Source organism: Synechocystis sp. PCC 7339 (assembly GCF_019924095.1).
Classification (GTDB): Bacteria; Cyanobacteriota; Cyanobacteriia; order Cyanobacteriales; family Microcystaceae; genus Synechocystis.
The window spans coordinates 1,151,501-1,206,410 of the sequence record NZ_CP063659.1; the positions used below are offsets into that span (position 1 = coordinate 1,151,501).

The 54,910-nt window shown below is 47.7% G+C and carries 65 protein-coding genes (1 of these 65 only partly in view); 35 read left to right on the forward strand and 30 right to left on the reverse strand.

What is annotated here, in order from left to right; genetic code table 11:
* Positions 1 to 251: 251 nt before the first annotated feature.
* Both IQE94_RS05300 and IQE94_RS05305 read left to right on the forward strand, forming a co-directional pair.
* Positions 252 to 1,112 carry a branched-chain amino acid ABC transporter permease gene (locus IQE94_RS05300; protein WP_223342845.1) on the forward strand — a complete coding sequence of 287 codons (861 nt, stop codon included), beginning with the start codon at positions 252 to 254 and terminating at the stop codon, positions 1,110 to 1,112.
* On the forward strand, positions 1,112 to 1,936 hold the full coding sequence (locus tag IQE94_RS05305) for a TlyA family RNA methyltransferase (protein WP_223342846.1): 825 nt from the start codon (positions 1,112 to 1,114) through the stop codon (positions 1,934 to 1,936). Before IQE94_RS05300 ends, IQE94_RS05305 begins: the two co-directional genes overlap by 1 nt.
* A 63-nt stretch (positions 1,937 to 1,999) precedes the next feature.
* Here the strand turns inward: IQE94_RS05305 and IQE94_RS05310 are convergent, their stop codons facing one another.
* Genes IQE94_RS05310 through IQE94_RS05320 form a run of 3 tightly spaced genes read right to left on the reverse strand, consistent with a single transcriptional unit; the run spans position 2,000 to position 5,700 of the window.
* Complete coding sequence (locus IQE94_RS05310) at positions 2,000 to 2,386, reverse strand: hypothetical protein (RefSeq protein ID WP_223342847.1); 387 nt, start codon at positions 2,384 to 2,386, stop codon at positions 2,000 to 2,002.
* 25 nt (positions 2,387 to 2,411) lie between these two features.
* Complete coding sequence (locus tag IQE94_RS05315; protein WP_223342848.1) at positions 2,412 to 4,997, reverse strand: tetratricopeptide repeat protein; 2,586 nt, start codon at positions 4,995 to 4,997, stop codon at positions 2,412 to 2,414.
* Positions 4,998 to 5,001: 4 nt separating this feature from the next.
* Complete coding sequence (locus tag IQE94_RS05320; protein ID WP_223342849.1) at positions 5,002 to 5,700, reverse strand: J domain-containing protein; 699 nt, start codon at positions 5,698 to 5,700, stop codon at positions 5,002 to 5,004.
* Between the two features lie 196 nt (positions 5,701 to 5,896).
* Here IQE94_RS05320 and ispD point away from each other — a divergent pair, with 196 nt between their 5' ends.
* From ispD to cysS, 8 genes are all read left to right on the forward strand, one after another.
* Positions 5,897 to 6,589 carry a 2-C-methyl-D-erythritol 4-phosphate cytidylyltransferase gene (gene ispD, locus IQE94_RS05325; protein WP_223342850.1) on the forward strand — a complete coding sequence of 231 codons (693 nt, stop codon included), beginning with the start codon at positions 5,897 to 5,899 and terminating at the stop codon, positions 6,587 to 6,589.
* 83 nt (positions 6,590 to 6,672) lie between these two features.
* Positions 6,673 to 7,716: a class 1 fructose-bisphosphatase gene (fbp, locus tag IQE94_RS05330; protein ID WP_223342851.1), complete on the forward strand. Its 1,044-nt coding sequence runs from the start codon at positions 6,673 to 6,675 to the stop codon at positions 7,714 to 7,716.
* Between the two features lie 199 nt (positions 7,717 to 7,915).
* A complete protein-coding gene (locus IQE94_RS05335) occupies positions 7,916 to 8,650 on the forward strand; it encodes a sucrose-phosphate phosphatase (RefSeq protein ID WP_212716674.1) in 735 nt (244 codons plus the stop codon).
* Between the two features lie 138 nt (positions 8,651 to 8,788).
* Positions 8,789 to 9,115, forward strand: coding sequence for an STAS domain-containing protein (locus IQE94_RS05340; RefSeq protein ID WP_249213885.1), 327 nt, complete (start codon positions 8,789 to 8,791; stop codon positions 9,113 to 9,115).
* Between the two features lie 72 nt (positions 9,116 to 9,187).
* Positions 9,188 to 9,619 carry a Mini-ribonuclease 3 gene (locus IQE94_RS05345; RefSeq protein WP_223342852.1) on the forward strand — a complete coding sequence of 144 codons (432 nt, stop codon included), beginning with the start codon at positions 9,188 to 9,190 and terminating at the stop codon, positions 9,617 to 9,619.
* A gap of 12 nt (positions 9,620 to 9,631) precedes the next feature.
* Complete coding sequence (gene rlmB / locus IQE94_RS05350) at positions 9,632 to 10,780, forward strand: 23S rRNA (guanosine(2251)-2'-O)-methyltransferase RlmB (protein ID WP_212716678.1); 1,149 nt, start codon at positions 9,632 to 9,634, stop codon at positions 10,778 to 10,780.
* A gap of 130 nt (positions 10,781 to 10,910) precedes the next feature.
* Positions 10,911 to 11,171: a DUF1816 domain-containing protein gene (locus IQE94_RS05355; RefSeq protein WP_370630514.1), complete on the forward strand. Its 261-nt coding sequence runs from the start codon at positions 10,911 to 10,913 to the stop codon at positions 11,169 to 11,171.
* Positions 11,172 to 11,307: 136 nt separating this feature from the next.
* Positions 11,308 to 12,759: a cysteine--tRNA ligase gene (cysS, locus tag IQE94_RS05360; RefSeq protein WP_212716683.1), complete on the forward strand. Its 1,452-nt coding sequence runs from the start codon at positions 11,308 to 11,310 to the stop codon at positions 12,757 to 12,759.
* Here cysS and IQE94_RS05365 read toward each other — a convergent pair.
* Entirely contained in the window at positions 12,756 to 13,367 is a 612-nt protein-coding gene (locus tag IQE94_RS05365) for a Maf family nucleotide pyrophosphatase (protein WP_212716685.1), read from the reverse strand. The two genes, cysS and IQE94_RS05365, sit on opposite strands and share 4 nt — an antisense overlap.
* A 151-nt stretch (positions 13,368 to 13,518) precedes the next feature.
* Here IQE94_RS05365 and IQE94_RS05370 point away from each other — a divergent pair, with 151 nt between their 5' ends.
* Positions 13,519 to 15,042, forward strand: a complete 1,524-nt coding sequence (locus IQE94_RS05370) for a CPBP family intramembrane glutamic endopeptidase (protein WP_223342853.1) — start codon at positions 13,519 to 13,521, stop codon at positions 15,040 to 15,042.
* Between the two features lie 112 nt (positions 15,043 to 15,154).
* A complete protein-coding gene (locus tag IQE94_RS05375; protein WP_223342854.1) occupies positions 15,155 to 15,595 on the forward strand; it encodes a hypothetical protein in 441 nt (146 codons plus the stop codon).
* Between the two features lie 203 nt (positions 15,596 to 15,798).
* Here IQE94_RS05375 and IQE94_RS05380 read toward each other — a convergent pair whose 3' ends face one another.
* Complete coding sequence (locus IQE94_RS05380) at positions 15,799 to 17,271, reverse strand: apocarotenoid-15,15'-oxygenase (protein WP_223342855.1); 1,473 nt, start codon at positions 17,269 to 17,271, stop codon at positions 15,799 to 15,801.
* 161 nt (positions 17,272 to 17,432) lie between these two features.
* On the opposite strand from IQE94_RS05380, the gene IQE94_RS05385 reads away from it, so the two are divergent.
* The 7 genes from IQE94_RS05385 (at position 17,433) to IQE94_RS05415 (ending at position 22,548) form a co-directional block, all read left to right on the forward strand.
* Positions 17,433 to 18,020, forward strand: a complete 588-nt coding sequence (locus tag IQE94_RS05385) for an RDD family protein (protein WP_223342856.1) — start codon at positions 17,433 to 17,435, stop codon at positions 18,018 to 18,020.
* An 85-nt stretch (positions 18,021 to 18,105) separates the two neighbouring features.
* Positions 18,106 to 18,354, forward strand: a complete 249-nt coding sequence (gene ndhL / locus IQE94_RS05390; protein ID WP_194014231.1) for an NAD(P)H-quinone oxidoreductase subunit L — start codon at positions 18,106 to 18,108, stop codon at positions 18,352 to 18,354.
* 105 nt (positions 18,355 to 18,459) lie between these two features.
* Positions 18,460 to 18,774: a DUF3007 family protein gene (locus IQE94_RS05395; protein ID WP_190597495.1), complete on the forward strand. Its 315-nt coding sequence runs from the start codon at positions 18,460 to 18,462 to the stop codon at positions 18,772 to 18,774.
* A 64-nt stretch (positions 18,775 to 18,838) separates the two neighbouring features.
* Positions 18,839 to 19,342: a DUF177 domain-containing protein gene (locus IQE94_RS05400; protein ID WP_212716691.1), complete on the forward strand. Its 504-nt coding sequence runs from the start codon at positions 18,839 to 18,841 to the stop codon at positions 19,340 to 19,342.
* A 113-nt stretch (positions 19,343 to 19,455) separates the two neighbouring features.
* Entirely contained in the window at positions 19,456 to 20,982 is a 1,527-nt protein-coding gene (gene ilvA / locus IQE94_RS05405; protein ID WP_223342857.1) for a threonine ammonia-lyase, biosynthetic, read from the forward strand.
* 413 nt (positions 20,983 to 21,395) lie between these two features.
* Positions 21,396 to 21,959, forward strand: a complete 564-nt coding sequence (locus tag IQE94_RS05410; RefSeq protein WP_190597501.1) for a cell division protein SepF — start codon at positions 21,396 to 21,398, stop codon at positions 21,957 to 21,959.
* Positions 21,960 to 22,158: 199 nt separating this feature from the next.
* Complete coding sequence (locus IQE94_RS05415) at positions 22,159 to 22,548, forward strand: phosphomannose isomerase type II C-terminal cupin domain (protein ID WP_212722272.1); 390 nt, start codon at positions 22,159 to 22,161, stop codon at positions 22,546 to 22,548.
* 100 nt (positions 22,549 to 22,648) lie between these two features.
* Here the strand turns inward: IQE94_RS05415 and IQE94_RS05420 are convergent, their stop codons facing one another.
* Positions 22,649 to 22,903, reverse strand: coding sequence for a BrnA antitoxin family protein (locus IQE94_RS05420; protein ID WP_212716695.1), 255 nt, complete (start codon positions 22,901 to 22,903; stop codon positions 22,649 to 22,651).
* A gap of 518 nt (positions 22,904 to 23,421) precedes the next feature.
* On the opposite strand from IQE94_RS05420, the gene groES reads away from it, so the two are divergent.
* The 4 genes from groES to cimA all read left to right on the forward strand — a co-directional run bounded on the left by groES (position 23,422) and on the right by cimA (position 28,002).
* Positions 23,422 to 23,733, forward strand: a complete 312-nt coding sequence (gene groES / locus IQE94_RS05425; protein ID WP_190597507.1) for a co-chaperone GroES — start codon at positions 23,422 to 23,424, stop codon at positions 23,731 to 23,733.
* Between the two features lie 97 nt (positions 23,734 to 23,830).
* Positions 23,831 to 25,456, forward strand: coding sequence for a chaperonin GroEL (gene groL / locus IQE94_RS05430; RefSeq protein WP_212716697.1), 1,626 nt, complete (start codon positions 23,831 to 23,833; stop codon positions 25,454 to 25,456).
* A gap of 223 nt (positions 25,457 to 25,679) precedes the next feature.
* On the forward strand, positions 25,680 to 26,261 hold the full coding sequence (locus IQE94_RS05435; protein WP_212716699.1) for an NUDIX hydrolase: 582 nt from the start codon (positions 25,680 to 25,682) through the stop codon (positions 26,259 to 26,261).
* 97 nt (positions 26,262 to 26,358) lie between these two features.
* Positions 26,359 to 28,002: a citramalate synthase gene (gene cimA, locus IQE94_RS05440; RefSeq protein WP_223342858.1), complete on the forward strand. Its 1,644-nt coding sequence runs from the start codon at positions 26,359 to 26,361 to the stop codon at positions 28,000 to 28,002.
* A gap of 65 nt (positions 28,003 to 28,067) precedes the next feature.
* On the opposite strand, the gene IQE94_RS05445 is transcribed toward cimA, so the two are convergent.
* From IQE94_RS05445 to IQE94_RS05455, 3 genes are all read right to left on the reverse strand, one after another.
* Positions 28,068 to 29,993, reverse strand: a complete 1,926-nt coding sequence (locus IQE94_RS05445; protein WP_223342859.1) for a c-type cytochrome — start codon at positions 29,991 to 29,993, stop codon at positions 28,068 to 28,070.
* Between the two features lie 136 nt (positions 29,994 to 30,129).
* Positions 30,130 to 31,314, reverse strand: coding sequence for a cupin domain-containing protein (locus tag IQE94_RS05450; protein WP_212716704.1), 1,185 nt, complete (start codon positions 31,312 to 31,314; stop codon positions 30,130 to 30,132).
* A 151-nt stretch (positions 31,315 to 31,465) separates the two neighbouring features.
* On the reverse strand, positions 31,466 to 34,000 hold the full coding sequence (locus IQE94_RS05455) for a glycogen/starch/alpha-glucan phosphorylase (RefSeq protein ID WP_212716706.1): 2,535 nt from the start codon (positions 33,998 to 34,000) through the stop codon (positions 31,466 to 31,468).
* A gap of 157 nt (positions 34,001 to 34,157) precedes the next feature.
* On the opposite strand from IQE94_RS05455, the gene IQE94_RS05460 reads away from it, so the two are divergent.
* The 8 genes from IQE94_RS05460 (at position 34,158) to IQE94_RS05495 (ending at position 40,215) form a co-directional block, all read left to right on the forward strand.
* Positions 34,158 to 35,051 carry a Na+-translocating NADH-quinone reductase subunit B gene (locus IQE94_RS05460; RefSeq protein WP_255611369.1) on the forward strand — a complete coding sequence of 298 codons (894 nt, stop codon included), beginning with the start codon at positions 34,158 to 34,160 and terminating at the stop codon, positions 35,049 to 35,051.
* Positions 35,052 to 35,095: 44 nt separating this feature from the next.
* The gene (locus IQE94_RS05465) at positions 35,096 to 36,889 is read left to right on the forward strand and encodes a protein kinase family protein (protein WP_212716708.1); all 1,794 of its coding nucleotides are present in this window, start codon (positions 35,096 to 35,098) and stop codon (positions 36,887 to 36,889) included.
* A gap of 146 nt (positions 36,890 to 37,035) precedes the next feature.
* Entirely contained in the window at positions 37,036 to 38,046 is a 1,011-nt protein-coding gene (locus IQE94_RS05470; RefSeq protein WP_212716710.1) for a CHAD domain-containing protein, read from the forward strand.
* Positions 38,047 to 38,236: 190 nt separating this feature from the next.
* A complete protein-coding gene (locus IQE94_RS05475) occupies positions 38,237 to 38,491 on the forward strand; it encodes a hypothetical protein (protein ID WP_212722276.1) in 255 nt (84 codons plus the stop codon).
* Positions 38,492 to 38,852: 361 nt separating this feature from the next.
* A complete protein-coding gene (locus IQE94_RS05480) occupies positions 38,853 to 39,197 on the forward strand; it encodes a hypothetical protein (protein ID WP_223342860.1) in 345 nt (114 codons plus the stop codon).
* A 45-nt stretch (positions 39,198 to 39,242) separates the two neighbouring features.
* Positions 39,243 to 39,614, forward strand: a complete 372-nt coding sequence (locus tag IQE94_RS05485) for a hypothetical protein (protein ID WP_223342861.1) — start codon at positions 39,243 to 39,245, stop codon at positions 39,612 to 39,614.
* 17 nt (positions 39,615 to 39,631) lie between these two features.
* Positions 39,632 to 39,973, forward strand: coding sequence for a hypothetical protein (locus tag IQE94_RS05490; RefSeq protein ID WP_223342862.1), 342 nt, complete (start codon positions 39,632 to 39,634; stop codon positions 39,971 to 39,973).
* Positions 39,970 to 40,215, forward strand: coding sequence for a hypothetical protein (locus IQE94_RS05495; RefSeq protein ID WP_223342863.1), 246 nt, complete (start codon positions 39,970 to 39,972; stop codon positions 40,213 to 40,215). Before IQE94_RS05490 ends, IQE94_RS05495 begins: the two co-directional genes overlap by 4 nt.
* Here IQE94_RS05495 and IQE94_RS05500 read toward each other — a convergent pair.
* The 19 genes from IQE94_RS05500 to IQE94_RS05590 form a co-directional block, all read right to left on the reverse strand.
* Positions 40,208 to 40,915: a peptidoglycan-binding protein gene (locus IQE94_RS05500; RefSeq protein WP_223342864.1), complete on the reverse strand. Its 708-nt coding sequence runs from the start codon at positions 40,913 to 40,915 to the stop codon at positions 40,208 to 40,210. The two genes, IQE94_RS05495 and IQE94_RS05500, sit on opposite strands and share 8 nt — an antisense overlap.
* A 1-nt stretch (position 40,916) precedes the next feature.
* Positions 40,917 to 41,264 (reverse strand): hypothetical protein, encoded by a 348-nt coding sequence (locus tag IQE94_RS05505; protein ID WP_223342865.1) that lies wholly within the window; start codon positions 41,262 to 41,264, stop codon positions 40,917 to 40,919.
* On the reverse strand, positions 41,257 to 41,517 hold the full coding sequence (locus IQE94_RS05510) for a hypothetical protein (protein WP_223342866.1): 261 nt from the start codon (positions 41,515 to 41,517) through the stop codon (positions 41,257 to 41,259). Before IQE94_RS05510 ends, IQE94_RS05505 begins: the two co-directional genes overlap by 8 nt.
* A gap of 26 nt (positions 41,518 to 41,543) precedes the next feature.
* Positions 41,544 to 42,002, reverse strand: a complete 459-nt coding sequence (locus IQE94_RS05515) for a hypothetical protein (protein WP_223342867.1) — start codon at positions 42,000 to 42,002, stop codon at positions 41,544 to 41,546.
* Positions 42,002 to 42,163: a hypothetical protein gene (locus tag IQE94_RS05520; RefSeq protein WP_223342868.1), complete on the reverse strand. Its 162-nt coding sequence runs from the start codon at positions 42,161 to 42,163 to the stop codon at positions 42,002 to 42,004. Before IQE94_RS05520 ends, IQE94_RS05515 begins: the two co-directional genes overlap by 1 nt.
* Before the next feature lie 2 nt (positions 42,164 to 42,165).
* Positions 42,166 to 42,726 (reverse strand): hypothetical protein, encoded by a 561-nt coding sequence (locus tag IQE94_RS05525; protein ID WP_223342869.1) that lies wholly within the window; start codon positions 42,724 to 42,726, stop codon positions 42,166 to 42,168.
* Complete coding sequence (locus IQE94_RS05530; RefSeq protein WP_223342870.1) at positions 42,726 to 42,905, reverse strand: hypothetical protein; 180 nt, start codon at positions 42,903 to 42,905, stop codon at positions 42,726 to 42,728. Before IQE94_RS05530 ends, IQE94_RS05525 begins: the two co-directional genes overlap by 1 nt.
* Entirely contained in the window at positions 42,902 to 43,306 is a 405-nt protein-coding gene (locus tag IQE94_RS05535) for a hypothetical protein (protein ID WP_038529978.1), read from the reverse strand. Before IQE94_RS05535 ends, IQE94_RS05530 begins: the two co-directional genes overlap by 4 nt.
* On the reverse strand, positions 43,303 to 43,707 hold the full coding sequence (locus IQE94_RS05540) for a hypothetical protein (RefSeq protein ID WP_223342871.1): 405 nt from the start codon (positions 43,705 to 43,707) through the stop codon (positions 43,303 to 43,305). The genes IQE94_RS05535 and IQE94_RS05540 overlap by 4 nt, the downstream gene beginning before the upstream one ends.
* On the reverse strand, positions 43,707 to 44,468 hold the full coding sequence (locus tag IQE94_RS05545) for a hypothetical protein (RefSeq protein WP_223342872.1): 762 nt from the start codon (positions 44,466 to 44,468) through the stop codon (positions 43,707 to 43,709). Before IQE94_RS05545 ends, IQE94_RS05540 begins: the two co-directional genes overlap by 1 nt.
* 50 nt (positions 44,469 to 44,518) lie before the next feature.
* Positions 44,519 to 45,301, reverse strand: coding sequence for a hypothetical protein (locus IQE94_RS05550; protein ID WP_223342873.1), 783 nt, complete (start codon positions 45,299 to 45,301; stop codon positions 44,519 to 44,521).
* Between the two features lie 93 nt (positions 45,302 to 45,394).
* The gene (locus IQE94_RS05555) at positions 45,395 to 45,664 is read right to left on the reverse strand and encodes a hypothetical protein (RefSeq protein WP_223342874.1); all 270 of its coding nucleotides are present in this window, start codon (positions 45,662 to 45,664) and stop codon (positions 45,395 to 45,397) included.
* Complete coding sequence (locus IQE94_RS05560; protein WP_223342875.1) at positions 45,642 to 47,516, reverse strand: hypothetical protein; 1,875 nt, start codon at positions 47,514 to 47,516, stop codon at positions 45,642 to 45,644. Before IQE94_RS05560 ends, IQE94_RS05555 begins: the two co-directional genes overlap by 23 nt.
* 65 nt (positions 47,517 to 47,581) lie before the next feature.
* A complete protein-coding gene (locus IQE94_RS05565) occupies positions 47,582 to 47,974 on the reverse strand; it encodes a hypothetical protein (protein WP_223342876.1) in 393 nt (130 codons plus the stop codon).
* 57 nt (positions 47,975 to 48,031) lie between these two features.
* A complete protein-coding gene (locus IQE94_RS05570; RefSeq protein WP_223342877.1) occupies positions 48,032 to 48,922 on the reverse strand; it encodes a hypothetical protein in 891 nt (296 codons plus the stop codon).
* Complete coding sequence (locus tag IQE94_RS05575; RefSeq protein WP_223342878.1) at positions 48,919 to 49,917, reverse strand: discoidin domain-containing protein; 999 nt, start codon at positions 49,915 to 49,917, stop codon at positions 48,919 to 48,921. The genes IQE94_RS05570 and IQE94_RS05575 overlap by 4 nt, the downstream gene beginning before the upstream one ends.
* Positions 49,918 to 50,114: 197 nt before the next feature.
* Complete coding sequence (locus IQE94_RS05580) at positions 50,115 to 50,348, reverse strand: hypothetical protein (RefSeq protein ID WP_223342879.1); 234 nt, start codon at positions 50,346 to 50,348, stop codon at positions 50,115 to 50,117.
* Positions 50,349 to 50,350: 2 nt separating this feature from the next.
* Entirely contained in the window at positions 50,351 to 52,441 is a 2,091-nt protein-coding gene (locus IQE94_RS05585; protein ID WP_223342880.1) for a DnaB-like helicase N-terminal domain-containing protein, read from the reverse strand.
* 78 nt (positions 52,442 to 52,519) lie between these two features.
* Positions 52,520 to 52,711, reverse strand: coding sequence for a hypothetical protein (locus IQE94_RS05590; protein WP_223342881.1), 192 nt, complete (start codon positions 52,709 to 52,711; stop codon positions 52,520 to 52,522).
* 175 nt (positions 52,712 to 52,886) lie between these two features.
* On the opposite strand from IQE94_RS05590, the gene IQE94_RS05595 reads away from it, so the two are divergent.
* Both IQE94_RS05595 and IQE94_RS05600 read left to right on the forward strand, forming a co-directional pair.
* On the forward strand, positions 52,887 to 53,168 hold the full coding sequence (locus IQE94_RS05595; protein WP_223342882.1) for a helix-turn-helix domain-containing protein: 282 nt from the start codon (positions 52,887 to 52,889) through the stop codon (positions 53,166 to 53,168).
* The gene (locus tag IQE94_RS05600; protein ID WP_223342883.1) at positions 53,168 to 53,386 is read left to right on the forward strand and encodes a hypothetical protein; all 219 of its coding nucleotides are present in this window, start codon (positions 53,168 to 53,170) and stop codon (positions 53,384 to 53,386) included. The genes IQE94_RS05595 and IQE94_RS05600 overlap by 1 nt, the downstream gene beginning before the upstream one ends.
* Here the strand turns inward: IQE94_RS05600 and IQE94_RS05605 are convergent.
* Together IQE94_RS05605 and IQE94_RS05610 are read right to left on the reverse strand one after the other, a co-directional pair.
* The gene (locus tag IQE94_RS05605) at positions 53,383 to 53,538 is read right to left on the reverse strand and encodes a hypothetical protein (protein ID WP_223342884.1); all 156 of its coding nucleotides are present in this window, start codon (positions 53,536 to 53,538) and stop codon (positions 53,383 to 53,385) included. The genes IQE94_RS05600 and IQE94_RS05605 overlap by 4 nt on opposite strands.
* 4 nt (positions 53,539 to 53,542) lie before the next feature.
* Complete coding sequence (locus IQE94_RS05610; protein WP_223342885.1) at positions 53,543 to 54,094, reverse strand: hypothetical protein; 552 nt, start codon at positions 54,092 to 54,094, stop codon at positions 53,543 to 53,545.
* 201 nt (positions 54,095 to 54,295) lie between these two features.
* On the opposite strand from IQE94_RS05610, the gene IQE94_RS05615 reads away from it, so the two are divergent.
* Complete coding sequence (locus tag IQE94_RS05615; protein ID WP_223342886.1) at positions 54,296 to 54,688, forward strand: hypothetical protein; 393 nt, start codon at positions 54,296 to 54,298, stop codon at positions 54,686 to 54,688.
* Between the two features lie 54 nt (positions 54,689 to 54,742).
* On the forward strand, positions 54,743 to 54,910 hold the 5' portion of the coding sequence (locus IQE94_RS05620) for a hypothetical protein (RefSeq protein ID WP_223342887.1). It continues 78 nt past the right edge of the window; 168 of the gene's 246 nt are visible here — the first part of the coding sequence; the start codon lies at positions 54,743 to 54,745; its stop codon lies off the right edge, out of view.

Below are 54,910 nucleotides of genomic sequence, written 5' to 3' on the forward strand. Positions count from 1 at the left end.
TCCCCCTAAATCCCCTCACTAAAGCTTCGGCTTAAAAAGGGGGACTTTTGTGACAGTTCCCCCCTTCCTAAAGGGGGCTAGGGGGGATTAAACAGCCAAAACCCAACTTTCCCAACAGGCTCTTAGGCATCCCTATAGGTTGTGTTGTTGCCTCCCTAAAAGGGGCGGATTGGGATCACAAAAATGAGCAAAAATCCCCTAAAGTAGGGTAGCTTACGGCAACATCGCCCTTGGTCTCACCTTAGGAAGGCATGGATCTATCACAGTTAATTTTTAATGGTATTGCGGTGGGTAGCATCATTGCCCTGGGGGCAGTGGGGTTGACCCTAACCTATGGCATTTTACGCCTGTCTAACTTTGCCCATGGCGATTTTATGACTTTGGCCGCCTATTTAACTTGGTGGGCCAACACCAGCGGCATTAATTTGTGGCTATCCATGGCCCTGGGTTGCGTCGGTACCATCTTCGCCATGTTTATCGGTGAATGGTTACTCTGGGAGCCCATGCGGGCCCGGCGGGCTACGGCAACGACGTTGATCATTATTTCCATTGGTCTAGCCCTATTTCTCCGTAACGGCATCCTCTTGATCTGGGGCGGCAATAACCAAAATTACCGCGTGCCCATTGTCCCCGCCCAGGATTTTATGGGCATTAAATTTGAGTATTACCGTTTGCTGGTCATTGCCCTGGCGATCGCCGCTATGGTGGTGTTGCATCTGATTTTGCAAAAGACCAAAGTGGGTAAGGCCATGCGGGCCGTGGCGGACAATGTGGATCTGGCGAAAGTATCCGGTATCAATGTGGAATGGGTAGTGATGTGGACCTGGGTAATGACCGCAGTGTTAACGGCCCTGGGGGGCTCCATGTATGGCCTAATGACCACCCTGAAACCAAATATGGGGTGGTTTTTGATTTTGCCCATGTTTGCCTCGGTGATTCTGGGGGGCATTGGTAATCCCTACGGGGCGATCGCCGGAGGACTAATCATTGGCGTGGCCCAGGAAGTGAGCGTGCCTTGGTTTGGTACCAGCTACAAAATGGGGGTGGCGTTGCTATTGATGATCATCATTTTGTTTATCCGGCCCCAAGGTTTGTTTAAAGGCACTCAATAATGGCCAGACTGGGAAAACAAAGGTTAGATGCTCTCCTGGTGGAAAAGGGCTTGTGTGAATCCCGGGCCCTGGCCCAGCGGTTAATCCGGGCGGGGGAAGTGAAAGTTAATCAACAATTGGTGGATAAACCGGGCACCCTAGTAACCCTTGATGCGGAAGTGGAATTAGCCCAAAGGCCTCCCTACGTTTCCCGGGGAGGGGAAAAGTTAGCCAAAGCTCTAACGGAATTTGCCATTGATGTGACCGGTCGCATTTGTCTCGATGGAGGCATTTCCACTGGTGGCTTTACGGACTGCCTACTGCAAAGAGGGGCGGTTAAGGTGTATGGCGTTGATGTGGGTTACGGCCAGGTGGCTTGGAAATTGCGCCAGGATGAACGGGTAATTTTGCGGGAGCGGGCTAATTTTCGTTACCTCACGCCCCAGGATTTGTATGGGGATGAACCCTGGCCTGACTTAGGGGTGATGGATTTGTCTTTTATTTCCCTTACCAAGGTGCTGGAACCCCTCTGGTCATTGTTAGCTCCCCCTAGGGAAGTGGTGTTATTAGTCAAACCCCAATTTGAAGTGGGCAGGGAAAAAATTGGCAAAAAGGGAGTGGTGCGGGATGCCCAAGCCCAGGCAGACGCCATTGACCAAGTGTGGCGATCGGCCCAGCCTTTGGGATGGCAGTTTAATGGTTTAACTTTTTCCCCCATCACGGGGCCAGCAGGCAATGTGGAATACTTACTCTGGCTCAGTCAGTCTGCTGTCAATTCCTCTGTCCCAACGTTGGCTCAGTTAGGAGAAATTACCCAAAAAGCGTTGAATTCTTTCAAGGATTGAATTTGGATTTTGTGTACATTGGAATAAAGATAATCATGAAAAATAGCTGATTCACCAGCAAGTTTACTCCCCACTTAATAAGTATTGTTCAGCTCTTAACTTGAGCTTATCTCCCTCTAAAATCAACTGATCAATATAATCTTTTAATTCCATATAAGGCTGACTAGCATCTTTTTTATTGCGTTCGATCATGCGCCTAGTTTCTGCACGGACTCGGCCTGCCCATTTATTTTTACCAAACAAATCTAAACCAACGGAAACAACACTGTCTGAATAGGCTTGGCTTGCTTCTTGATTAATTTGCCCAATTTGAGCATTGACTTCTTTTTTAATAGCTCGTAGTTGCTTTTGGGCAAGATTAATTTGCTTGACTTGTAATTTCACGGATTGGGGTGAATCAAGCGTTAAGGTGAGTTGGTTGGCAATAGTTTGAATTTCCTGAATATTCATAGTTTTTTAAAGTTGTGATACTAAGCTATTTGCATCTCCAAATTTTAATAAGCTTATCATCACCTGTACTCGCAAAAATTTGATTTGATGCAATGCGAGAAATACCAGAAACAAACTTCTCATGGGCAAACGGTAATTCTAAAATATCTCCAGTTAAATAATTCCAAATTTGAATGCTTGAATTGGCACAACCAAATATTATTACATTATTTTCTGTATCTATTACATAGTTACTAAAAATATCTGTCTTGCTATCTACTTTCTTTAGTAAACTACCGTTTTTTATATCGTAAATGTATAATCCGTCAGTTGAAGTAATTTTATTATTATCAAAAACAAAGATAAACTCATCGAAAGTTTTGATATTAAAATTGACTGACGGTGCTGATATTTCTATTGTATAAATTCTTCGTCGAGAGCTAATATCAATAGCTTCAATAACGGTTAGGTAATTGTTGCCAGAAAAGCAATTTAGAAGAATTCCGTATTCCTCATTGATACCAATCGATGTACGGCGACCCATTGAAAAATTGATATTATTTGGCTTTGTTAAAATAATTTCTTTTGAGTTTAGATTCCAAATGCAAATATTTTCTTTATTTTCTATTATTTTCAAAATTTCTTGAATGTCATTTCCTGCAGACAACTTCATAACATTTGCTTTTGCTTTCTTGTCAGTTGCTAAGAGTAAACCTAGTTCAAATTCTCCAGATATAGCCTTCAACGATTGTGAAAAATAGTCACCTTTAAAGGTATTTAGATTACAGGCTATGTAGTTGCCATTTTCACTGATTTTCATCGCATTTGTATAGCAAAGATATGCTGAATTAATATAAAAAGATTCATCTAATACTCCTGTAGTAAGATTCCAAACCTCAATACCGCGTATTGAAGGGATAACAGCAACTTTTCTCACGGGATCAATGGCAATATCATTATATTTGCGCTCAATTAAAGATACTTGTTTTCCTGATTGTAATTCCAATGTGATGATATAAAAGCCGTTAATGGCAAATAGGTATTTTGAATCTGAGCTAATTTTAATTCGATAGCATTGATAACCTATTAAATCTATTATGTCATCAGAGAGTTTTCCTGAATCAATAATCCTTTCTAATAATTCTTCTTGAATATAGTTAAATTTCTTCTTGAATGAGTAATAAAAGTTGTCTTGTATAAAATGGTAATTTGGATACTTAACTATATCTATTAGTTTCTCTCCGACAAAAAAGTTTATTTCAGTTACTTGATGATTTTCTGTTAAATCCCAGATTCCAATAACACCTCTAGTATCTATTGCTGCCATGAATTGACCATTGTGGCTAATTTCTAAATCTGCTACGCCATAAGCTTCTGGAAGATTAAGCGTTAAATATTTATTTCTAAAATATTCTAAAGTTCCAGCAGTTTCCCAGCTTTTTTTAGCTAAATTGATAGTGGATAATTCTACCAGGCTATTCAAAAAATTTAACAGGCGGGTAGCATTATCAAGAGCTAACTCGTATCCAGGCTGATCTCTTAATAAGTCAGGATCAATTTCAAAAACTTTTTGATAACTGTCAAGGGCTTCTAGATAACGTCCCAATTTTTCTAAAGTATAACCTTTGTTGTTCCAGGCACTAATGTTTTTAGGATTATGTAAAAGACATCTTTCATAACAGTCAATTGCCTCCTCATACATTTCAAACTTGAAAAAAATTTGAGCTTTTGCATACCAAGCTTTAGAATCACTTGAATCAACACTTAGAGCTTTATCAAAATGATAAATAGCCTCTTGATAACGCTCTAGTTTAAATAACTGACTACCAGCTTGATACCAAAGTAGGCTTTCATGTTCATTTGGGACAAATTGAAGAGCTTTTTGATAGCTAGCAAGTGCATCTTCAGTACGCTCTAGGCTTTCTAAAACTTCTCCTTTAAGCATCCAAATTACTTCCTCCTTATAGTTTTCAGAGAAAACCTTATTTTGTTCTATATGCAATTTGTCTATTTTTAAAATTGAATTATAGCAAAAGAGAGCATCTTCATATTCTTCCATTTTATTCAATAAATTCCCTAATACAACCCAAGCTCCAAGATAATTTGGATTAATATTGATTGCTTGTTTATAGTTTTCAATTGCCTCTTCATATCTCTCCAATTTTTCTAAATCAGCTCCTCTTAGAAACCAAGCCTCTTCATTTCTGCTATTAATCTCAATAACTTTATCAAAGCATTGAATAGCTTGTTTATAATTCTTGAATTTACTTCCCAGTACTTTGGCCATATTTTGCCACGCAAGATCATTTTGAGGATCAGTGATAGTTGCCATCTCAAATGAGTGTACAGCTTCTTGATATCTTTGCAATCCACCGAGTACGCTACCACGATTATTCCATGCCAATGAGTAATTGTCGTCTAACTCTAAAGCTTTTTCATAACAAATTAAAGCTTCATTTAAATCGCCACTCCGAAAAATATCATTGCCCTTTAGTCTCCACGCTTCAGGTGTATTGGCATTGCTTTTCAAGCTTCCAGCTAAATCTAATCCCTTCTTTACTAAATTGGAAGAATAACGATGTAGTTTTCGTTGATTTGACTTGTCAATATGTTTGGCATTGTCATTGGCCATAAAATCAAACTCCTAATTGTTCTTTTAAATCCTGTAAACGGTCTTGAGCTTCAGCAATTTGCTCATCTAGATGTTTTGCCATTTCTGCTAAAAGATCTTGTCCAGACTGCTGTGCTTGCTCCACTTGCTCTTTTAATTCAAAAAGTTCCGTTTGCTTTAACGCTTCCATATCTCGACTAATTGCCACTAACCGAGAACGACACTGGGCAATCTGACGAATCACCCGAATTAACTCTGCTGCAACTCCTTCTCCTTGGACTGAATGAGGATCAGATTCCCAACTAGCCAAAATTTCCCGTAACCGTTGCTCATCGCCTTCTTCATAAGCCTGATTTGCCGCGGCCATCAAATCCTGTCGTTTGACTCTTTCCACTTCATCCGTTGCTAAATCTGGATGAACACGCTTAGCCACCTCTCGATATAACTTTTTCAAACCATCCGAAGGTTTAAAATTACGGGATGACTCCAGGTAGTCCATGTACTCCGTAATTTGCGCTTCAACACGTTCCAGTTCCGTATAACGACTGCCGATTAATCCCAAATATTGCTGTTCAAAACCATGCAACTCAGCTTGAAAAGTCGCCAATTTAAGCTCATTTTCCGCTAATTCTGACTCTAAAGCTCCAAGTTCAGCTTTTTTTGCCGCCAACTCTGCTTCTTCTGGACTCGTATAGATGGTAAGGTCATCCATCGTAATAGTCATTAACTTCAATGCTTTTATTCTAGCTTACCTACAGGTTTTCACTTCCTTATTGGAAAAATGAATTTGAAACCTTGTACATACTGCGGTAAGACTTTCAGTGTGAGCCCAGTAAATTTTCCCTTGTGCCTTGGCCTCCCCAGTGTAAGCATAAATAAGGCTATATTTCCGTAATTTCAGCAAATCAACAATTAGGTAAATGCATTTACTAATTCCAGCGGCGGGTTCCGGCAAACGGATGGGGAGCGGTCAAAATAAGTTACTTTTAAACGTTCTGGGGCAACCGCTATTGAGTTGGACAATGAAAGCGGCGTTGGCATCCCAGTCCATTGAATGGATTGGCATCCTTGGGCAGCCCTACGATTTTCCGGCTTTTGAAGCTTTATTAGCACCGCTCCATTCTCCTAAACCGGTGCAGTTAATCACGGGGGGAGAAACCCGACAACAATCGGTGTTTAACGGTATGCAGGCTCTACCCCAACAGGCAAAATTCGTCCTCATCCACGACGGAGCCCGTTGTTTAGCCACGCCGGATTTATTTGACCGCTGTGCGGAAGCGCTCCATCATTCCCAAGGATTGATTGCCGCCGTACCAGTGAAGGACACTATCAAAATAGTTGACTCTGAAGGTTGGATCACGGACACTCCCGATCGCCAGGGGTTGTGGGGAGCCCAAACGCCCCAGGGATTCGACGTGACTCTGCTCAAAGCTTGCCATGAAAAAGGTAAACAGGAAGGTTGGGAAGTAACGGACGATGCGGCCCTGTTAGAAAAATGTGGCCAGCCAGTGAAAATAGTGCCAGGGGAAGATACCAACTTGAAAATTACCACCCCCGTAGACTTGGCGATCGCCGAATTTATTTTGGGGCAGAGGTTGGCAAAATCTGCCTAGAAATGGCGAAATTTCGGGGTTCGGAAAGATCAAGTTAGGATGGGAAGGACTTTGAGCCTAGCAATCCAAGGAGACTTTCATCCATGACTGTGAGCGAGATTAATATTCCTGACTCTTTACTGGACCGGGATTGCACCACCCTTTCACGCCACGTACTCCAACAACTGAATAGCTTTGGCGCCGATGCCCAGGATTTGAGTGCCATCATGAACCGCATCGCCCTGGCGGGAAAATTAATTGCCCGTCGTCTCAGTCGAGCCGGACTCATGGCCGATGTGTTGGGCTTCACCGGAGAAACCAACGTTCAGGGGGAATCGGTGAAAAAAATGGACGTCTTTGCCAATGATGTTTTCATTTCCGTCTTTAAGCAGAGCGGTCTGGTCTGCCGTTTGGCTTCGGAAGAGATGGAAAAACCCTACTATATCCCCGAAAATTGCCCCATCGGCCGCTATACCCTGCTCTACGACCCCATTGACGGTTCCTCCAACGTGGACATTAACCTCAATGTGGGTTCTATTTTTGCCATCCGCCAGCAGGAAGGGGAAGACCTAGACGGCAGTGCATCCGATTTATTAACTAACGGAGACCAACAAATTGCAGCCGGCTATATTCTCTACGGCCCGTCCACCATGTTGGTTTATTCCCTCGGCTCCGGGGTACATAGTTTTATCCTCGATCCTAGTTTGGGGGAATTTATTTTAGCCCAGGAGAATATTCGCATTCCCGACCACGGCCCTATCTACAGCACCAATGAAGGTAATTTTTGGCAATGGGATGAAGCCCTAAGGGATTACACCCGTTATGTTCACCGCCACGAAGGTTACACCGCCCGCTACAGTGGCGCCCTAGTGGGGGATATTCACAGGATTTTGATGCAGGGGGGAGTGTTCCTTTACCCTGGTACGAAAAAAAATCCCGATGGTAAATTGCGCTTGCTCTACGAAACAGCACCGTTGGGCTTTTTGGTGGAACAGGCTGGGGGAAGGGCCAGCGATGGGCAAAAGCGTTTACTGGATTTAATTCCCTCCAAATTACACCAGCGTACCCCCGCCGTCATTGGCAGTTCGGAAGACGTGAAGTTGGTGGAATCCTTCATCAGTGACCACAAACAACGGCAAAGTAGTTAGTTTTCCTTTTTTGGAATGTTTTAAAAGACCTCCCTTTTCCCCCAAATTTGGGAGAAAACTAGAGAAGAGTCCCCCCGTATTGCGGTTGCTTTAGTGGGTCGGTTGAGGGTGTAAACCGGAACTTGGCCAACAGGTTCTTAAACAACTTCACACATAAACAACGGGGACTCGTTGTTGAACTGAGTAATGCCATTGTCCTATGCGAAAATTACTGTTAATTTCTGACCTGGATAACACCTGGGTGGGAGACCAAAAAGCCTTAGAAGCATTGCAACAATACCTAGGCGATCGCCGGGGGGATTTTTATTTAGCCTATGCCACAGGGCGTTCCTACAATTCCGCTAGGGAACTACAAAAACAGGTGGGGCTGATGGAACCGGACCATTGGCTCACAGCGGTAGGGAGTGAAATTTACTATCCCCAGGGTCTAGACCAAGATTGGGCTGATTACCTTTCTGAGCATTGGCAACGGGATACACTCCAGGCGATCGCCGATGGCTTTGAAGCTCTGCAACCCCAATCTGCCCTGGAACAAAATCCCTGGAAAATTAGCTACCACCTGGATTCCGAGGCTTCTCCCACAGTTATTGACCAACTAATGGAGGCTCTGGAGGTAACGGAAATTCCGGTGCAGGTGGTTTTCAGCAGTGGCAAAGATGTTGATTTACTGCCTCAACGCAGTAATAAGGGCAACGCCACCCAGTATCTGCAACAACAGTTGGCAATGGAGCCGGCCCAAACTTTGGTCTGTGGGGACTCCGGCAATGACATTGGTTTATTTGAAACCTCCGCTCGGGGCGTCATTGTCCGCAATGCTCAACCGGAATTATTGCACTGGTATGACCAATGGGGAGATTCTCGCCATTATTGGGCCCAATCGAGCCATGCTGGCGCTATTCTAGAGGCGATCGCCCATTTCGATTTTTTTGGCTAATATTTTTGGTTAACATTTCCGAATGGGCAAGCAAAGTAAGCTACAATTTGACATTGTTCAATTTTGAGTACAGGGTGCAAAACCGAGGAGGGCGTTATTGCTGAGCCACTAAACCTGACAGTAAGTTTACGCGGAACATTGGAAGTCAAGGAAAAACTGCAAATATTCCGTTTGACGGGTCTGTTGGACGCATTTTCCGAGCCTACCTTCCGTAAGGTAGTCAGTGATCACATCGAAGCGGGCCCCGCCCATGTGGTGCTGGACTTGTCCACCATTGATTTTATTGACAGCTCTGGCCTAGGAGCATTGGTGCAGGTAACCAAACTTTCCCAAAACAAAGAAGGAAGTGTGCAGATTGTCACCAACCCTAGGGTTACCCAAACGGTAAAACTAGTGCGTTTGGAAAAATTCCTCCATCTTCATAATTCCCTGGCCGAGGCGATCGCCGCTACCACTGAGGGGTAATGATGGCTGGTTGTTCACGGGTAGCCCAACCATGGTGGTGCTGTCCGGTCTTGACTGCAATGGGGACTTGCCATGACCCAGTTTAGTGATCATCCCCTTTGGCAATCCCCCCTGTGCCCCACCGATGCTCCTCCAGTGCAGTCCCTATCCCCCGTTGCCCTGGCCTACCTGGGAGACGCGGTTTTTGAACTTTATGTCCGTTGCTGTTATCTGTTTCCCCCCCGTCGTATAGGGGATTTTCACCGTCGGGTGGTGGCCCAGGTGCGGGCTGAACAACAGGCCCAGATATTAGCCTCCCTTTTACCCCAATTAACCGATCCAGAAAAGGAATGGGTACGTCGGGGTCGTAATGCCGCCACATCGACTTCCCGGCGGGCCAACCCCGAACTGTACCAGGCCGCCAGCGGATTAGAAACTCTTTTAGGTTATTTATACCTCAGGGATGCCCGTCGATTAGATGAACTATTAGCCTTAATTGAACTGCCCAACGCTGCCCCCCGTTAGCCCCCGAAAGTCATGACTGAAATGCCCAAGAAGAAATTTTCTCCCCGTTCTGCCCGTGGAGATAAACCCCGCTATGGAGAGCAGAAACCCAAACCGAAGCGTAGTGGGGATAAACCCCGGGCCAGTGGAGAACAGTCCCCCGGTTTTAAGGATAAATTCGATAAGTTTAGCGAGAAGCCCCGACCCCGATCCCAGGGGGACCAGCCCCGACGGACCGGAGATAAGCCCTCCAATTTCAAGGACCGGTTTAAGGATAAAGATAGGCCTCGCTACGGTGACGACAGACCACGGCGATCGGGCCAGAAGCCCCAATTTGGTAAAGCTGCCCCTTTTGCTCCCCCCATGGCGGACTCAGATCAGGCCCAGGAGGCCCTGGATTTGCTCTATGGTCACCATGCTGTCCTGGCTGCCCTAGATGGCGATCGCCAGTTGAATCGTATTTGGATTACTTCCCATCTCCGCCACGACATTCGCTATCGCACTAAAATTCAAACCGCTAAGGCCAACGGCACGGTGGTGGATGAAGTAGATAATTTTCGCCTTAACCAAATTACCCATAACGCCAATCACCAAGGCATTGCTGCCCAGGTGGCCCCCTACCACTATTGGGAACTGGGGGATTTGATTGACCAAGCCAAACGCCAAAGCACTGCGCCGGTTTTAGTGATTATCGACAGCATCACCGATCCCCATAACCTGGGGGCCATCATCCGCACCGCCGAAGCGTTTGGGGCCCAGGGCATGGTCTTACCTCAACGGCGCGTGGCTGGGATCACCTCCACGGTAATGAAAGTGGCCGCTGGCGCCTTGGAACATTTCCCCGTGGCTCGGGTGGTAAATCTCAGCCGGGCCTTGGAAACGTTGAAGGAGTCTGGCTTTTGGATCTATGGCACCGTGGCTGGGAAGCAACCTCCTCTGCACCAATCGGATTTACGGGAACCTATGGGACTAGTGATTGGCTCGGAAGGGGAAGGGTTGAGTTTGTTGACTCAAAAACACTGTGATCATCTAATTACCATTCCTTTGGCTGGTAAAACCCCCAGTCTCAATGCTTCCGTGGCGGCGGCCATCAACCTTTATGAAATTTTTCGCCAACGGGGTTTTGATCGGCCTACCCTATCTTCCCCTGCCCCCGACTTTCCGGAAGTTGCAAAGGATTAGCAAAAAAATTGGCGGAGTAGCAGATTTGATTGCCATTCTGCCGGCAATGTAACAAAATATTGCGGGCTTGAAAGCTAGAATGACAGCAAGCAACCCCCATTACCTTGTCTTTATCCTTACCCGAAGTCCTATGAAAGAACTGTGGATCCGAGTTTTATCCCTGTTGGGCATGGCCCACTGGGTTGAAATTAGCACCGGCGCTCCTCGCTGTACCTATTATTTTGGTCCCTTTGCCCGCCGTAGCAGTGCGGAAAAGGCCCAGGTAGGCTACCTGGAGGATTTGCGAGGGGAGGGAGCCCAAGACATCCAGGTAACCATCAAGCAATGTAAGCCCGCCCGCTTGACCATTTTTGATGACGGAGAGGAATTAATGCCCATCCTTTCCCCCTAGTACCGAGGACGTTACCTTTCACCACGGCTCAGTTTTCCCAGCCGGGCCCAATTTCTGGCGATCGCCGTTGGGCCTGGATACAGCTTTGATAGAGAATAATGGGAAGACTGTATATTGATTTTTGCCTTCCCTGCCCATGACCCTGCGCCTGTACGATTCCCTCACCCGCGCCAAACAAGCCCTGCAACCTCTCCACCCTGGCCTGGTGACTATGTACTGTTGTGGCATTACGGTCTATGACTACTGTCACCTTGGCCACGCCCGCACCTGCATTACCTGGGATTTAGTGCGCCGTTATCTGCAATGGTCTGGTTATGAAGTGCGCTATGTGCAAAATTTCACCGACATTGACGACAAAATCCTCAAACGGGCAGTGGAGGAAGGTTCCACCATGGAGGCTGTGTCAGAAAAATTTATCGCCGCCTATTTTGAAGATATGGAAGCGTTGGGGGTGCAACCGGCGGACCTCTACCCCAGGGCCACTCACACCCTAGACGGTATCAAAAGATTAATTGCGGAGTTGGAAGCCAAGGGCTATGCCTATCCCAGTGGTGGAGATGTCTATTACTCAGTGCATAATTTTGAGGGCTACGGCAAGCTCTCTGGGCGTAAGCTCGAAGATTTACAGGCGGGGGCCAGCGGCCGGGTGACAGTGTCCGATCCGGATGGGGCCCAAAAACAGGATCCGTTTGATTTTGCTTTATGGAAAAGTGCTAAACCAGGGGAACCGGCATGGGAGTCTCCTTGGGGTAAGGGGCGCCCCGGCTGGCATATTGAATGTTCCGCCATGGTACGGGAATTTTTAGGGGAAACTATTGATTTGCATGTGGGGGGCAATGATTTAATTTTTCCCCACCATGAAAACGAAATTGCCCAATCGGAGGCGGTGACAGGGCAACCCCTGGCCCAATATTGGCTCCATAACGGCATGGTGAAAGTGGACGGGGAAAAGATGTCTAAATCCCTGGGGAATTTCACCACCATTCGGGCTCTATTGGAAACCGTTGACCCCATGGCAATTAGACTTTTGGTACTCCAAGGCCATTACCGTAAACCGTTGGATTTTACCGACACGGCGATCGCCGCCGCTACCAATGGTTGGCACACGCTCATGGAAGGTTTGCAATTCGGCTATGACTACGGCGGGGATTTTAGCTGGGATTTGGAATTTGTCCCCCTGCGCCCCGATGCCAATCAATGGACAGGGGCATTTCAAGCGGCGGTGGACGATGACTTCAATTTTGCTGGCGGTTTGGCCGTACTGTTTGAATTGGCTAAACATCTACGATCTGAAGGGAATAAATTAAAATTCGAGGGGTCAACCCTGGCCGACCCAGACTTGTTGCAAACTCAGTGGGTTACTTTGGTCAGTTTGGCGGAAATTTTGGGTTTAGGCATGAATCCAGAGTCCCAGTCCAGCGACGACAATGGTCTAACCGATGCGGCCATTGAACAACTGGTGGCCCAACGCACCCAGGCTAGGAAGGATAAAAATTGGGTCGAAGGCGATCGCCTCAGGGATTTACTACAGGAGGCGGGGATCACATTGGTGGATAAACCCGGTGGGGTGACGGAATGGTTCCGCTAGTTCACTTTCTTAGTTGAACTTTGCCAAAAGTCAGCCAAGGAGTAGCCCAACCGTTGCAACAATGACCTCAAAATGGGCAAACTTAGGCCAATCACGTTACTAGAACACCCGTCCAGTTTATTAATCAACATTCCCCCTTTGCCTTCCAGGGCAAACGCCCCAGCACATTGGAGAGGTTCCCCACTGTCCACGTAAGCTTGGATGGTGTCGTCGTCCACATCCGCAAAATGAACTTTGGTTAACCCCGTTTGGCAGAGGCAACGGTTTTGGGTGCGGTCAATCAGAGCATGGCCCGTATACAATTCCCCCACCTGACCCCGCATGGTTTGCCAACGGGCGATCGCCACGGCCGGGGACTCTGGTTTGCCGTAGGTTTGACCATTGACCAATAGGAGGGAATCACAGCCAAGGATGAGGGCATCGGCAAATTTGCTGGCCACCGTCTCTGCTTTAGCTTTGGCCAGGGCTTCCACCAAGGCCACTGTGTTGTCAGCGGTTAAGGAAGATTCGTCGAAATGACTCACGGCCACCAGAGGGACGATGCCGGCCATTTCTAGTAAACGCTTGCGGGCAGGGGAGGCAGAAGCAAGGACAAAAGTTGGACGCATAATCGTTGGATTTTAACTGTCATTGTACTACAAAAGCCATGCCCTCCGAACGGAATCACCGCCCGGGCCCAAAGATGACGATGGGTTATGCTACTTTGATTAACATAGCCGTCCCTAAGCCAAGGACGGGGTTTTAGACCCAGTTTTTTTGATGAAGCGAATTATCCTCGCCCTGTTGACGGTTATTTCCCTGGTGCCCTTTTTGCTTTCTCTCGTGGGAAGTTTAGAGGAGCCCCAAGTACAGTCCCAGCTACAGCTTTCCCAAACCAATCTGTTATTGCAAGCTTCGGCTTGGCAGGGGAACGAGGAATCGGGCACATGGGGGGCAACCCTGCAAAAAGCCCTCTTGGAAAGTCAGCCCCAACAGGGGGGGTTAAAACAGTACGAAATGGCAGTCCAGGAGTTGGTTGACCATCTGGACCGTCTCAAAACGCAACAAGCAGTGTTGGAAGCCAGTCCCAATAGCGATCCGACCCCGATCCAAGCGGTCATTGCCAAAAATCAAAAGACCCTCAACCAACTCCAAATTAATTTAGGATTGTTGCAATACGCCGAAAATCAGCCGGAACAAGCCCTGGGTACCTGGGAATCTGTGGTGGGCAACGGTGGGCAAAATCAGCAAAAAATCGCCACAGTGTTAATTGCCCTAGAACAATCCCAGCCCATACCCCCTAATGCGGAAGCGGTGATTAATGATCAATTAAAGGGGTGGTTTCGTTGGCAAGGGTTAACCCGGCTTTACCGTCGCCAGGGCAATATTGAAAGGCCCGATCAGGTCTGTGATACCCCCGCCTGTGGAGCATTGCAAACAGAAGTAGAAAGGGCCAGCCAGCGGGCATTGGTGAAATTAGCCTTACTGAACAGTTTGCCTTTGCTGGGAGGAGGCATAGGCGTTTTACTAATAGTTGGACTTTTACTACAGTGGGCTCTGGGTCGGGAGAAGACGATTCTGGCTACTAATGCCAAAACCAAATGGGACACTCCCTGGAATTGGGAAACCACTTGGCAGGTGTTGGTGGTGGGTTTCTTTTTCCCCAGTCAGATTGTTTTGCCCTTGGTGGTGGGGGTGTTACCTCTGCCCATGGCAGATTTATCGTTGTTGGGTAAAGCTTTTTACGTATTAGCCACCTATGGGGCGATCGCCACAGTGGGTTTGGGGGTGTTATTCCTCTCCCTAAAAGATTTTCGTCCTCTGCCCGACGGCTGGTTTACCCTGCGTCCTAACCTAGGGGCGATACTCTGGGGCTTGGGAGGGTATCTGGTGGCATTGCCTTTGGTGGTGTTGGTATCCCTAATAAATCAGGAAATTTGGCAGGGTCAAGGGGGCAGTAATCCCCTGCTTTCCCTTGCTCTGGACTCCCAAAATTGGTTGGTGCTTGGGATTTTCTTTTTTACCGCCGCCATTTTAGCGCCGGTGTTTGAGGAAATTATCTTCCGAGGCTTTCTCCTACCGGCCCTAACCCGTTACTTCCCCGTTAGTGTGGCGATTATTCTCAGTAGTTTATTGTTTGCCATTGCCCATTTGAATGTGTCGGAAATTTTGCCTCTATTCGTCTTGGGCTCCGTTCTCGGACTGGTTTACAGTCGTTCCCGCAATCTTTTATCCTCCATGATTCTTCACAGTTTATGGAATAGTGGAACTTTATTAAGCCTATTTATTTTGGGGGGCGGTTGAATACTAATAATGGCCTAATTTTGAAAGTAAGATTCTAGAATGGTGCTGGTAGACTGCATTTTCCTCTGGCCCGTTAACCTGTGGTGAGTCGCCAGTGAACTGGTGAGTATTTATGGACTGGCTTTTTTATTTATTCTTAACAGCCATTTTTTACGTTTACCGTTTAGTCAGCCTGAAATCGCGAACAGAACAGGAACGCATCGGTTCAACGCCGGTGTTTTTCTCTACCCTCGGTTTTTTCGCCATTTTTGAATTTGTTTTTGCCGACTCCCTGTTTAGACTGCCCCTATTTCATGTTTTGGGACTAATTTTTTCCTTTGCTTACGCTTTCACCATCTATATTTACCTGCGGAATTTAAAAAAGGAGGTAGAGGTGATTTTTGAAAAATTAGTCAAACAAAGCCAGGGCAAAGTTAGTGTACTGACTTTTATGCAACGCACTAATATGACCAAGGATGAGGCGATGGATTATCTGGACGGCAAATTACGTCAACTGCCTGGCATTACCTACGAAACCTTGGGCAATATTTACTATGAATTTGATCGTTGGTAGTGGCATAGTGGCCATGCTCTAGCCATCTTCTTGAGCAAATTGAGCAAAATAAAATCAATTTATAGCTGATTAGCTCGGCCAACAAACCTTTGTGGCCCATACCACCCTTAGTTGAACCAAGTCCAAAAATTAATATTCTTCGGGGTAGAAAGCAGTTCTTTGGGTAGGAAGCTCATTTCTCAGCGTTAGCGGAAATGAGTAGTTCACGCCTTTGCCCAGGAACCATGGAGGGGATAGGGAATGTGATGTTTTAACGTCAATGTGACGATCGCCGGAGCAGTGATGTTTTGGGCATGGAGGATCACCAACTGGGAACGGTGCAAATCAGCATTATAAATCAGACAGAGCAACCAACCGTCATCCTCAGCCACGCCTTGGGGTCGGGGGACAAAAATTGGTTCCCCCGCAAAACCATGGGGAGCAAAGGAACGCAGAGTTTCAGTACCGGAATCTAGGTCAACTTTAAGAATGGCCTGGAGGGGCGCATTGCCGGTGCTATGGTGGGCGGCTCCCATGTAAACATAGCGATATGCCCTGCCAACTTGCTGGGGATGGACAACGGGAAACTCGCAACAACGACTAACCATTAACTGTTTTTCCACTGTCGCTGTTTCCGGATCAATGGTGAAACGCCACAGTTGTCCGGGATCTAAGTTGTCAAAATCCGTACTACGAAAATCCACATCGGCGCCGACCTGGGGCAGGGAATTGTAACAAATGGAATCGAGGACTATCTTGCCAGCCTGCTCAAAGGCATTGGCATGGTGGAAAACAAAACCTGCCTGCACTGGGATTCTTTGAATTTCCCCGTCGCCCCTGGGCACCAAAATGATTTGGGCCGTTTTTTCCGGATGGAATTGCACACATTCCCCCGCTCCCCGCCAACCCAAAACGTAGGGCAAAGCGTTGAAGGTCACATTATTTTGCAAAAAGATGGCGTAATGGGGGGTGATGGCAAAGTCGTGGATAAAGGCAAAACCAGGAAAGGTGTCGGTTTTTTGTCGTAATAGTTTGCCTTGGGGGTCTAGTTCCAGCAGAGTTAGGGTACTGCTTAGGCCGGATTTGATCGAAAAGGTGACGTAGCAGGGTTGGCCCCCATCAAAAATAGAGGCTGGATCAATGCGGGGATGGGCCGACAGGGGTTGCCCTTCCGCCAGGATGCCGCCCAAATCGTCTAAGCCAATGGTTGCTAAATTTGATGGTTCTAAGCGATGGGGTTGTCCCCCTTCCCACAGGGCCAAGAGGCGATCGCCCCAGTAAGTAATGTTGGTGTTGGCAATGTTTTTTAGCCGTAAATCAAAAATATTTTTGAGCCAGCCCCCCGCCGGTTGGGAGCCAAAGACTCCCCGGTAGATCATTTTGCCCGCCGCTTGCTCTTCCACATAGCCCTGGGTGCGCACAAATCGATTTTGGAAATGTACCCGCCCATCTCCAGGAAATTTAAAAGCCGTTACCATGCCGTCCCCATCAAAGGGATGCTTCAAAGGGCGATCGCCAATTTCCAACAGTCCGGGGCCATTGCGATATAGGGTGCCCTGGAGATCTGGAGGTACGGTGCCTTCCACATCCTCGATCCAGTAATCCCATTCCTGGGGCTGGGATTGGTAACCCTTCAGCCAATCCTGGGGACTGTAGGATCGCTGTGAGGGGGAACTGGTGGTGGGGGAAGTAACCATGGGCAATGGGAAAAATATTTGTTACATTTCTTTACTTTTCCCATTGTAACCTTCTCAGCTCTGTTAGGAGCGGGGTTTACAATCTATACATACTAAATTTGTCGGCTCTAACGGGAGTCCTCTTTTGACATTTAAAATAGACGGCAATGGCCAGTGGTTCCATGAAAGATTGTCCCTTACCCCCCGAGCAAAGCTTGATTATGTATGACGACGACCAGCGCCGCGATCGCCGCTTACCCCTGGCCCCATTGGAACGGCGAGGCTATGGCTACCTGTTGGATTTTGTCATAATTTGGTTGTTCAGCAGTCTGGCCGCAGGTTTGGTGCAGCTACTAATTTTTATCGCTGGTTGGTTTGCCCTGAGGGTGATTTTGGTGTCTGCTAACCAGGGGCAAAGCTTGGGGGGCTGGGCCTTCGACACCAGGGTGGTGCACCTGAAGATGAAGCGTTTACCAGGTATTTTGGAGTTGAGCCAACGGGAAGGCATTTTGGGCGCCGCTTCTTACCTAGCCATGGTGGGCTTAAATATTAACTTTGCCAATGGGGTAAGTTTTTTACTGTTGGTGTCGCCTCTGTTTGGCGATTTGATCTGGGCGATCGCCGAGGATGGCCTTGGCCAAGCGTTCCATGACCGTGTTGCCGGCACAGTAGTGTTGAGCAGTCGGCGCGGTTTTTCCCTCGACTTAAGACTGAAAAGGTTTTGGTATGACCTCAAAAAACAGTGGGATAATAGGCAACGAAGGCGTTAGGGACTTGGTGAACACCCTGATTTTGCGAAATTAAGTTAAAGTTTTACTGGGCCATTGCCCCATAACCCCAACCCCCGCCAGGATTATGGAAGATTTATTAGGTTTGTTACTTTCCGAAACCGGTTTATTGGCGATAATTTACCTAGGCCTAAGCCTATCCTATCTACTGGTTTTTCCTGCTTTACTATATTGGTACCTACAAAAGCGTTGGTACGTAGCTAGTTCCATCGAAAGACTGGCCATGTATTTTCTGGTGTTTCTCTTCTTCCCTGGGCTATTGGTACTCAGTCCGGTGCTGAATCTGCGCCCCCGCCGTCGGACTCAGACTGCCTAAATCTTGCTTTTATTGAGATTGTAACTGGGTCGGCCATGCTCCAGACCCGGTTCTCTTGTTGTTTTTTAACCCTTATCACCATTCATCATCCCAGGGAGAACCACCATGCGACGCATTGATGCTTTGGCCATTGCCTTGGGTTTTTTCCTCCTGGGCGGAGTTGTTTACGCTGGATTACAGGGCTTTGGCATCGAAGCTCAGCAGGCCGGCATTTGGACCCAAGCGGTGCTGGTGGGTGGCCTACTGATTTGGTTGCTTTCCTATGTCACTAGGGTATTTACCCACGACATGACCTACCACCAACAGATTAAAGAGTATGAAGATAAAATGATCGAACTCCGTTGGGCCAATATGACCCCAGAGGAGCGGGAAAAACTCCAGGCTGAAGTGGTGGAAGAAAAGGATACCCTCAGTTCTTGAAATGCCAGAGGTCTTCCCGGGCTATTGTTGTGTTGTTGGCTGATAGTATTTGCCGATTTTTGCCATGGTTATACAGCCTCTTTATCTCCCCCATCTACTCAAACAGCCCCGGTCTACTCAGGTCTTGTCTGTTGACCAGGCGATCGCCAATCTAACAACCTTAACTCCAGTGCGGGGGGAAGTGACGGTGCGCCACGGGGGAACCTTTTTGGAAGTGACAGCCAATGCTGAAACCATTGTTACCCTCCACTGTGACCGCTGTGCCCAAAGCTATAACCAACGCTTGGCATTAGACACCAAGGAAATACTCTGGTTGGATAACCAAGGAGAAAATACACTGCCAGTCTCAGAACGGGAACTAAGTTGGGATGATTTGTCGGAAGTGTTGCCCCCTGATGGTCACTTTGATGTGGAAACCTGGTTATATGAGCAATTTAATTTAGCTCTGCCCCTGAAAAATTTATGTGGGAAAGATTGCCAAGCCCCCCAGGTCCCTGATGACGGCCCAGACAATGGCTTTGATCGCCGTTGGGCCGCCCTAGCGGATTTGAAACAGCAATTGAATTAACCAACTAGGAATTAGGGAAAGTCCCTGGGACTTAGCTTGGTACAGGCCTCTGCCAAAGAATGGGAAACTGGAAAGGGTGATTTTAGCCACTACTGTTTTTGCTCTCCTTTTCCATGACCACCGATTACCTCGAAAGAATTCTTAAGGCCCGGGTTTATGATGTGGCGCTCGAATCTCCGTTGGATTTGGCTGCCAATTTATCCAAGCGGCTGGGTAATCGAGTTTACTTTAAGCGGGAAGACCTACAGCCAGTGTTTTCCTTTAAGTTGCGGGGGGCCTATAACAAAATGGCCCAGTTATCCCCGGAATTATTAGAAAAAGGAGTAATTGCGGCTTCGGCGGGTAACCATGCCCAGGGGGTGGCCCTAGGGGCTTCTAAGTTGGGCACCAGGGCTATTATTGTGATGCCGGAAACCACTCCCCAGGTAAAAGTGGAAGCGGTTAAAGCTCGGGGAGGTGTGGTGGTGCTCTATGGAGAAACCTATGACGATGCCTATGGCCACGCGCGGCAGTTGGAACAGGAAAAAGGCTTAACCTTTATTCATCCCTTCAATGATCCCGATGTGATTGCCGGCCAGGGCACCATTGGCATGGAAATTTTACGTCAGTATCAACAGCCCATTGATGCAATTTTTGTGGCGATCGGCGGGGGGGGGCTGATTGCTGGGGTGGCGGCCTATGTTAAACGGCTCTATCCAGAAATTAAAATTATTGGTGTGGAGCCCAAGGATGCCGATGCCATGCGCCAATCCCTGGCGGCGGGGAAACGGATCAAACTAGACCAAGTGGGACTTTTTGCCGACGGTGTGGCGGTGCGGGAAGTGGGGGATTTAACTTTTCCCCTCTGTCAGCAGTATGTGGATGAAATTTTGGTGGTGGATACTGATGACACCTGTGCGGCTATTAAAGATTGTTTTGAAGATACCCGCTCAATTTTGGAGCCGGCCGGAGCCTTGGCCATTGCAGGGCTTAAACAATATGTGCAAAGAGAAAACTGTCAGCAACAAACCCTAGTGGCGATCGCCTGTGGGGCCAACATGAACTTTGACCGCTTGAGATTTGTGGCGGAAAGGGCCGAATATGGGGAACAGCGGGAGGCCATTTTTGCGGTGACCATTCCCGAACAAAGGGGCAGTTTGAGAAAATTTTGCGAAGGGTTAGGCAAGCATAACATTACCGAATTTAGTTACCGCATTGCGGAAGGCCCCGATGCCCATATTTTTGTTGGTATTCAGGTACAAAACCGTAGTGATGCTTCCCAGTTGGCGGCCAATTTCACCCGCCAAGGATTTAAAACCCTAGATTTAACCGATGATGAACTGACTAAACTCCACTTGCGTCATATGGTGGGAGGCCGCCCTCCCCAGGTGACCCAATCAGAGAACCAGCGAGAATTACTGTACCGGTTTGAATTTCCTGAGCGGCCGGGGGCATTAATGAAATTTCTGGGTTGTATGAATCCCGCCTGGAATATTAGTTTGTTCCATTACCGCAACCATGGGGCTGACTACGGCAGAATTATCGTCGGTATGCAGGTTCCCCCAGCAGAAACAGAACAGTGGCAACAATTTTTAGCTAATTTAGGTTATCGCCATTGGGATGAGAGTGACAATCCGGTTTATCGTCTCTTTTTACGCTAATTTTTTGCCCAGTTCGTGCTAGTAATTAAAGGTATCTTTGCCCATTGCCTAGATTTCTGCCCTTGGTTACTGGTTCGGCCTCTGTCAGGGGAAAATCAAAAAATTCTCGGTAAAATACCGGCAAAAAACTACAAAAGTTAGGAACATTTTGGTAAATTGTCACGACAGGGGTAGGAAAACTGGAACTCAGTCATTATTGACTGAAAAAGAAAGGGCCTGACCTTAGTAGCTCCTCGCCACTGAGTTGCCGCTCCTTTCCTCCCTGACCCGATGAGCAGCCCAATCTACCAAGCATATCTGCGGTTGATGCCGTTTGCCATGGCCTAGGTCAATGTCTTTCCTAGTCTTGGTTACGAGGCTGGTTCATCCCATTAACCCCTTTCACTTTACCCAGGAAATACGGACGGTAAACTATGATTTTGACCAAGTTAAAAGACTTCGTCGGCATCAGTGAACATGATGAGTACGAAGAAGATTACGATGAAGAAATGGAGTTGCCCCAAGCGGTGACCACGGCCCCACCGCCCGCAGAAGAAGTTGCCCCTCTCCCCCGCATTAGTCGGGAACCTTTAAGCTTAAATAATGACACCCCTATTGGTACAGGAGTAAGAAATAACGTGATTGGTATGCCCGGCATCAACAACAGTGTGGCAGAGGTGGTCGTCGTCGAACCCCATTCCTTCGATGAAATGCCCCAGGTGATTCAAACCCTACGGGAACGGAAGTCGGTGGTGTTAAATCTGAATGTAATGGACCCCGATGAGGCCCAACGGGCGGTGGATTTTGTTGCCGGTGGTACTTTTGCCATGGATGGCCACCAAGAACGGATTGGTGAGAGCATTTTTCTGTTCACCCCCAACTGTGTGAAGGTGAGTTCCCTGGCCGGCCGCAGTCAGGAATCCAATGATGCCCCCGCCAGCAGTGGTGCTGATTCTTTTCCCACTTGGGGCTATGAGACTAGTCGTTTGGCCCAGTAATCACTAAGCAAGAATTTTGTTGCAGCTGTTTTCGTTTTTTTGATCTTTGCTGCAATTCCTACCCCAAATGTCTAAAAGCTCTGACCTTGGCGATCGGGGCTTTTTTGTTGCTTGTTTGATTGCTCGGCAAATTCCGTGGCAGTTTAGAATTGAGGCAAGTCCGTGGTCTTTTTCACCGTTTGGCTTGATGTTGTCCACCATGAATGATTCCCCTGAAGCCCCCAGTCCTGCCCCCATGCCCCATCCCGAAACGACCCGTACTCCCCCCTGGGGCATGGTCACCATGTTGGAAGAGGGCCCCCGCTATCGCATTAACCGTATTGTGGTCAAACCGGGGCAACATATGAGCACCCAGATGCATTACCACCGTAGTGAACATTGGGTGGTGGTGTCGGGCACGGCCAAGGTGACCTGTAACGGCGAGGAGAAATTATTGAACCAAAAGGAGTCAACCTATGTGCCGATGAATACCCCCCATCGGGTGGAAAATCCCGGGGTAATTGACTTGGTGATGATTGAGGTGCAAAACGGTGAATATTTGGGGGATGATGATATTGTTCGTTTCCCCGAGGAGTTTCCAAAGTCCTAAGTGAAATATTTTTTGATCAGGGGATGGTTAACTCCGATGCCCTTATGGACGATCCTTTCCCAAAACCATGGGAGGGCCAGATAAGGTGATCTTGTCCCCATCATCTCATTTCTGACAATTCTTCTCGCAGAATACGTCGTAAATCAGTTTCAGTTATTGATTGTTCGGCAGGAGACTGCATACATTGTCTTAGCACCTGATTAATCAAGGTTTGATAGCCCATGCCCCTTGCCTCAGCATCTATTCGAAAATGATCCAAAACATCATCATCGAGATAAATCGTAATGCGGGTTTTTCTGTTGGATGGAATGATGGCGCCTCGTTTTCCTTTGGAAAAATCATATTCCTGTCTCATAGATTTTTGTCTCCTGTTTCGTGGCACGTCGGGCTGAAATTAAGCAAATAATTTCTCCTCGCAATGTATAAACAACAACTCAAGATAGAGCCCGTGTTTCCCATCCCTAATGCGATAAAACGTTCTTCTGTAGTGGAATCAGGATCAAGCTCGTGAATGGTGAGAGGATTAAAGAGGATTAAAAAAGACCATTTCAGCTTCTGCAAAAATGCCATGCTTTTGCCGATTACTTTTGGCCTTTTGCGGATCATACTCAAACTGCATACATACGTAATATGCATTACAAAGTGTTCGGTCAATATAAGGATCAGTCCTGCACGCAAGCGGCGATCGCCTCCCGACAATCTTGACTCTAATTAAAACTCAATTTTTTGTCCTCAGTTCGGGAAACCACACTCACCGGGGTGTTGCACTGGGTCGATCAATTTAGCTAAATTAGCACTCGTGAGGTGGGAGTGCTAATCCCCCGCCAAAATCCCTACTGACCGTGCAAGACTATCATCTGGAGGATGACTTCTATGGCCGCTATTACCATTAATGTTTCTACTGTGAAACCCCTTGGCGATCGGGTGTTTGTGAAAGTAAGCCCCGCTGAAGAGAAAACCGCTGGGGGTATTTTGTTGCCCGATAACGCCAAAGAAAAACCCCAAATTGGTGAAGTTGTCCAAGTTGGCCCCGGCAAACGCAACGACGACGGCACCTACTCCCCGGTTGAAGTTAAAGTTGGTGATAAAGTCCTTTATTCCAAATATGCCGGCACCGACATCAAACTTGGTGGCGACGACTATGTTCTGTTAACTGAAAAAGATATTTTGGCCTCCGTTGCCTAAGTCTATTAATTTTTACTGATCCTGACCTTTGCTAAGGCTTTCAGGATTTTTACCCATTCATCTATCCCAATTAATCTGCCCACGAGGTTTTACTTTTATGGCTAAATCCATCATCTACAACGACGAAGCTCGCCGCGCCCTGGAACGGGGTATGGACATTCTGGCGGAAGCTGTGGCTGTTACCCTCGGCCCCAAAGGTCGTAACGTTGTCCTTGAGAAAAAATTTGGTTCCCCCCAAATTATCAATGACGGCATCACGATCGCCAAAGAAATTGAACTGGAAGACCATGTGGAAAACACCGGGGTTTCCTTGATTCGTCAGGCTGCTTCTAAAACTAACGATGTGGCTGGAGACGGCACCACCACTGCTACGGTTTTGGCCCACGCCATTGTCAAAGAAGGTCTACGGAATGTGGCCGCCGGTGCTAACCCTATTTCCCTCAAGCGGGGTATTGATAAAGCCACTGAATTTCTTGTTGCTCGGATCAAAGAGCATGCCCAGCCCGTGGGAGATTCCAAGGCGATCGCCCAGGTGGGAGCCATTTCCGCCGGTAACGATGAAGAAGTTGGCCAAATGATTGCCAATGCCATGGATAAAGTAGGCCAGGAAGGGGTTATTTCCCTGGAAGAAGGCAAATCCATGACCACCGAGTTGGAAATCACCGAAGGGATGCGCTTCGATAAGGGCTATATTTCCCCCTACTTCGTCACCGATGCTGAACGGATGGAAGCGGTTCTTGAAGATCCCCGCATTTTGATCACCGACAAAAAAATCAACTTGGTGCAGGACTTGGTGCCCATCCTCGAACAAGTGGCCCGCCAAGGTAAGCCTTTGTTAATCATTGCCGAAGACATCGAAAAAGAAGCCCTCGCTACCCTCGTGGTTAACCGTCTCCGGGGTGTGCTCAATGTGGCCGCCGTTAAAGCTCCCGGCTTTGGCGATCGCCGTAAACAAATGCTGGAAGACATTGCTACCCTCACCGGTGGTCAAGTAATCAGCGAAGATGCCGGTCTGAAACTGGAAAGCGCCACTGTGGATAGCCTCGGTTCTGCCCGTCGCATCAACATCACCAAAGACAACACCACCATTGTGGCCGAAGGCAACGAAGCCGCTGTAAAATCCCGCTGTGAGCAAATCCGTCGCCAGATCGAAGAAACCGATTCTAGCTACGACAAAGAGAAACTCCAAGAGCGCTTGGCTAAATTGGCCGGTGGTGTAGCGGTAATCAAAGTTGGTGCCGCCACGGAAACCGAAATGAAAGACCGCAAACTCCGTCTGGAAGATGCCATCAACGCTACCAAAGCTGCTGTGGAAGAAGGCATTGTCCCCGGTGGTGGTACCACCCTGGCCCACTTGGCCCCCCAATTGGAAGACTGGGCCAACGGCAACCTCAAGGATGAAGAGTTAACCGGTGCTTTGATCGTCTCCCGGGCCTTGCCTGCTCCCCTAAAACGGATTGCGGAAAACGCCGGTCAAAACGGTGCGGTAATCTCCGAGCGGGTCAAAGAAAAAGACTTCAACATTGGCTACAATGCTGCCACCTTGGAGTATGTGGACATGCTGGCTGCCGGTATCGTTGACCCTGCCAAAGTAACCCGTTCTGCTCTGCAGAATGCGGCCTCCATCGCAGGCATGGTCTTGACCACCGAATGTATCGTTGTGGACAAGCCTGAAAAAGAAAAAGCCCCTGCTGGTGCCCCCGGTGGTGACTTCGACTACTAAGGTTTGCCCCAGGTCAATCTAGTGGCCTAACAACTCTTTTCTCATAAATTTTCAGGGAGGCTCCGGCTTCCCTGTTTTCGTTTTGGTCAGTTTTCCCCCCATTGCAGCAAATTTAAGCTTGGTTAGGCGATCGCCTTAAACACAGAAAATGATTGGTTAAGCACGGTGTTCGAGCTTAAAATTGACTAGGTCTAAATCTTTGCCGGTGAAATAATCCAGAGCCATGTGGCATCTTCCCCCCAGTAATTTGCAAAAATGGCATATTTGCCACAGTCGTATGGTGCTAGATAATCCCTGGTGTCGGGTGCGTCAGGATACAGTGCAATTGCCCAATGGGACTTTGATTGATGACTACTTTGTCAACGTGCGACCGGAAATTGTCATGGTTTTGGCCGTCACTTCCCAGCAGGAAATTATTTTTGTGCGGCAGTATCGCCATGGGGTGCAAGAAATTTTGCTGGAACTACCCGCCGGTACCTTTTTCCCTCACCAGGAAAGCCCCACCGTCGCCATTCGTAGGGAACTAGAGGAAGAAACCGGTTACCAGATTGTCAGTTTGCTTAGTTTGGGTTGTATTTATGACAATCCGGTTAAAGATCAATCCCGTCTCCATCTTTTTCTCGCCCCTGATGTGGCTCCCACAGGCAAAAAAGCCTGGGATGTAACGGAAGAAATTGAAGTGGTGTTAATGCCGATCGCCGTAGTGCGGGAGCAGATTTTTTCTGGACAAATTAGGGTGGCGGGCAGTTTGGCAGCTCTGTTACTAGGTCTGGAAAAAATCACCCAACTTGATGACGACAAGTGAATGTTGAGAGTTTTTTCCGGCGATCATATGGCGTCAAAAAACCGACCTAAAATTAAGACAGATAGGCTCGGTGTCCATTTTCTTTTCCCCATTTGCCATGACCGTTAGCAACAATCCCCTTTGGCTCTACGACACCACCCTCCGAGACGGAGCCCAGCGGGAAGGCATTTCTTTGTCCTTGACCGACAAATTGACCATTGCCCGTCGCCTCGACCAGTTGGGCATTCCCTTTATTGAAGGGGGTTGGCCTGGGGCTAATCCTAAGGATGTGCAGTTTTTTTGGCAGTTACAGGAAGAGCCTTTGGAACAGGCGGAAATTGTGGCTTTTTGTTCCACCCGTCGGCCCCATAAAGCAGTGGAAACGGACAAAATGCTCCAGGCAATCCTTTCTGCTGGAACCCGCTGGGTAACCATTTTTGGTAAGTCCTGGGATCTGCATGTGCTGGAGGGATTGCAAACTAGCTTGGCGGAAAATTTGGCCATGATCAGCGACACGACCGCCTATCTACGCAGTCAAGGGCGGCGGGTAATTTACGATGCGGAACACTGGTTTGATGGTTATCGAGCTAATCCTGACTATGCCTTGGCCACCTTAGCCACTGCCCATCAGGCCGGGGCGGAATGGTTAGTGATGTGCGACACCAATGGGGGCACCTTACCGGTGCAAATTACTGAAATTACCACCAAAGTCCGCCAGGGTTTAGGACTAGACGGTCGGTCTGAACATCAACCCCAACTTGGTATCCATGCCCACAATGACAGCGGTACGGCGGTGGCCAATTCCCTCCTGGCGGTGGAGGCCGGGGCCACCATGGTCCAAGGCACCATCAATGGCTACGGGGAGCGCTGTGGTAATGCTAACCTCTGCACCCTGATCCCGAATTTGCAACTCAAACTCCATTACGACTGCATCAAACCGGAACAGCTAGCCCACCTCACCAGCATCAGCCGTTTGATCAGTGAAATGGTTAACCTAGCCCCCGATGACCATGCTCCTTTTGTGGGGCGATCGGCCTTTGCCCATAAAGGGGGAATCCATGTCTCGGCAGTGCAACGTAATCCCTTCACCTATGAGCATATTGCCCCGGAGTTGGTTGGCAACGAGCGACGTATTGTAGTGTCAGAACAAGCCGGGTTGAGCAATGTTTTGTCTAAAGCAGAGTTATTCGGCATTGCCTTAGATCGTCAAGATCCCGCTTGCCGTACCATTCTGGAAACCTTGAAAGACTTGGAACAGCAAGGTTACCAATTTGAAGCAGCGGAGGCCAGCTTTGAACTGCTAATGCGCCAGGCCATGGGCGATCGCCAACCCCTATTTGTAGTGCAAGGCTTCCAGGTACATTGTGACCTGCTGACCCCGGCGGAAAATCCTGCTTACCGTAATGCTTTGGCCACGGTAAAAGTAACCGTCAATGGGCAAAATATTTTGGAAGTGGCGGAAGGCAATGGCCCTGTGTCAGCCCTAGACCAAGCTCTGAGGAAAGCCTTGACCCGTTTTTATCCCCAAATTGCCGATTTCCACCTCACTGATTACAAAGTACGGATTTTGGATGGAGGGGCCGGCACTTCGGCTAAAACCCGCGTACTAGTGGAATCCAGCAATGGCGATCGCCGTTGGACTACGGTGGGGGTATCAGGCAATATTTTGGAAGCTTCCTACCAAGCCGTGGTGGAAGGCATTGAGTACGGTCTACGTTTACTAACCTGTGGTCTGACCAATCAGACTGTAACCCCAAGTTGAGCTTTTCCTGCCAGGCGATCGGCACTGCATTTGTTTAGTCTCCCCAACTTAGACAACCGCAACCACTAATTCCCTGAGAATGGTGGCCCATCTGGTCTTGGTTGACCATCAATGTAGGCGGCTAAATCCCAAGCTTCTTGCTCCGTTAAAACCCCATCAAACTGGTAGGGCATATTGCCATGGATAAATTCCGCTAGGGTATCAATCCTTGCTATCCCTGCCTGGCGATTGAAAGAATGGTCTCCCCATAGGGCCGGGCGATAATAGGTGCCACTGCCATAACGGCCCTGCCCCGACGCCCCATGACAAAAAGCACATTTCTGCTCAAAAATTGCCTGGCCCCGCTTTGCATTCCCCGCCAGTTTGACAATAGGAGGATAGGGCGTTTTGGGTAAGTCTATGTTCAGCACCTGGGCCTGCTCATCCAACCACTGCATATAGGTGATGAAAGCTTGGAAATCAGGGTTATCGGCCGTAATGGGCAGAGGTTTTCCATTCAGACTATGCTCAAAACAAAGATTGATTCTTTTTTGTAAATGATCAGTTTCTGGATATTGATATTTCTTCATCATCCCAAACCAGGAAGATGCTTTTGGATTAGCCCCGGCATTTAAATGACAACTGGCGCAATGGAGCTTGGCGGTGGGCACAAATTCCGGCATTTCCTCATAGGTTTGGGTGGCTAGTTGATAGCCCCGCAGAATACCATTCCAATGGCTATTATCCCAGGTTGTTATCGGTTCGCTGGGGGGAGAAACAACTTGGGGATCAATTTGAGTGGGGAGGGCATCGGCAAAGGTAAAACTAAAATCTGCCGAGGCAAATTTTTTCACATTGCTGCTCCGAGCAATGGAATGACAACCCATACAGGAAGAAGTTTCCTGAATATAGGTTTCCATAGTGGTATTGGCTAACAGAGCCGGCAAAACACGAAAAACGGTGTCGGGATTGTTATCTGTCGGCGGCTTGGGAATGGCCCATTGAGCATTGATTAACTGATAGTTGGCCCAAACGGAATCCCCCAGTCCTCGTTGCACAAGGCGATTGAGCTCAACAATGTTATCCACCGCCTTAGTGGGTTGACTGCAATCAGGATTTTCGGAGGGAATAGGGATTTTACGGGTAACTTGGTTGGGAATACCAGGTTCCGTTTGTTGATTAGTTAGGCAATTGACACACCGATCGCCATGGAAAGAAAAGGCTGTATTGCTAGAAGAATCATGCTCTAAGCCAGGCACATTGTCCACCTGTTCATAGGTGGACCAAATCCACTGGGGTGCACTGGGGGTTTTATACATAATGTGGAAACCCACCAAACCCACCTGGCGTAGTTGATGTTCCTTGGTGGTTAAATTCTGCACATAGGCCGGCACTGTGTGGAAGCGGCTGGATTCTTCTGGGTTAATTTCCCGCCAAGCGGCCTTAATCAAAATAGAGCCATCGGGGGCATTGATTTTAGGTAAAAGAGCCTGTTGTTCTGGGTTATAAAGCTCATTTTCCACCACATAATCAAACAACACCTTATTCATGCGAATTTCGTAACGCACCACGTTGCCCCACTGATCAGTCAAAGTTCCCGGCAGGGCCCCATCCGCTTTAGTGGGTTGAAAGTCGTCGTTAAGCACTTCATCAACCTTACTTTGGCGAAAGAGAATTTTGGTTGCCCTGTCACCAACTAAGTCATTAGGTAAGGGTTCATTACTATTCCATGGCTTTGGTGCAACTCCATTGGGTAAATAAACTTCACTGGTTTCTTTCCAGGTTTCCCACACCCTCGGCCCTGGAGCGTTGATAGCCAAATTTTTATCTGGAACTCCCCGATCGCCGACCATAGCAGGCCAATTAAGGGCAATAAATTCCTGCCAGGCAAAGGTATCCACTGCCCGTTGCACAATATTGAAATTACTTTGCTTGAGTTCCCCTTCCACGTCTGCCGGCAACTGCCAACTAATAGCAAGGGGAGATAATTTGGCATTACAAACCTTAGGCAAAGGGATAGTGGGAACGATTTTAGAGCTGACTGGAGTTACCAGAGAAAAAAACAGCACAAAAATAATTATAACTAGGGCATAAGCCATAATTCTTCCTATTTTCATGCCATTATTCTCCCTTGGTATTTATAAGTAATTATTGTTGAGTTGGTAGAGAAAAAATTGTGTCTTGCACTGGTAATTGTTTGGTTAATTCTGGTGAAATTTGGAAAGTATTTCCTAACACCGAGCTAGGATTGCTGGCTAACCAATTACTTAGATCAATACTCTGGTAATCCCCATCATTGAAAACCACTAAAATATCCAACGATTTTTTGGAACTGTTGCGGAGGGCATGGCCATAACCCTTGGGTACGTAACCCACATCCCCTTGTTGCAGACGACTCACACTGGCTTTACCTTCCGAAGCAAAAACGGTTAAATCCATTTCGCCATCGAGAATATATTGCCACTCGTCCGCATTGGGATGCCAATGGAGTTGACGCATGGCCCCTGGTTCCAAATGAATTAAAGCGCCGGTCATATTAAAACTGCCGGGAAATTCCTTGGCGCTGGCTAACCTCAATTCGTTGCCGCCCAGGGAAACTAAGGGTTGTTGCCCTAAGAGATTATGGGTGTGGGGCACTTCAATTTTGGCCGTTTGCCCCTGGGGAGTCGCGCTAGCCAAGGAGCCAGAAGCTGGGCCGTAGGAGGAAATATAAACCTGTTTTTTGGGCAATTGGGCCACCTGGGCCGCTGTCCAACCTAAATTTTCTTCCACCCAGGCGATCGGGGTGTGGGAAAGCCAATCGGTAACGCTAAAGGTTGCCCCTTCGGAAAAGGTGCCGTCGTTGAACACCAGCAAAAATTTCGCAGTGCCGGGACCAATGCCCTCAATACTGTGGCCCCAACCCCGGGGAAAATACCAAAGCCCTCCCTTATCCACGTCGGCAATTTCCACTTTCCCTTCGGGACTGGTGAGGGTAATGCGAGTTCTGCCTTCCATCACATACGCCCATTCCGCGGCGTTGGCGTGCCAATGTAATTCCCGAATAGCCCCCGGTTCTAAGCTCATATAAACCCCGGCCATACCCTTACTGACAGGAAAATTATAGGTGCCCACCTGTTTGGTGGTGCCGCCGTCATAAAGCACTAGGGGAGTTTTGTTAAAGGCATAGCTAAAAGCTGGTAAATCCTTACCCCAAACCACATTGGAGAGCGATCGCCATTGTTGACTTTGGGCAATAGTGGGGGAAAAAATTCCCAGATAAATTACCAATAAAACGCTCAATCCCACCCACAAAAACCGCCGTCTCAGCTTTCCCATTATCGAATCAACCATAGTGATGCTGGAATGATCACAATCCAGTGATAAAAATTGTCTTTATCTGGAAAATAAACGAGGATTGTGGGGAAGGTAACACCCTGTTAACAAAATGTAACTGATACTAAGGGGAGTATTTCAGCAGTGAAATGGAGGCATTTTTAGGTAATTATTTATTAGAAGAAATTAACAAACATTGACCATCGGGACAGAGGTCTTCCAATTCAATTACCACCGGTTTGATAGCCCAGATGTCTTCGGCATATTCCCGAATAGTACGATCCGAAGAAAATTTACCCATGCGAGCTACATTTAAAATTGCCATGCGAGCCCAGTTTTCTTGATCTTTGTAAGCTTCTCCCACCTTGTTTTGACAGTCCACATAGGCCTGGAAATCGGCAAAAACCAGATAAGGATCATTGCCCAACAGGGAATCCATTAAAGGACGAAATAGTCCCGTATCACCGTGGGAAAAAAAGCCACTGTTAATCAGATCCACCACGGCTTTAAGGTTGGGGTTGTTATTGTAATACTGCCAGGGTTGATAGCCTTCGACCAGGGCTTTTTCCACCTCTGGAGTGGTCAGGCCAAAGAGGAAAAAGTTTTCTGCCCCCACCTCTTCTCGAATTTCGATGTTTGCTCCGTCCAAAGTGCCAATGGTTAAAGCGCCATTCATGGAAAATTTCATATTCCCCGTACCGGAAGCTTCTTTCCCCGCGGTGGAAATTTGTTCCGACAGATCGGCGGCGGGATAGACCCTTTGACCAAATTTAACGTTATAGTCCGGCAAAAAGATAACTTTCAGGCGATCGCCAATGGTGGGGTCATTGTTCACCACATCGGCCACGGAGTTGATCAACTTGATAATTAATTTGGCAGTGAAATAACTGGGGGCCGCCTTACCACCATAGATAAAGGTGCGGGGAGTGATATCGAGATCGGGATTATTTTTAATCTGCAAATAGAGATGGACGACATGGAGAATATTCAAATGTTGCCGTTTATATTCATGGATGCGTTTTACCTGCACATCAAATAGGGAATCGGGATTGACGACTAAATCGCTCTGGGCCTTGATATAGTGCGCTAAATCCTGTTTAACTTCCCGTTTCACCTGTCGCCAATCTTGGCGGAATCCAGCTAGGTCAGCGAAGGGTTCTAGTTGCTTCAACTCATCCAGGTTTTTGATCCAGCCCTCACCAATGCGGGAAGAAATTAGATTACTCAGGCGGGGATTACTGAGCACCATCCAACGACGGGGGGTAACTCCGTTGGTTTTGTTGCTAAATTTTCCTGGCCAGAGTTCATAAAAATCCTTCAAAATGGTCTCTTTCACCAGTTCACTATGTAACGCTGCCACTCCATTAATGGCATGGGAACCCACTGTGGCTAGATAGGCCATACGCACCGACTTTTCCCCGGCTTCGTCAATGATGGACAATCGAGCCAGGCGATCGCCGTCGTTGGGATATTTAATCCGCACTTGATCAAGGAAACGTTGATTAATTTCGTAAATAATTTCTAAATGCCTAGGCAACATTTGGCCAAATAGGGGCAAAGACCATTTTTCCAGGGCCTCCGGTAGTAGAGTGTGGTTGGTAAACCCCAAAGTAGCCTCCGTAATGCCCCAGGCCTGTTGCCATTCATAGTGGTGTTCATCTACTAAAAGACGCATCAATTCCGCCACTGCAATGGAGGGGTGAGTGTCATTCATTTGCACCGCAAAATGTTCGTGAAAATTCTTCAGAGTGGGATTGTCTGATAGATGGATGCGGATCATATCCTGGAGGGAACAGGAAACAAAAAAGTATTGTTGTGCCAGGCGCAACTCTTTGCCCTGGATTTGTTCATCGTTGGGATAGAGCACCTTGGTGAGATTTTCGGAAGTAACTTTATCCTGCACAGCGCCATAGTAGTCCCCCATGTTGAACCGCTGAAAATCGAAGGATTCCGCCGCTTCCGACTTCCAGAGCCGCAAATTGTTGGCGGTACTAACTCGGTAACCCAAAATGGGGGTGTCGTAGGGAATACCTTTGACTAAGTTGTTGGGAACCCACCGCACTCGATAATTGCTTTGATGGTCGGTGTAGGGTTCTGTGTGACCCCCTAGTTTCACCAACACAGCCGCCTCTGGGCGGGCAATTTCCCAGGGATTACCCAACTGTAACCATTTATCTGTGATTTCCACCTGCCAACCGTCTTCAATTTCCTGGTCAAAAATGCCGAATTCGTAGCGGATGCCGTAGCCGATCGCCGGAATTTCCAGGGTGGCGAGGGAATCCATAAAGCAGGCCGCCAAACGACCCAAACCACCGTTACCCAAACCTGGCTCTTCTTCTATATCAATCAACTCCTCTAGGTTTAACCCCGACTCCTCCACTGCCTGCTTAACCGGCTCCCACAGTCCCAGATTGATTAGGTTATTGCCTAGATGGGGCCCCAAAAGATACTCCGCCGACAGGTAAGCCACCACCCGATTGTCGCAGTTGAGATAGGTTTGCACCGTATTTAACCACCTTTGCAATAGGCGATCGCGGATGGTGTAGGCCAGGGCCATATAACAATCATGCTTAGTGGCAATGCCAGGAAATTTTCCCTGGAGATAAAACAGGTTATCGGCCAAGGCCCGCTTCAGGGTTTCCACGCTCAGACCAGTGCGGTCGTCTTCCACCTGAATGAGAGGATTGGTGGTGTTAAAAGCCATGGGGAGGTGCTCCGTTAATGGTGTGCCTTTTCCTATAGTGTGCAACTGCCATTAAAGTTTGGTTAGGAATGGGGACATTTGTTGGACTTCTTAACAAAATCGGCGAATCATAACAAACCGTTACAAATCCCGATGGCCCTTGCCTTCTGTGCCTAGAATGGTCGTAATTTGTCGCCGTTGCGAGGAGTGCCCCATGACCATTGCCCACCGTGATGCCCGGGATTACCAGATTATTTTTCTCTGTAGCTTTTTGAGTTTGGGAATATTGGCACGGGACTGGAGTTTGACCCCTTTGGCGATCGCCATTATTTTGACCACAACATTGGTGGTGCAATGCCTATTTACCATCAATCAACAGGGTAATTTTGGCCGTTGGTTTTCCTTGCATACATGGCAAAGTTTTTTGGGACATCAGGGTTGGAAAAGTGCTCTGATCACGGGTTTGGGCCTTTGTTTGCTGTTGCGGGCTAACCATTTATCCACTTTGATACTGGCTAGTAGTTTGGCGATCGCCAGTAAGTTCCTGTTGCAAGCCTGGGGCAAACATTGGTTTAATCCCGCCAACTTTGGCATCATTGCCGCTTTGACCCTGACGGGGGATGCCTGGGTTTCCCCGGGACAATGGGGTACTACTCTCTGGCTGGGGGCCATGTTCTTGGCCGCTGGGGGGTTGGTGTTGGGCAGAGTGGGACGGTGGGACACATCGGTAATGTTTTTAGCGGTCTATGCCGGGCTGGATTTACTGCGTAACGCTTGGTTGGGGTGGCCTCCGGAAGTTAGTCTCCATCACCTGGAAAATGGCAGTCTATTGGTATTTGCCCTGTTCATGCTCACCGATCCCCGCTCCATTCCCAATGGCCGCCCTGCTCGTTTAATCTGGTCCACGGCGATCGCCATGGTCAGTTTAATTTTGCAATATTACTTTTACCTTCCCACTGCCCTATTTTGGGCCCTATTTCTACTTTCCCCCCTCACCGTATTGCTAGACCGTCAGTTTCCTGCCCCTCGTTTTCAATGGTGGCAAAAAGCCAAACCTGTACCATCAAATTAAGCTAGGATGTGCCATTGGCCGGATAACTTTTTCCCCTTCCCCCAATGACCCTATCCCTGTCCCTGGGCCAACGCCTCGATGACCGTTACCTGATCCAACTCCACTTAGGTGCCAGTTTCCCTGGTCAACAATACCTCGCCCACGACACCCATCGCTTCGATGAGCCTTGCACCATTACAGTTGTGACCTCCTTCCCTGGGGACAAAACCGGCAATTTATTTAAGCAACAGGCGGAAATACTCTACGCCCTCGACCATCTCCAAATTGCTAATTTTCGAGAATTTTTTGTCCTGGGGACAGAGCTTTACCTAGTCCAAGATTTTATCGAAGGGCAATCCTACTGGGATTTGCTCAAGGGCTGCCGCAGTCAGGGTAAGGCCTTTACCGAATCGGAAGTACGTCAATGGTGCCGTCAATTGTTGCCGGTGTTGCGCTATCTCCATAGCCAAAAAATTTGCCATGGTCAGATTAACCTAGAACATGTGGTGCGGCGGGGAGTGGATGCCCTGCCGGTGTTGGTGAATTTTAGCCATAGTCAGTATTATTGCGGTGCCCCAGGGGAAGATCGGAGGGATTTGCACAACTTGGCCTTGGGGGCGATCGCCTTGCTGACGGGGGTCGTTAATCCTAATGCCCCTGGGGAAGAAGTTTTATCCTCCGTTGCCCTTAGTCCAGAATTTCGCCAACTACTATTGCAATGCTCGTCCTGGCCTCCCCTGGTGGATTTGTCTACTTTGGCAGACAATTTAAACAATTTGCCGCTAACCAAGGGGGGCGGAGAAGCGGAGGAAGCCTCTCTACCCTTGGCTAATCAAACTTCCTGGCCTTTTCATTTTTCTACCACAGTAAAAACCATGGTCCGAGTCGATGGGTTCAAGGGGCTGGTGAAAAAATCGCTCATCTTGCTGGGATTGATGGCGATCGCCATGGTCATGGGTTGGGGGGCTGGACAGTTATGGCTCCGGGATCAACAACGGGCCATTTTGCAGAGTTTGGAATCAGACGAACCAGGGGATGATGCACCGCAAAAAACGGACTTGGAGATCAAAAATGAGATCCGGGCCCGCCGGCTTAATTTGGGCATTTCTCCCCAAAGGTTCCAAGCCCTAGTGGATGATGGTTTAGCTTTTCAGTTGAACATTGACCCCGGGGAAATAACTGCTAATACCAACAATACCGGCAACAATAATGATGGACTTCCGACCCTAGGCACCCCAGAAGAACGAATGGCCATGACCATTGCGGTGTTGGATGCTCTGGAGGGCTTGGACCGGGATGCGATTCGGGATTTTGCTCAAAATAATTCTGGCGATCGTCGACGCTGGATTCCCCAGGTGAACCAATTGCGCCTCAGTAGCCGTAGTTTTTACGATTTGGTCAATGCCCGCTTCCGTCACCATTTGCCCATGGTCAGTCTTACTTCGTTGGAGGAACCGGAATTTGAACAGCGCCCCCTAGCCCAGGTGTGGAATGCCATAGCCTTTGGTAGTTTGACTAGCCTAGAGGATGAAAGCCATTACCAAAGACTCAGTTTTGGGGGTACCGATCAACTCAATCTCAGGGGCACCCTGGAACCAGGCAAGGGCTATGCCTATGCCATCACCATCCCCCCCACAGAACAATTCAGCCTGGAGTTGAATGCTCCCCCCAGTACCCGTCTTTCTTTTTATCCCCCCACTGGGCCGGAGATAATTTTGCAAAACTCCGCCATTCACCGCTGGTCTGGCCCCACTGCTCAAACTGGGTACTATGAATTGGTGATTACATCAGAAGCCAAGGAGGCGATCGACTTTGATTTGGAGTTGCGGGTGATGCGGACTAATTTTTCTCCCCTATAATTTTGAACGCAATAAAGCATTTCGAGAATTTCTTTCAGTTGAAACCTTTATTTCACCAGGTTTCTTAACCTAATCCTAACCTTGTCGGATCCTCAAATTCCTATCCTAGGATGGATATAACGGAGAATTTTGGGTGATTGACTGACATGGAAACAGCGGCACACACTTTTGGTAAGCTGGCAATTTTCGCTTTTGGTAAACACACTGAAAAAATTTTCAAATATGCCCCCAGGGTTTTAAAGGATCAAGACCCCGAGGATCTACATCAATTACGGGTGGGGGTGCGGCGACTGCGGACGGCGATCGTCGGTTTTGAGGCCGCAGTGCAATTACCCAAGGGGCTCACAGAAGGAAGGGTAGGGAAAATAGGTAAACGCCTGGGGGTACAGCGGGACAATGACGTTTTGCAGGAAATTTTGCTTAGTAAATATTTGCCCCATCTCCCCAAAAACGAGCAGGGTTATTTAAATAAAGTTCTCAAATATCTACAAAAGGAACGGAAACACGCTTTCAAAGCAACCTATAAGCTATTAACCCACGAAAAATTTGCCCGGTTCAAACAGCACTGCCAAGACTGGCTGGACCGCCCCCAACTTACTGTCCTAGGGAGCCTGGCGATCGCCGATGTCTTAGCGGATTTACTGTTACCTCAACTGGCGGAATTTTTCCTTCACCCCGGTTGGTTAGTGGGTACGGAAATCGTCCCCAATCCCGATGGCATGGCCCAGGCCCAACAACGTCGTTGTATTTCCCTGAGTCCGCCCGCCATTGAAATCCTATTGGATGGGGAAGAACTAGTTCTGCACGATCTACGCAAGCAAGCAAAACGCATCCGTTACCAGATGGAGTTATTCAGCGACTACTACGGACAGGAATATCAAGAATTGTTAGCCAAGGTGAAAATAACCCAGGAAATTTTGGGTAGCTTACAGGACAGTTTCGTCTTGAGGGCCATGGTGGAGCAATACCTTGATGTGGATCTAAAAAAACTCTGTCCCCAATGGAATGCCATTTTCCACGGCGATCGCCTGGGATATTGGGACCAATGGCAACCAATACAGAGCCAGTTTATTGATTCTGGGTACCGTCACCAATGCCGGCAACTAGTGCAAAACCCTCTCGTAAAAAGTGACCAGTCAACTTCTAGTGACTTTTAAAGTTTATTCCTGATAGTTTCTCCAACGGAAAAAGCAATTATCTTCACTTCAGGTTAGGGAATGGGTGATGGTCTGAAGACGCGGTTATGTTCAAGGCACTCTTTAGCATGTATGGTTTAGCTTCTTCTGAAATCTGGGCTGCCACTACAATTAATCTAGGGGTACCAGTCCCTCTGCCAAAGGAAAGTCCATAACTAACAACGACAATATTCGCCTAGAGCAGATCTCCGAAGATCTTGAAGCTCAAAGACATAGCTTGAATGAACAGGGGCAACGCTTAGACCGAATTGAAACGATTCTTACTAACCTAGTGACGGAAATTAAAATCTATGACAGCAAACTAGATACTTACCAGAAAGCTTCCCAGCAGACTGTCAATATTGCCTTTGGCCTTTTGGCTACCTCAGCCCTAGCCATAATCATTCCCGCCGTTCTCAACCGTTAGGGTTGTGGGGTTGGACTAGAACTCCATGGAGTTGCCATGGGAAAAACTCCCTTCCAAATCAAGGATTAGTAGGCTTCACTTCTGTTCCCCCATTCTTTGCCAACTCAGAAAGCCCGAAAGTTCCGCAATCCCAGAACGATCAGGTAGAAAAAACGTACTTAAATTTACAATGGCTCGGGGCGGATTTGAACCGCCGACCTTGGGCTTATGAGTCCCCTGGGCTAAAAATTCAAAGCCAGATACAGACTGCATTCCAGCTTATCTTAAAAATTCATGGACTAAATACGGACTAGAAATAGGGGAAATTCGTTGTCAAGGGGGTTAAAATTTACTTGGAAAAGTCCAAGATTTTTTTTCTCCCATGGCCCAAACTTTAACCGACCGCTTTGGTACGTCAGCCCTGTTTAACGAAACAGACAAAACCATAACTTTTGATGTTGACGATCTAGCTACGATTACTGACTCTGCATTGATCACCGATTTAAATATTGATGAATGGGCCGACAGGATAGCGGCCGCCCTTCTTCTCCACTGGCGGGGAAACCAATCAACGGATAACACAGACCCCACAGACGGTTTGATTGTGGGCGACCCCTTTAAACAGTTTGAACAACGGGGCGGGGAAAACCAGATCAGCTTTAACTACAACGTGGCGATCTATATTCCCGATACTTCCGCCGATCTTGACCCTGATTTGGTGGTGTAGTGGCTGATCCTTACTTTCTGTTTTGTGCTTATCTCTTTTTAGCCTTTGTCATGGTCTATCTTGCCCATGGAAATTAGCGATCTATTTGGGGAAGGTTCCACCGTTGTTAATGGCAAGTTAATCATCCCCAGGCCCAATCTAACAGCGGTGGGATTAGACCCAGGAAACAATGACCCAGCGGCAAATTTAGCGGCTGTTTTTTTGGTGATTGAGCAATGGTTTAAAGGCTCTTTACTTGACTCTGACGGGGAGCAATTATGGGATTCTGATGGCTCCCCGTTGGCTTTTTATAATCCCCGCTCAGACGATAATTTTTCTTTCTGGTTTGTTAGAAAGGCATTGTCTAGCGATGAATCCGTTTTGTATTGGAAGTGGTTATTAACTTTTTATGAAGTATCAGAAACAAATCTTTTGTAATGTGAGTTGCTTCAATCATGACAAAGAAAAACGTTTCCCCAATAGTGCTGTCTAAATTTGTTGAAGGCATAGGAGAAATACAGGTTTCAGCTTTTGTATATGGCTTTACTTGGTCAAACAAGACTACAAAGAAAATTGCTAAAGCATTGTTCCCTGACCAATCTAATGTTTATCACGTGGATTTTTATGTGGAAGGTTTCGGGGATGGAAAATTGTTTTTTGTAGACAATATTGATTTTGCCAAAATAGGGACAGTAAACCCTTGGCTAAAGAAAGAAATTAAGAATAATTCAAATATTTTTAATGCGTTAATTGATTTAGTTAGAATTAATATAAATAAAGGGCGTATTTTTAAGTGAATTGGCTAACCATCACCCCCACCCAAATTGAGTTGGAGCTAGAGGGCACAACCCCCTTAGCCCTTTTGGAATCCCTGCTAGATAAGGTTTCAACGGCGGGGCTGGGTTCCGTGGCAGGGGGCTTTGCTGAATCTGGTTTAATCTATCGGTTTGATGGACAACTATATGACTACGCTGATTACAAATTGCAAATTATTACCGAAGCTCCAGAAATCAACTTGAATATAGAAGATATTAATTAAGCTTTTTAAAGGTTTCTGCCCAGGTTATTGGCCCCACAACACCGTCAATTGCTAAGCCTCTAGTACGCTGAAAGGCTTTGCAGGCTCCCATGGATCTTGGGCCATATTCTCCGTCAACGTCTAGCCCATACTTAAACCAATTAATCTGTTTTTGCCATTCTGCAATGTCATGCCCCCGCATATAGGGGGAAGTCAACCGGATTAGACGGTAATAGGCATCAACCCCCTTTTTGGGCAGGGTCAATACCGGCCGGTAAAATCCCCGGCATTGGCTCACATTGCGCGATCGCCGCATGACGGCCCCGCCGTTGTCATTGCTAGTTGCACTGGTATTGCCCTCGATGCTGTTAAATTGACCGGCAATCATGACTGTTTCCACAATGCCAATGTGAATGGCTTCTCGCTTGCCAAAGTGAAACAGAGCCAAGTCCCCAGGTTGGGGTTTGCTGTACCATCGTCCCTGGCGTTTAGCGTAATGCTCAATAAAAGGACAATAAGCGGCTCCGCTGGGCGCTCCCTGTTGCATGACAGGCAGGGGAGAGCCGGCCCGGTCAAATACCCAACTAACAAACATGGCACACCACGGCTGACCATTCATGCCATACCAAGCCCCATATTTGGTACGATTGCTATTTCTGGGGGATTCTGTGACCCCAATTTCAGCGGCGGCAATGCTTAGGATTGTGTTGAGGGTAGCCATATCAAGCCCTATCAATTACTAAGGTTTTGTCTATCCATTCCGCTGTGGCATTGGGATAGACCAAGCAACTGGAGGGCAGGGGGGAGCCATCAACCCGCTGTACCCCTTCCCAAAAGTGATCCGTTGCCACAATCTGAATTTGACTTTCCGGGGCCGCAAAATATCTTTCTGTGATGGGGTCATAGTAAGCAGGTAATTCTAAGATTTTGTTCCAATGGGCGAATAAAAAATGGGTAACATTTTCCCCATGTTTTGTATAAAAGGAGTCTAGTAATGGCAGAAAGTTAAGCCTGACTTTGCCCTGCTTGTTACTGGTTAAAATTTGGTGATTGCCTAGTAATTTAATCATCGTTGTCATCTAGAAAATTAAAATTATCATCAATGGGAACTTCTGGAATATTAGGGGGATGCCTCCATTCATTGGGGTGTAATCGTTCATTAAACTTCTCTAAATTGTTAACTCGGACTTGTAAGCCAATTAGGGTTTTTCTGAGCCAATTGATTGCTTTGGTTTGTCTCTGATCACTCTTGTGGAGAAGCCAAACTACATAGAGAAGAATCCCCAGGGTCAAAGGGCGATCGCCTTCAAAAAAGGAGGACAAAAACCCGTAATCTCCGTTAATAGTCATCAAGTCACCCTCACACCAAACTGGTTATCAAAAAATAAACAAGGCTCCCCTAGAGCAATGACAGAGGAAATGTCCACTGAAGGTTTAAACCGAACCGACCAACCTTGGGGGATAGCAAAGGGTGCGGAGAAACTGTAAGCCCAGGCGTTATCAAACTTTTCCCCGTTATTGTTGGTGTTGATGATCAAGGTTTGGTTTTGGACATTCAAGGGATCGAACAAAGTAACGGTTACTGTCCCTCCAGGGCTACCGGGGTAAGCTACCCAAAAACTTTCAATCAAAACAGCGGCGGGCATTGTCCAAGCTAGCGTTTCATTGGCATCCATTACTGCACCAGTGAACTGATAAAAACTTTGTACCCCACTCAAGGGTCTAAGCTGTTCCGTTGTGGAATTTTTAACAGCTTCAAAGCTATAGGGGGCCGCTAGATAAGAAGTTTGCTCATAAGCTTGAGGCATTATTGTTGCTCCCAATTTTGCAAATGTTCTCGGACGCAGATAGGAAAGCGAGAACGCACAATTTCTTCTGCGATGTCAATGCAAACGGCATAGGAGAGATCCAGCCCTAATTCCCTGGCGGCCCGGTCGGTTTCTAGGACGGTAAAAACGTTTAGATTCATGGTTAAATTCCTGGCAATAACAGAAGGCTTGAGCCTTCCAAAATCAAGGGGACAGGGGCAGTTACCCCGGCGGTGAGGGGGATTAATCCAGTACCAATCAGAGCCAGGGCTTGGTTTTGGGCTATTTGGTTGGCTCCAATGGCCAATTGGGTGGCCAATTGGGTGGCTTGGTTTTCCAGAATATCTAGGGCGTTCTCTTGCAGTTGGGCGATCGCCTCGGCTAATCCTTCCTGGGTAACTTCAGAAGTCCAGACGTAGGCGCGGAAACCGGGAACGGAGGTGTCAACCCCAAAAGCTAACTGGTAATCTAAGCCAGACTCGCTTACTTCTCTGGTCAAAGGGATAATTTGGTTGGAATTCAGTACCCCCAGGTCAGCGGCTAATTTAGCCTGTTCCCCGCCCCCAATGGTGGGAGCAAACACAACCAAACTGACCCCAATTTCTAACTCATAGTTAAAGTTATTTCCGGCGGAAAAATACAAAAATTGGGCATTTCTGAACATTTCCGACAGGTTAAAGGCTGAAGGGTCTAGAACGCCGTCATAGATAACGGATAGTTCCACTAGACTTCCTCCAAGGAAATATCAATATCAGGGAGGGCGATCGCGTAAAGCCCGGTTTCCCCACCGAAAAAATTGTCATCTTCTCCCAAGAGCAAGTCAGAAATGTATTCTTCAGCTACTTTGGAATTCAGCGGACGTAGGGATTCCAGGCGCAGTTTAATGACTAATTCCGTAATCATGGTGATACAAAAGCCTCATATTTCTTGTTAAGGGTTTCCCCGGTGTAGGTCAGGGATAAGACCCCTGGCCAGGCAAAGGTTTGACGAATTAAGGCATTGTGCCCGCTATCACCGGGGCGATAGGGGTTATACACGGTGCGATTAGTTTCTTGATTGGGGTTATCTGGTAAGGCAAAGCAGGCCGACAATTGCCGTGGCTCCCAACCATTCCGGCTGGGGGCTTTCCATCCTGCCTCATTAGATAATCGTGCCTCTAATGCTGATGGGCGGGGCGTTTGGGGTTCTTTCCCTACCAGAAAACGCACACGGACGTTAACTGTTTGCCCCAACAAATCGCGGTCATAGACCATGATCCGATTTTCCCAAGTGCGAGTGGTTTTTGCTGGCTCAATTGCACTCATTTTGTGTAAACCCTTAGCCAATTACTAGAAACAACCTCTCCCCGTTGCCCCAAAGAAACCAAACTGTTCTCAAAATCAAACGCCAGGGCGATAAAAAACTGGTTATACAGTGTCGTCCCTGGCCGCCAAAAGACTGGAACCCGTAAATAGAGTGTATTAGTTACCCAAAGCAAGGCATACCGGGGAGTATGGGGCAGTCGGCAAGTCCCTAGCCTTGGGTTTGCTTTCTCGGTGTTACTGAACCAAAGTCCAGGAAGATAACGGCGATCGTCGGCTTCAGAGCTAACCTCAAACGGGCCTTGGATCTCCCCCCTGGTTACTTCTACAAATCCAACAGATAAAGCAACGCGGGGAAACCGTTTGCTACTGTCGGATTCATAGTCACCGACGTAGCGGGCCATTATTCTCCACCACCCCCACCAGTTCCAGCTACCAACTGGATATTGGGAATTGATTCGCCTTTGTAGCCAAAACATTCGGCGCAATCAGCGGCCGCGTTGCCTGTGGCCACAACTGCCAAAGGACTAGAAACAATCACTTTACGAATGACCTTGCCTTCCCTAAATTCGGCCGCGTTGAAGGCATCCACCGCACGGGCTTGGATGATCAAATGACGTGGTTCAATCAAACCAGCGGCATTACAAATACCACCCCCTTCTTCCACTCCATCTAACCCGAGCCGCTGACAAGCTTCTAATTCTCCATTGTCAGTGGGTATTCGAGTAGACAAACGGAGTCCTTCAATCCCCACCACGGCGGGGGTGTAATCAAAAGTGATGGACTTGTAAGTTTTGCGGGGAGGCAACCCAGAATAGGGAGTACTGCGATAGTCCCCAGGAATAATTTGCTTCGGAATAAACCCCCATTCTTCCCCTACAAGGTCAATACAGGCTGCTCCTTCCCCAGCTATTTGCTGAGCCATTGAAAGGGCGATTCCAGGGTCAGGGACGGGGTATTGTAATTGCCGCCCATCTTCAAAAGTGGCCAACAAATGACGAAATTTAAACAGTCGGGAGCTAGAGCAAACGGTTACTGTCCGGGGCTGGTACAAGGAGGATAGCAAAGGGGCGTTCCCCTGAATTTTGAAGGCCTGATTTTTATGCTCAATACCTAAATCATCGATATAGGTGGCCATCATGTGCGAGCGATCATAACGAGACATATTTTGAACCCTGCATAAAGTTAAACAAGCGGAGCATCAACCCAGTAGGACTAAATGGTGACGCTATTCAATTCGAGATCCATCACTGGATCAGGGGGAGACGCAATCAGGTTAAAGGTCACACTTCCCGACTGTTGGACAAAGACAGTGCGGGGTAAATCTGCGGCGGCAATGTCCGTGGTGGGATTGGTAGCCGCAGTCATCGCCGCAGTGGGGAAGAAAGTCACCGGGGCGGCGGCGGATTTTGCAGTTACGGCACTGGGAATGCTGGCAGTACGCAAAGGCAGATCGGCACTGGCGGCCATATATCGGAACAAAGCCCCAAAATACATCCGAGAGTCAGCCGTTAAATCAAGGGCGGCATGGGAAGCCCCGCCAAAATTTGCAACGCTGGCAGACTCAATCAAAATCCCAGAGCCACCAGGATCAGCGGCAGCGGCCACTTTAACCGCATTGGGAAAAATGTCTTCGATGGAAAAATCGCCAATGCCCGCATTTTCCCCGGCACTGGGAACAGGCAGGGGAGCTAAGGGGGAGCCTTCCCCTAAAACTTCGTATAGCTGTACGGTCAAACCGTATTGATAGTTAACTGTTGAAGTATTGGGACGGCTAGCGGAAATGCCTAATGCCACTCCAGGGGCTAATCCTGCTACATACGCTGTTATCAATTCACAAACGGCAAATAGCCCCTTATCGCGTTTAAGGGCCGCCGGTTCCGCATCAGCAAATTCGCTGGCCCCTTCAATACCACCATTTAACAAATCACCTACAGGGATAAAAAGCCCGTCAAAATCGGCTGTACCCCCTGCAACAGGGAAAATCTGAAAAGCCATTAAAATTCTCCGATTGAGTTGATTTATTTAGCTCAATCATGGCAACCGTTCCAAGGGCTAACAAGGAAAAACCAAAGTTAGAGTCTTAAGAGTCTACGGGACAATCCCGAAGAATTGGCTTATTTCTTGGGGGCAGACTTCATGTACCCATAGGCGACCGTGAACCTTTGTTACAGCCAGCCATTTTTTGTTAATTAAAGTTTTCGCTTGGTCTCGACTGATATTTTTCAGCCGACAGTATTCAGGCAAGCGAATTTTTTCGTAGTGGGGAAGATTGGGAGTAAATTCCCTGGGGTAAAGGGCAAAAACGCTATGACGTTGGGCAGTTCCCCATTGCCCATTAGTTCTCTTGTGGGCGCTCATATCCCCTCACAATGGTTATTTGGTCTGAATCTTCCGCTTTAACAGCGATGCAAACCTTGCGTAGCTTCATGGTTTGCCCTTGGTTGGACAAATGAACCGTATGATTTTTGACATCAGTAAAAACAGGGTTATTAATTTCCCTGATGGGAATTTTAGATAGGGCGGCAATTTGATAAAGTTTATCTTCCGCTTCCTGCTTATCCCAAAACCATCCCCTGTACAAGGGCGATCGCCGTCGTTTGTCGGCTGTATAAATTTGTGCCCATTGATTGCCTAGTTTGATTTCCAGCCCTGCAAAATAGGTAGCCCAAACGGAGGCAGGATCGCCGGGATTGGCAATGGCTTCTATGGGTTCTGCTAGTTGTGTGGTGTGTTTCCAATTGGGCTGACCTTCCAAATACCAGAAAAACAGAAGATAACTGCCCTTGGTGTTCCAAACCGCCGACGGATCGGGGAGTAGAACGCTACAGTCTCCCCCAGCCTCAAGCTTGCAAATTATTTCTTGATTAATCTTGGTCTGCTCAGTTAACCAGTTCCCCAGCCAATTTAAAGCTTGGTCGATCGCCCATGGGGCCACAACGTCGCGGGCAACTCCCCAAGCCCAAGGGGGGACAAATCCCCGGCTTAATTCCATATCGCCCAGGCTCATGGTTTGAACTTGAACATCCCCGGTTTCTTCATTGGTTACACACTCGATAATCTGGGGCAAATCTTTGACAGGGACTTTGGGTTGTACTCCCTGGCAAGCAGTTTCGTGTAATTCCTTAATTTGATTCGATAGGAGGATAAAAGCTTCCTCTAATCCCCCCGCCGTTGCCGCCGGGCCAGGAAGATATTGATACCAGTCCCCCGGTTCAGAAGGATCCCTACATTCCCCAGTCTGAATGTCTGGAGTAATGGTCACTTTGTCTTGAATATCTTCCAAATATTCGATTAATTCTGAAAAATCGCATTCCATGGGGATGGTTACGGTAGTGGTTTTTGTAGTGCCATTGATGGTGAGCCTTAGCTCTAACCTATTGTTATTTGGGTTCCAGAATAACCGGGGGGTAAATGTCAAGTCTGTTAGCCCATCTTTGCCCGGTAAGCCCTGCAAACCGCGATCGCCTTTGTCCCCCTTCTCACCTTTGGTGCCATCTTGACCAGGCAAACCACGCTCACCCCGATCGCCACGGTCGCCTTTCACACCATCCTTGCCAGGTAAACCGCGTTCCCCGCGATCGCCCTTGTCCCCTTTCACACCATCTTTCCCCGGCAAGCCGCGTTCCCCGCGATCGCCCTTGTCCCCCTTCTCACCTTTATCTCCCTTCAGTCCGGGTAATCCCCGATCGCCCTTGTCCCCCTTCTCACCTTTATCTCCCTTCAGTCCGGGTAATCCCCGCTCTCCACGGTCTCCTTTGTCCCCTTTCTCACCATCTTTCCCCGGCAAGCCGCGTTCCCCGCGATCGCCCTTGTCCCCCTTCTCACCTTTATCTCCCTTCAGTCCGGGTAATCCCCGATCGCCCTTGTCCCCCTTCTCACCTTTATCTCCCTTCAGTCCGGGTAATCCCCGCTCTCCACGGTCTCCTTTGTCCCCTTTCTCACCCTTTTCACCCCTAGAGCCAGTGGGGCCACGAAAGCGGGGATTATTGTCAATGTAAATCTTAATGTTTGGCTCAAGCTTGAGATATAGATTGGCTTCCAGCTTGGCGTAAATCAACGCCACAAACAGATTGATATTGTTCTGTAACCAAACCTCAATACTGGCTTGGAGTCTGACAAATAAATTAGCCTCCAGCTTGGCATAGATGAAATTGGCGATCACATTTAGATTCGCCTCAAAATATGCCTTCACCTGAAGGGCCACTTCCAAAGCAATCTGGGGCTTTAACTCAACCTTCAGGGTGGGGACAATCTTGGTAATGATGATGGGAATAGTTAGTCCCCCACCGCCATCTTTCCCAGGTTTCCCCTGATCGCCTTTTGGGCCTGGCTTGCCATCTTTCCCCGCTGGCCCTCTAGCTCCCGGCAACCCCCTAAGACCCCGATCGCCCTTGTCTCCCTTGGGGCCTGTTCTCCCCATCCAACCCCGTGGCCCTTGTATCCCCTGTTTCCCTTCCGGGCCCCGTTGACCTTGATCGCCTTTATCTCCTTTCTCCCCCCGCTCACCTTTTGGCCCTTGCTTACCTTCTGAGCCACGCTCACCTTTTTCGCCGCGTTCTCCCTTATCGCCTTTGTCCCCTTTCTCCCCACGATCACCTTTTGGCCCGCGATCTCCCTTGTTTCCCAGTCCACCATCTTTTCCCGGCAAACCGCGATCACCTTTTTCACCTTTTGGCCCAGCGGGGCCGCGGGGGCCGGGTGGCCCTTGGGGAGGACATTTAGCCATTATTTTCTAACCGTTTTTATTACTTTGCCATTCTTGTAACAGCATACAAAATCGCCACAATCGAGGGAGCAATCCGTATCTGGAGGGCATCTTTCCGGCTCACACTCTCCCTCGGGACAGCAAACAATTCGATATTCTGCGGGGCAACCTGGCAACCCACAAAGATATAGTTGGCTTCTAGTTTCAATCTTTGGCGGCCGTAGCTTTTCGTGGGGAATATCCGAAAATGCGTCAGGTTTGTATTTTGTTTCTAATACCACATGAAAACAATTATTTTCTGCGGGGACTTTCTTAAAACAAGAGTTTTCAATTGGCCCACCAGGAGTTTGATTAGGGAGCAAGGTGTCATAATAATTTTCCTCCCCCATCACACAGCCCAAATTTTCAACTTGAGGGCATTTTTCTAATCCTCCAATATTTACAAATGTGGTTTGTGTGGTCAAGCCATAAACAATAAATTTATATGGCTCCACAATATCTGGGAGAACAGGGATTATGCTAATAAACTCAGTGTCAAGCTTGCCAGGATAAGACCCATTATAAATATCAAGGGTGCGATCCCCTTCCCCAGTAGAACAAGATGCAGAAACTCCGTTTGCCGTATAGTTATTGGGGCCGCTATACCGAATTGTCCCAATTGGCCCCAAGGATCTAAAAGTGCTTATGTTTATTTCCCCATATAAAATGGTTCCATTGTAATCAATGGAATTTTGCGACCGATAAGTCACATCATATAAAACGGGGCGTTGTCCTAATTCTTGTACGCAAATTGAATCAAGGGGTTCTTGAGCCGTAACAGTTTCCCAGTCTCCGTCAGGCAATTTGTAATTCAATTGAAACCCAATGGGGGATTGATAATAGATTCTTGCCTTGCCTATACAACAAGTCATATTTCCATGCCCCCATAAAGTTCAACGTCTCCAATAACATGATAGTTATTGATAGGCGAATAAAACCTATAATAACTATAGACATTATCGTTAGCAAAAACACCACTAAAATACCTAGCCCCTGCCCCAACATTGGGAAAAAAAGTTAGTAGTGTCTGCCAATCCGTTCCATTATTTGATGCTTGAAAAAGACAATTTGCTCCCATAAAACTTGACAGAGCATGGGAGTCAGATGACCACAATTCAAAGGAATTTACCCTTGCCTTTTTGTTATTATTAAATTGGATTCTTAACCAACCAGTATTAGTTGCCTGTCCATGCCAGCAACCGTTACCCCCATTGTTCCCCCTAGTGAATGCTTTATCTGGGGTACGTCCCCCGTCCTGAATTGAACTTGCAGTGGCGGTTATATCCCCCCTAATATGGGGAGAAACAAAACTCGCATTGTATTTTGTTGCCCCTAGCCAATAAATAATTCCATTTGTATCCCCAGGGCTAACATAAGTTCTTTCAATTTGCGGGGGAATAAACCCTATTCGCCAATCACTCTCCAAACTAGAAGGCAGAGCATTTAATAAAATCAAATTTTCACCATATTTTACCCCTATTATCCCCACGTTTTGCAGAATTAGCCCATGATTGATAGGCAAAATATTTGTCCCTTGTCTTATCCAGCTATTAAATCCAAAAAGGAAAACCTTATAATTTGTAGCATTAATAATTTCTATTCTATCTCCGTCATTCAATCCCGATAAATCAAAATTTGCATGACTATTCCCAGCATACAAATATAATCCCGCTGATAGAGCAACATTGCTATCAACATCTAGGGCTGTTTCATCAAAAATTGTGTATTCAGTAGATCCGCCGCCATTCCCAAGCCCCTCAGCCGGAATCCTTACCAATGCCTTGGGGTCATTTTCGTCCGTCCCCAGCAGATAATTCCCTGGGGTCGGCTCCGTTACTATGGGCAACTGGTCTGCAAATCTACTCATACAGCTTGTCTATCTCATCTAAGCAGAACTCATAAGTGGGGCGAACACCATCGCTAGTGTTTCGGTAGTGGATACCTACCCTAAATGTACCGGATTTGATCCTGGCCCGAAACCAACTAGGATGGCGATCCAATTTTTGGGCCGCTTCATTGGTGGATGTCCAGACTCGCTTGGTATATTTCCTGGTCATGGGCAAGCTAATCAAATAAATTTGGTGGATTTTTCGGTCGCTGGTAGGTTTTGGTGCGTTTTTTGATTACTTTCCAGCTTTTTAAGGTGTTGAGATATTTTTGGAAGTTGTTTAATCGGTTTGGTTGGTTGTCGTGCTGGTCAAAATGGGGGCGATCGACAAAGAGGTCACAGGAAGCACAATAAAATTCTTCTGGATTGCCTTCAACTTGATCGCCGTGCAGGTAATAACGTTTTTTCATGGTTAATCCTCTTTCCTGAGTGCATAAATCACGTTCATTATCTGCCCTGGGTCAAGGGACTCGATATAGTTCCCCGCTACCCGGTGGGCCACTGCCTGAACTTGGGGGGTAGTCCACCCCAACCGATCCATCTCGTAATAAATCATGTCTTCCAGTTGGGATTGGCTGAAATGTCCGACCGGGGGATTTGGATCAGCGTTGATCGTGATTTTGGGGGGTGCGTCTAATTCATTTTGGGGGGATGCGCCAAATTCAAACCCTTGCCCCGTGGTATTTGGCGCATTTGGCGCACTCGTTTTGCAAAAACTTTCGGAATTTGGCGCGTCTAAATTTGCTTTTTTTTGCGAATTTGGCGCATCGACCTCTGAAACCCTTACGCTGTCTGGCTTAGAATTTGGCGCATAATTTGGCGCATCGTTTTCTGGAGTGCGTCTTATTCCTTCATGCGCCTTATTCCAGGCCACCCAATAAACCGTTGGGGGCTTACCCCGTTGGTTAGTGGCCACCTTGGCCCGACTGATCAACCCTGCGTTAGAAAGACTGCTTAGGGCCCGGTTGATAGTTGCCTTATGTCCCCCGACAATCTCGACTAGCTCGGAAGATTCATACCTGACATTGCGGTTCTCTGTTAGGAAGGCCAAGATCTGCTCTTTTACCGGCCCACTGCCATCGTCAGAAGGTGTTTCCCCATCCCTGGCCTTCTCGCCGTTGAATGTCCAACCGCCGGTTTCTGGATTGAATACCAATTCATATTCCCCAGGGGCACGGCATCGACTCTTATCCACACACAAAATTCGATTGGGGTTAGTGGAGCTGGCCCCTTCTGATGGGCGGTGCAGGCTGAAGACGTGAGAAACGCTGGCGGTGATCGCCTTGGTTCCCCGGCTACCATTTTGGCTATTGGAGTGGTGAACCAAATAGATCAAGCAACCAAATTCTTGGGCCAAATCCCTTAGCTCAAGCACCGGGCGGGCGTACTCGGTATCGTTCTCGCTGAACATTGAATTGCGGTTGATGCTGGTCAAGCTGTCAATCAAGATGACCTCGGGGCGGAATGCTTCGATTTCTTTCCTTAACCCCGCCATGTGATCTGCTGTCCAACGGGTCATGATCTTAATGGGCATATCGTCGGTAAATCCCCGCTGATCGAGGGCCGTCAAGGTATCGCCCTGGGATTCGTCGGTCTGTACCATGAGTACCCGTCGGTGATCGGCGGTGACGTGGTGGCCTTCCCAGGCTTGGCCGGTGGCCATGGCATAGATCCAATCGTAAATAAGCCTTGTTTTTCCTACCCCACCATGAGCATGGAGCAAGACGACGGAGCCAGCGGGGCCAAATCCGTGAAGCATCCACTCTTGAGTGGTGGTTCCGTATTTGGCCTTCATCTCGGACAAGGTCATGCTTGGCTCAATTTCAAAGCTGGAAAGGTATTTCAGGTAAAGACCGGACAAGAATTTGGTGCTTGTCCCTGTTTTTCTGGCTAATTCGGCTAATTTGTAGGTTCTTAACCCTGGGTCTAGCTCATTCTGCTCAATTTGTTTTATCTGCTCGACTAGGCGGTTATAGGCGATTGCCTGCTTGTCTTCTGCTCCAAAGGCTTCCTTGAGGCTCCGTACCCGGTCATAGAAGCGATCGACAAATTCAAAGAGGGAATCAGTTTCCCAAGTTTGGTCACGGCTAATATCGGCCAGATCCCGCCCTGCATGAATCATTTGGCGGCGGGCCCATTTGTCAATTATGAGCTTGGCAAAACGGTCTATATTGCCTGCGGAAATGGTACTGCTTAGCAAGTGCGTGAGCTTGACCATTCCCCCCACGCTATCCAGCTTATTTCTGTCTTGCAAACTGCACGAAACATGGAGCAGATCCGCTGGTTCCCCAGTCTTATTAAGACGCTGAATTGTCCGATAAATTTCGGCATGGGCGGAAACGTAAAACATTTCCCCACCCAAAATATTTTCCACCACTGAATAGGCAGATGGGTCTAATAATAGACTACCTAAAACGGCTTCTTCGGCTTCAATTGAGCAGGGTTCAATCGCTGGCAGGGAAAGGCTTTGGCGGTTGCGATAGTCGTTAATATGTGCTACCATGATGTCATCTCGTTAGAACGTTTTGTGCTCCTTAAATTGCAAAAAGAGAGGGTTGTGGTCCCCCCTCTTTTTTTGTGTCTATTCATCCAGAAGTACGAGAATCTGATCAATTTTCTCCTCCTTCATTTCAATTAGTTTTAATAAAGCTTCTGATTTGCTGTTGCGATAGCTCTTGGTAAGCCGTCGCAAAGCCACAACTTGATCGTGTAAGTCTTGGTACTGACTTATGCGCTCGTATAACCTTGCCCTTAGCGTCCCGGTGGTGGCCATTGTTTCAATGTTGTGGTTTATAGACACCCTTGCCGGAACGGATAAAATAGGATTATCCACTTAGCAATAAGTGCTGTTTTTGCTAGCCGTGGGGCAGATAGGGAGAGCGTGGAAAACTTACCCTAACTGCCTTTGGCTAACATCCCCCAAAGAGCAAACTAAGGAGGAATGTACCGTGGCGGTACAATCTAAGAGTAAGATGGACGGTGAGAAAAATCAAGCCGTAAATAACAAGGTGATTAAATCTATTCGCCAAAGGATTGGATTAAGCCAAGAGCAATTGGCGGCCCGCCTAGAAACATCAAGGGGCCGTCTATCCAGCATTGAGCGAGGTTTGGAGACTCCAGATTGGCTGATCAAATTTGCGGTTCTGTCCAAACTTCTCCATGAGGCGGGACTTTCTTGGGAGGATGTGATCATGGAGTTCCCCGAAATTACAGAGAGGAAAGCCAGCTAATGTTACGTAACCTATTTGTCCAGACAGTGGGGGTAGTGGCATGCATTTACCTGATCCTTTTGGGACTGAACTGGGCCATGCTCTTTGCTCTGAGAACATTGGAAACCTTTTCCCGGTGGTATAGGTATCAGGCCGCCCCCTATTCCCTCCAAATTGCCCTGGGTTTGGGCTTGGCCTATCTGGTAGTGATGGGGATTTTGAGCAGTCGAGAAAATTAAAACCGGATACTGTCTTTGTACCAGATGGCGGAAAGGTGGGTTTTTTCCGGTTGCCCAAACAATCGCCTTTGCCGGTTCAAGGTGCGGATATGCCAGGCCCGAGCCTCGATAAAGATCCAAAGGGAAAAAAGCGTAACTAGAAAAATGCCCATATGGTTAAACCTCCTTAACCCAAAAATTTCTATCCCCATCCCATAACCACCCCTCGGGCCACTTATCCGGGTCTTTGGCCCAACGCCTCACGGTCGCCAGTGATTTTCCCCAATCGTTGGCGGCTTCCTCATGGGTACGCATAATTTCCATGGTTGGGGGCAATGGCTGTTTCTGGATCATGATGGTGGTTTCTGGGGGCTTGTCCCCTCCCCAATGGGCTTGATGTTCAAGGTCTTTTAATTTTTCCCGGTGATCTAAAATTTCCCGCTTAGCCCAATCAAGATGTTTTTCTATTTTCTCTAGGCGATCGCGTTTTTCCCCGTCCTCAGTAAGAATGAGCCTTTTCTCAAGGCTGGTTAGGCGATCTGATAGCTCCGATAGGCGATCGTCTAGGTCGGGGGACATTGGGGATGATTGGCGATCGCCTCCAATTATGTCAAGGATTAGTCTCTTGGCTGTTAGACCTAAAGATTCACCATCAGAAGAATAACTTTCGAGCCTTTCCCTGGCTTCTTTATCAAGCGAAAAATAAATTGTGTTTGAGTATTTAGCCATCTTCTTATGGGTTGTTTATGGGCAATCATATCTTAACCCATAATCATATAGTTTTAACCCATAGTCAATCATCTATGACTCATGGGTGATTCATGGATAAAAATAACCTTAACCCATATTGCAATGGGTTAATTATGGGTTATATTAGATTCATGGGTTAATAACCCATAGCACCTAACCAACTAAATACAGGAGTAAAGGATGTTCCCATCTAAACGACCAGGTCATGGCATTGCCAACGCCGCTGACATTCTAGGAATGCTCTCCAGTGCCCCAAAGGGTAGCCCAATGGAAATATTGGGAGCCTGCATTGCCGGAGTAGAAGCCGCTGATTACTTTATTCGCAAGATGGATCAGTGGGAGAAAGAACAGCGGTTTGATGACAACACCAAAAAGCTAGTGGTTCAAGCTACTCGCTTATTTGAATCCGGTCAAATCACCAAGGAAGGGTTGAAGGCAATTATCGATGAATTGCCAGACACCATCACCACTGAGGCAAAGACCGTTGAGCAACCTAACGGGGTTGACTTGAATGAAGTCTTGAAAGACGTTGACCCACAGAAATTGGCTCAACTCCTCAAAATGATCCAGTAAACAAAACAAAGCCCCCAAACCAGGGGGCCACTCACTTACTAACCTAATTTTCCCATGATTACCATTTCCATCGCTACCCATTCCGATCTCGCCCTTGATACCTATAACCTGGTCAAGCGCAAGCTTCACAAAGAAGGCTACGTCAACGTTGAAAAGCACCTAAAAATCGTGCCCTGGCGTTTTTCCTGGCTAGTCCAAGCCGATCAAGAAATTATTACTGCC

What these genes read in the sequence shown, in the direction of transcription:
- IQE94_RS05300 (WP_223342845.1), top strand. Translation starts at nt 252, where the DNA reads ATGGATCTATCACAGTTAATTTTTAATGGTATTGCGGTGGGTAGCATC.
- IQE94_RS05305 (WP_223342846.1), top strand. Translation starts at nt 1,112, where the DNA reads ATGGCCAGACTGGGAAAACAAAGGTTAGATGCTCTCCTGGTGGAAAAG.
- IQE94_RS05310 (WP_223342847.1), bottom strand. Translation starts at nt 2,386, where the DNA reads ATGAATATTCAGGAAATTCAAACTATTGCCAACCAACTCACCTTAACG.
- IQE94_RS05315 (WP_223342848.1), bottom strand. Translation starts at nt 4,997, where the DNA reads ATGGCCAATGACAATGCCAAACATATTGACAAGTCAAATCAACGAAAA.
- IQE94_RS05320 (WP_223342849.1), bottom strand. Translation starts at nt 5,700, where the DNA reads ATGACTATTACGATGGATGACCTTACCATCTATACGAGTCCAGAAGAA.
- ispD (WP_223342850.1), top strand. Translation starts at nt 5,897, where the DNA reads ATGCATTTACTAATTCCAGCGGCGGGTTCCGGCAAACGGATGGGGAGC.
- fbp (WP_223342851.1), top strand. Translation starts at nt 6,673, where the DNA reads ATGACTGTGAGCGAGATTAATATTCCTGACTCTTTACTGGACCGGGAT.
- IQE94_RS05335 (WP_212716674.1), top strand. Translation starts at nt 7,916, where the DNA reads ATGCGAAAATTACTGTTAATTTCTGACCTGGATAACACCTGGGTGGGA.
- IQE94_RS05345 (WP_223342852.1), top strand. Translation starts at nt 9,188, where the DNA reads ATGACCCAGTTTAGTGATCATCCCCTTTGGCAATCCCCCCTGTGCCCC.
- rlmB (WP_212716678.1), top strand. Translation starts at nt 9,632, where the DNA reads ATGACTGAAATGCCCAAGAAGAAATTTTCTCCCCGTTCTGCCCGTGGA.
- IQE94_RS05355 (WP_370630514.1), top strand. Translation starts at nt 10,911, where the DNA reads ATGAAAGAACTGTGGATCCGAGTTTTATCCCTGTTGGGCATGGCCCAC.
- cysS (WP_212716683.1), top strand. Translation starts at nt 11,308, where the DNA reads ATGACCCTGCGCCTGTACGATTCCCTCACCCGCGCCAAACAAGCCCTG.
- IQE94_RS05365 (WP_212716685.1), bottom strand. Translation starts at nt 13,367, where the DNA reads ATGCGTCCAACTTTTGTCCTTGCTTCTGCCTCCCCTGCCCGCAAGCGT.
- IQE94_RS05370 (WP_223342853.1), top strand. Translation starts at nt 13,519, where the DNA reads ATGAAGCGAATTATCCTCGCCCTGTTGACGGTTATTTCCCTGGTGCCC.
- IQE94_RS05375 (WP_223342854.1), top strand. Translation starts at nt 15,155, where the DNA reads ATGGACTGGCTTTTTTATTTATTCTTAACAGCCATTTTTTACGTTTAC.
- IQE94_RS05380 (WP_223342855.1), bottom strand. Translation starts at nt 17,271, where the DNA reads ATGGTTACTTCCCCCACCACCAGTTCCCCCTCACAGCGATCCTACAGT.
- IQE94_RS05385 (WP_223342856.1), top strand. Translation starts at nt 17,433, where the DNA reads ATGAAAGATTGTCCCTTACCCCCCGAGCAAAGCTTGATTATGTATGAC.
- ndhL (WP_194014231.1), top strand. Translation starts at nt 18,106, where the DNA reads ATGGAAGATTTATTAGGTTTGTTACTTTCCGAAACCGGTTTATTGGCG.
- IQE94_RS05395 (WP_190597495.1), top strand. Translation starts at nt 18,460, where the DNA reads ATGCGACGCATTGATGCTTTGGCCATTGCCTTGGGTTTTTTCCTCCTG.
- IQE94_RS05400 (WP_212716691.1), top strand. Translation starts at nt 18,839, where the DNA reads ATGGTTATACAGCCTCTTTATCTCCCCCATCTACTCAAACAGCCCCGG.
- ilvA (WP_223342857.1), top strand. Translation starts at nt 19,456, where the DNA reads ATGACCACCGATTACCTCGAAAGAATTCTTAAGGCCCGGGTTTATGAT.
- IQE94_RS05410 (WP_190597501.1), top strand. Translation starts at nt 21,396, where the DNA reads ATGATTTTGACCAAGTTAAAAGACTTCGTCGGCATCAGTGAACATGAT.
- IQE94_RS05415 (WP_212722272.1), top strand. Translation starts at nt 22,159, where the DNA reads ATGAATGATTCCCCTGAAGCCCCCAGTCCTGCCCCCATGCCCCATCCC.
- IQE94_RS05420 (WP_212716695.1), bottom strand. Translation starts at nt 22,903, where the DNA reads ATGAGACAGGAATATGATTTTTCCAAAGGAAAACGAGGCGCCATCATT.
- groES (WP_190597507.1), top strand. Translation starts at nt 23,422, where the DNA reads ATGGCCGCTATTACCATTAATGTTTCTACTGTGAAACCCCTTGGCGAT.
- groL (WP_212716697.1), top strand. Translation starts at nt 23,831, where the DNA reads ATGGCTAAATCCATCATCTACAACGACGAAGCTCGCCGCGCCCTGGAA.
- IQE94_RS05435 (WP_212716699.1), top strand. Translation starts at nt 25,680, where the DNA reads ATGTGGCATCTTCCCCCCAGTAATTTGCAAAAATGGCATATTTGCCAC.
- cimA (WP_223342858.1), top strand. Translation starts at nt 26,359, where the DNA reads ATGACCGTTAGCAACAATCCCCTTTGGCTCTACGACACCACCCTCCGA.
- IQE94_RS05450 (WP_212716704.1), bottom strand. Translation starts at nt 31,314, where the DNA reads ATGGTTGATTCGATAATGGGAAAGCTGAGACGGCGGTTTTTGTGGGTG.
- IQE94_RS05455 (WP_212716706.1), bottom strand. Translation starts at nt 34,000, where the DNA reads ATGGCTTTTAACACCACCAATCCTCTCATTCAGGTGGAAGACGACCGC.
- IQE94_RS05460 (WP_255611369.1), top strand. Translation starts at nt 34,158, where the DNA reads ATGGTCGTAATTTGTCGCCGTTGCGAGGAGTGCCCCATGACCATTGCC.
- IQE94_RS05465 (WP_212716708.1), top strand. Translation starts at nt 35,096, where the DNA reads ATGACCCTATCCCTGTCCCTGGGCCAACGCCTCGATGACCGTTACCTG.
- IQE94_RS05470 (WP_212716710.1), top strand. Translation starts at nt 37,036, where the DNA reads ATGGAAACAGCGGCACACACTTTTGGTAAGCTGGCAATTTTCGCTTTT.
- IQE94_RS05480 (WP_223342860.1), top strand. Translation starts at nt 38,853, where the DNA reads ATGGCCCAAACTTTAACCGACCGCTTTGGTACGTCAGCCCTGTTTAAC.
- IQE94_RS05490 (WP_223342862.1), top strand. Translation starts at nt 39,632, where the DNA reads ATGACAAAGAAAAACGTTTCCCCAATAGTGCTGTCTAAATTTGTTGAA.
- IQE94_RS05500 (WP_223342864.1), bottom strand. Translation starts at nt 40,915, where the DNA reads ATGGCTACCCTCAACACAATCCTAAGCATTGCCGCCGCTGAAATTGGG.
- IQE94_RS05505 (WP_223342865.1), bottom strand. Translation starts at nt 41,264, where the DNA reads ATGATTAAATTACTAGGCAATCACCAAATTTTAACCAGTAACAAGCAG.
- IQE94_RS05515 (WP_223342867.1), bottom strand. Translation starts at nt 42,002, where the DNA reads ATGCCTCAAGCTTATGAGCAAACTTCTTATCTAGCGGCCCCCTATAGC.
- IQE94_RS05520 (WP_223342868.1), bottom strand. Translation starts at nt 42,163, where the DNA reads ATGAATCTAAACGTTTTTACCGTCCTAGAAACCGACCGGGCCGCCAGG.
- IQE94_RS05530 (WP_223342870.1), bottom strand. Translation starts at nt 42,905, where the DNA reads ATGATTACGGAATTAGTCATTAAACTGCGCCTGGAATCCCTACGTCCG.
- IQE94_RS05535 (WP_038529978.1), bottom strand. Translation starts at nt 43,306, where the DNA reads ATGAGTGCAATTGAGCCAGCAAAAACCACTCGCACTTGGGAAAATCGG.
- IQE94_RS05540 (WP_223342871.1), bottom strand. Translation starts at nt 43,707, where the DNA reads ATGGCCCGCTACGTCGGTGACTATGAATCCGACAGTAGCAAACGGTTT.
- IQE94_RS05545 (WP_223342872.1), bottom strand. Translation starts at nt 44,468, where the DNA reads ATGTCTCGTTATGATCGCTCGCACATGATGGCCACCTATATCGATGAT.
- IQE94_RS05550 (WP_223342873.1), bottom strand. Translation starts at nt 45,301, where the DNA reads ATGGCTTTTCAGATTTTCCCTGTTGCAGGGGGTACAGCCGATTTTGAC.
- IQE94_RS05555 (WP_223342874.1), bottom strand. Translation starts at nt 45,664, where the DNA reads ATGAGCGCCCACAAGAGAACTAATGGGCAATGGGGAACTGCCCAACGT.
- IQE94_RS05570 (WP_223342877.1), bottom strand. Translation starts at nt 48,922, where the DNA reads ATGACTTGTTGTATAGGCAAGGCAAGAATCTATTATCAATCCCCCATT.
- IQE94_RS05575 (WP_223342878.1), bottom strand. Translation starts at nt 49,917, where the DNA reads ATGAGTAGATTTGCAGACCAGTTGCCCATAGTAACGGAGCCGACCCCA.
- IQE94_RS05580 (WP_223342879.1), bottom strand. Translation starts at nt 50,348, where the DNA reads ATGAAAAAACGTTATTACCTGCACGGCGATCAAGTTGAAGGCAATCCA.
- IQE94_RS05585 (WP_223342880.1), bottom strand. Translation starts at nt 52,441, where the DNA reads ATGGTAGCACATATTAACGACTATCGCAACCGCCAAAGCCTTTCCCTG.
- IQE94_RS05590 (WP_223342881.1), bottom strand. Translation starts at nt 52,711, where the DNA reads ATGGCCACCACCGGGACGCTAAGGGCAAGGTTATACGAGCGCATAAGT.
- IQE94_RS05600 (WP_223342883.1), top strand. Translation starts at nt 53,168, where the DNA reads ATGTTACGTAACCTATTTGTCCAGACAGTGGGGGTAGTGGCATGCATT.
- IQE94_RS05605 (WP_223342884.1), bottom strand. Translation starts at nt 53,538, where the DNA reads ATGGGCATTTTTCTAGTTACGCTTTTTTCCCTTTGGATCTTTATCGAG.
- IQE94_RS05610 (WP_223342885.1), bottom strand. Translation starts at nt 54,094, where the DNA reads ATGGCTAAATACTCAAACACAATTTATTTTTCGCTTGATAAAGAAGCC.
- IQE94_RS05615 (WP_223342886.1), top strand. Translation starts at nt 54,296, where the DNA reads ATGTTCCCATCTAAACGACCAGGTCATGGCATTGCCAACGCCGCTGAC.